A 57,671-nucleotide genomic window follows, 5' to 3' on the forward strand; every position below is an offset into this window, starting at 1 on the left:
ACGGCGGCGATCGGGGCGGTGGTGGCGAACTTCTGCATGGTGTGCTCTCCTGCGCTCGTTGTTTCTAACGAGGGAAAAGCTACGTTGCGTTCGCGAAGTCCGCAACAGATTCGTTGCACGCAAACATCATCACTGCAGGTGAGAGGCATAATATCGTTGCAGCCGTCCTGAATCTAACGCAATGACAGATACCGATCGCGTTGCATTGGACTGGAAGTGAACGCTATGCGGCGCCGGGCGGCGGGTCCGGCCCTTCGGCGGATTGCACTCGGGCCGACCGGTGGCCTCGCCCGTACGGAGATCGCCCGACGCCTCGGCCGCCCCGTCCTCGCGGGCCGGGGTCATGGCCGCCGAGGTCGCGCTGAACGCCACCGCGGGCGCTGTTCCTGTGTCGGTGCGGGTGTCAGGGAGATCCCGTGGGTGCGGAGTGAGAGAGCCGTGTCTCTCCCAATGCCCTTGCTTCGCAGGCGATATGACGCAGATGTTGCCGTCGGCCGGTGTGACGCCACCGCGGCCGGGCTGATGATCGTCGGGCTCCGGCCGGACGGTAGCCTGCATCGGTCAACAGTGTGTTGACCGCCCATCATGCAGTCGTCACGGGGATATCAGTCATGTCCGCACCGCCGCCCTACCAGAACCAGCCGCCTCAGCAGGGCTACGGTTACGCACCGCCGCCGCAGATGCCGTACGGGCAGCAGCCTCCGTACGGACAGCAGCCGCAGTACGGCCAGCCGTCCCAGTACGGTCAGCAGCCGTACGTCGCTCAGCAGCCGTATGCCGGCCAACAGCCGCCGGCGCCCCGGCCTCCCCAGGGGCCGCGGCGCAGGAGTCCGTTGCATTCACTGCTCTCGATCGCGATCGTCCTGGCGGTCTTCGGCGGCGGCGCCTGGTACGTGTGGAAGTACAACACGGATCCCAATGGCGGCAAGGCCAAGGCGGAGGCCACGCGCTCCGCGCAGGCGGAGGAGAACAAGAAGTACGAGCCGAAGGTCGGTGACTGCGTCAGGATCCAGGACCCCCAGGGCTCGCCGCTGCCGGTGATCGTCGACTGCAAGTCCGCCGAGGCCCAGTACAAGATGGCCGACACCCTCTACGGCCCCGACCGGAGTTGCGGGTCGGCGTACGACTACGGGATCAAGTACTCCAGCAGGCGAGCCGCCGACTACACCTTGTGCTTCAAGAAGGTCTGATCATCGCCTCGCGCTCCGGCTGGGTTCCGGCTGGGTTCCGGCCGTGGTCCGGCCGTGGTCTGGCCGTGGTCTGGCCGTGGTCCGGCCGTGCTCCGGCGGTGGTCCGTGGGTGCGGGCCTCGGCCGGAACCGGTGCTCAGCGCAGCCGGGACGAGGACAGGATCGACGCGAGGTGCGCGACCACCATGCCCCAGGTGATCACCGCGATCGCGGCGAGTGCCACCCGGGTCGGGCCGATGTCGCCGACCGCCGCGTCGGCCACCGCCGTCGCCAGCAGCACCAGCGAGGCCTCGATGCCGTTGGTCACCCGGTGGATCTTGAATACGGACGCCAGCCGGCGCGCGGTGGCGATGCCCTGGGAGCGCGGCTGGGTCGACTCCTCGTCGGCCGGCGCCAGCCCGCTCCGGGCCCGCGCCACGTCCACCAGGTCGGTCGAGGCCTTCAGCAGGACGACGCCCAGCGCCGTCGCCAGCCCGACCGACACCCACAGCTCCGACCCACCCCGCGCGGCCCGCACGCCGGCGCCGACCATCAGCGCCGCGTCGGCCAGGTACGCGCCGAGCCGGTCAACGTAGACGCCCGCCGTGCTGAACTGGCGCTTCCAGCGGGCCACCTCGCCGTCGACGCAGTCGAAGAGCAGGAAGCCCTGGAACAGCACCGCCGCCAGCACCGCGCCCGTCAGCCCCGGAATCAGCAGGGCCGCCCCGGCGCCGACGCCGCAGACCACCATCACCCAGGTCAGGGTGTTCGGCGAGACGGACGTGCGCACCAGCTGCCGCGTCGTCCGCAGCGAGATCGCCCGCATGTACAGGCGGCCCGCCCAGTGCTCGCCATTGCGGCTCTGCAGCTTGGCCTGCGGCTGGCAGACCTCCCGCAACTCGGCCAACGACGGGGCCGCGACCACCATGACTTCCTCCACCTGTCCCGCCGGACTTCGCAACGATCAGCACAGGCTACGACCTGCCTTGACCGGGGCCCCGGCCGGGTCTCGGACGCGGGGACGGAGATCCGCCGCATCACGCGGGCCGCCGTGGTCATGGCCGCCGGGCACCTCTCCGGGCCCTGACGGCCGCGCTCGCGGAACGGGCCCGCGAGCGCGGCTGGGCTCGGACGCCGGGCTCGGAACCCATGGCTCGGACCCGTGCCTCGGACCCCGGCGGCTCAGACCAGGGCCGGAACCGCCTCCGGCACCGGCGCGCCCCGGTGCAGCCAGGCGCGTTCGGCGGCGGACCAGGCGGTCGTCGTCACCAGGTAGATCCCGGCGGCCAACGGCACCAGCGCGGCGAACAGCACCGTGCCGAACGACAGGTACGGCAGGAACGCCGTCCCCGGCTGCGGGGTCGCCTGGAGCGCCTGCGCCCGGCGGGCCCGCCGGAAGCCGACGTACGCGACCGCCGCCAGCGCGGCGTACAGCATCCCGAACACCGCCCACTGGGCCGGGCCCTGCACACTGCCCACGTGCAGGCCGAGCGGGACGCCGAACAGGGTGTGGCCGAGCAGGTCGTTCGGGGTGGTGAAGAGCCGGTACATCACCGAGAAGAACGGGATCTGCACCAGCATCGGCAGGCACCCCGCGAACGGCGAGGCCTTCTCCTCCTTGTACAGCTCGGCCAGCGCGGCCTGGAGCTTCTCCGGCTTGCCCTTGTGCTTGCGGTTCAGCTCGGCGACCCTCGGCGCGAGCCGCGCCCGCGCCTTCTCCCCGCGCGCCGCGGCCCGCGCCAGCGGGTGCAGGGCGAGCCGGACGCAGACGGTGAACAGGACGATCGCCAGCGCGGTCGGCAGGACCTGGGCCAGGGCGGCGACGACATCGTGAGCCAGGCCGACGGCCGGGTCGAGGAGTGCGAAGACGGACATGGTGATGCGAGCCCTCCGGGGTCTCAACGTCTCAGGACATGAGTGATCTACGGAGGACGGCCGCGTTCGACGGCTCTCGGAAAGAGCTCTCGGAAGGAGCTCTCGTCATGAGGGAGGGTTACGCGGCCGCCGGGGCCGCACCCGGCGCCCTGGGGCGTCGCCTGCCCCGGGCGTCCGGATCGCGCTGCGGAAGGAAGGCGGTCCGGAACGCACGCCTGCGCAGTGTCCCGTCCAGTACGGTGGCCGGCGCCCGCGCGCCGAGCAGCCGCGCGGCGGCCAGCGTTCCCGCCACCGCACCGGCCACCAGGACCACGGCTGCGGCGGCCGCCACCGAGGTGAGCGTCCCACCCTCGGTGAGCACCTCCCCGGTCAGCACCCGGAGCATCCCGAGCAGCATCGCGACGAATCCCACGGCGTGCTCCTCTCTCGCGCTCCGGTCACCGGCTTCGGACGTTGACGACGATCGTACGGCCTGCGGAGTTCCCGTGCGTCGGGATCGTCAGGAACGATCATCGTCCGCACTCGTACCACCCGTGCAGGAGGGGCGCTTTCGCGGGTCCGTGCGCCGTAGCCAGAGGGGCTACGCGGGGCTACCTTGGAGGGATGAAGACGATTTCCCAGCGGGAGTTCCGGAACAACTCCGCCGCGGTGATGGATGCCGTGGAGGCGGGGGAGACCTTCCACATCACCAGGAACGGGGTCGAGGTGGCGGAGCTGCGGCCGGTGGCGGGGCGGCGGCGGCTCACGGCGGAGGAGCTGGTGGCCCGCCACGTGAAACTGCCGCGGGTCGACTACCAGCAGATGCGCAAGGAGGCCGAGGAGTACTTCGGCCCCGAGGAGCTGGTGGGGGACGAGGGCGACGACCCGTTCGAGCGGCGGCGTGGCTGAGCGGCGCAGGGCGTCCCGGCGGCGGCCGGCCGGGGTGCTGGACACCTGCGTCTACATCGACCTGGCACTGCTCAACCCGGCCGAGCTGCCGGCCGTGCCAGAGCTGACCGCGATCACCTTCGCCGAGTTGCAGCAGGGCGTCTCGATGGCGCGCGACCCGGCCAGCCGGGCGGCGCGGCTGGAGGTGCTGGGGGCGGCGATGGCGGACTTCGACCCGCTCCCGTTCGACGCGGCGGCCGCCGCCCGGTACGGGACGCTGGTCACCCTCACCATCGCCGCCGGCCGCCAGCCGCGTCCGCGCCGGATCGATCTGATGATCGCCGCGGTCGCCTCCGCGCACGGGCTCCCGCTGTACACGCGCAACGTCGCGGACTTCCGGGGCCTGGGCTCGGCGGTGGAGATCATCGGGATCTGACGGCCGGGCCGGGGTGCGGCCGCCGCGAAGGGACGGGTCAGTCGAGCCGGACGGTCGTACCCGTGGCGGCCGAGGTGCGGGCGGCCTCCAGGACGGTGAGGGTGGCGGCGGCGTCGCGCGGGTCGACCGGGGGCGGGGTGCCGGGGGCGGCCAGGGCGGCGGCGATTCCCGCGTAGTAGGCGGGGTAGTCGCCCGGGTCGGTGCGGACGGGGGCGGCGGCCTCGTCGGTGCCCAGGGTGCCGTAGTGGGAGGGCTGGTCGGCTCCCCAGGGGACCCCGGCGCGGCCGGTGCCGTCCGGGCGGTGGCCGGCGCGCAGGTCGGCCTCCTGCGGGTCCATGCCGGACTTCATGTAGCCGGCGGTGTCGCCGAGCACCCGCAGCCGCGGGCCGGCCAGCGGGGTGATGGCACTGGTCCACAGGTGGGAGCGGGTGCCGGAGACGTGGGTGAGGGCGAGGAAGGAGTCGTCGTCCACGACCGCGCCGTCCCGGCGGACGTCGACCTCCGCGTACACCGTCTCGACCGGCCCGAACAGGGTGAGCGCCTGGTCGACCAGGTGGCTGCCCAGGTCGTACAGGGTGCCGCCGACCTCGGCCGGGTCGGCCAGCTCGCGCCAGCCCGCCTTGGGCTTGGGCCGGAACCGCTCGAACCGGGACTCGAAGCGGTGCACCCGGCCCAGCGCGCCCTCGCGGACCAGCCGGGCGGCGGTGAGGAAGTCGCCGTCCCACCGGCGGTTCTGGAAGACGGAGAGCAGGACGCCCTGGGATTCCGCCAGTTCGCAGAGCGCCAGCGCGTCGGCGGCCGTGGCGGCCAGCGGCTTGTCGACGACGGTGGCCAGCCCGGCGTTCAGCGCGGCCCGGGCGAGCGGGACGTGGGTGCGGTTGGGAGAGGCGATGACGACCAGGTCGAGCGCGTCCGGGTCGGCGAGCAGCTGCTCGGGGGTGTCGACGGCACGGGCGCCGGGGTGTTCCCGGTGCAGCTGGTCTCGGCGGTCGGGGTTGGCGGTGACCACCGCGTCCAGCCGGAGCCCGGGGGTGGTGGCGATCAGTGGGGCGTGGAAGGCGGAGCCGGCCAGGCCGTAGCCGATCAGGCCGACGCGGAAGGGGCCGTCGTGGTGAGGGATGGGGCGCGAGGAGGGGCTCATGCGGCTTACTCAATCACGGTGCGCCCGGTTAGCCCTGGTTTCGGTGCGTTGCGCCCCGCGCTCGCCGGGAGGGCCCGAGGGCGCGGTCTCAGCATGCGCGCATTGCCGGGGGTGCGGAGGCGGCGGCGGGGAGGCGTCGGCGCACGGGCAGGGCGGGGGGACTCCTGCAAGGGAGCGCGATGAGGGTGGTGTCGTTCACGCCGGCCGGGGGTGCGGGCGTGCTGAGGGGCGATCAGTGCGGTTGGGGGCGGCTCAAGGAGCCGTCGAGACGGGCGCGGGCCGGTCGGGTGCGAAGGGCCGCCGTCTCGGTGGGCGGCCGTTTCGAAGGGAGCCGTTTCGGTGGGCGGGACATGATGCCGTCGACCTGGTGTGCGGATTAGGCTGTGGCCCGTTGGGGCAGCCAGCAGGACCCCCGGCGGTCCGGTGTCCCGAGGAGGGCCCGGCCGGTGGGAGGCGCAACGGTGACGGCGGTGCGCCGCGGATTCGTACGACCATCGCTAGACGTTGCAAGAGCACGACCCTTGCAAGACTTCGGGAGACACGCACGTGGCAGACCGCAAGCCCATCGAGTCCTGGCTGACCGACATGGACGGGGTCCTCATCCACGAGGGCACGCCGATCCCCGGCGCGGAGGAGTTCCTGCGCCGGCTGCGGGAGTCCGGCAAGCCGTTCCTGGTGCTGACCAACAACTCCATCTACACCCCGCGCGACCTCAGCGCCCGTCTGGCCGGCATGGGCCTGGAGGTGCCCGAGGAGTGCATCTGGACCTCGGCCCTGGCCACCGCCAAGTTCCTCGAGGGCCAGCGCCCGGGCGGCACCGCTTACGTGATCGGCGAGGCGGGCCTCACCACCGCGCTCTACCAGGCCGGCTACGTGCTGACCGACAACAACCCGGACTACGTCGTCCTCGGTGAGACCCGCACCTACAGCTTCGAGGCGCTCACCAAGGCGATCCGCCTGATCAACCAGGGTGCCCGCTTCATCTGCACCAACCCGGACGAGACCGGCCCGTCGACCGAGGGCGTGCTGCCGGCCACCGGTTCGGTCGCGGCGCTGATCACCAAGGCGACCGGCGTGGAGCCGTACTTCGTCGGCAAGCCCAACCCGCTGATGATGCGCGAGGCGCTGAACACGGCGGGCGCCCACTCGGAGACCGCCGTCATGATCGGCGACCGGATGGACACCGACATCGTGGCGGGCATGGAGGCCGGCATGGAGACCATCCTGGTGCTCACCGGCCTGACCGCCGCCGCCGACGTGGAGCGCTTCCCGTACCGGCCGACCCGGGTGGTCAACTCGATCGCGGACCTGGTCGACCTGGTCTAGCCTCACCACTGTTCGTTTCCGGGCCCTGCCCTGGCCGTCCGGCCGGGGTGGGGCCCGCGTGTTGTGCCTAGCTGTTGCGTGTGCGGAGGAGGGGGCGGATGAGCACGACGACGGAGTCCGGCGGGGGCTCTACGGGGGAGTTCGGCAGGCGGTCCACGGGGGAGTCCGGCGATGACTTCGCCGGGCAGCGCACGGAGCCGGTGACCGGACCGGTGACCGAGCCGTTAACGGAGCCGGTGACCGAGCCGAGGGCCGAAGCGAGGGCCGAAGCGAGGGCCGAGCCGTTCACCGATGAGAAGCGGGTGACCTGGGCGGAGCTCTACTTCGACCTGGTCTTCGTCTTCGCGATCACCCAGGTGTCCGGCCTGCTGCACCACCACCACGACTGGGCGGGCGTCGCGCAGGCCCTGGTGGTGTTCGTGCCGGTCTACTGGTGCTGGGTCGGCACCACGGTGCAGGCCAACATCCGGGACGTCGACACCCCGCGGGACCGGATCGGCATCCTCGGCGTCGGGCTGGCCGGCCTCTTCATGGCGCTGGCCGTGCCCGGCGCGTACGAGGGCCGGGGTGTGCTGTTGGGCGCCGGGTACTGGGCGGCCCGGGTGGTGCTGTTGGTGATGCTGATCCGCGTCCCGGGCGTCTGGCGCGGGCCGTACGGAGTGGGCGTGCTGGTCAGCGGACCGCTGCTGGTGGTGGGCGGGGTGCTGCCGGAGGGGCCGCGGATGGTGCTCTGGTCGCTGGCGGCGCTCTGCGACCTGTCGGGGCCGGTGCTGTTCCGCAACCGCCTCGCCAAGGTGGCCTACCACCCGTCGCACATGCCGGAGCGGTTCGCGCTGTTCCTGCTGGTCGCTCTCGGCGAGTCGATCGTCGGAATCGGCGCCACGGCCGCCGGCGCCCGGCTCGACGCGGCCGAACTGGGCGCGGTGGCGGCGGCGTTCACCATCTCCTGCGGGCTCTGGTGGCAGTACTTCGTCTATGCGGCGGACGCCATGCGGCATGCCGTCACCGTGGCGGACTCGCGCCGGGACGTGATCCGCCGGGTGTTCCAGTACGGGCACCTGGCGCTGGTGGCCGGGGTGATCGCGGTGGCGGTCGGCTTCGGCGAGACGGTGGCCGACCCGCGACAGGTGCTCGGCGCGGGCTCGGTGGCGCTGCTGTACGGGGGCTGCGGGCTGTACCTGCTGACCTTCGGGTACACCCGGTGGATGATGTTCCGCGCGGTGTCGACGACGCGGATCGTGGCGGCGGCGGTGGTGCTGGGGCTGGTCCCGGTGATGGTGCGGCTGCCGGCGCTCGTGGTGCTGGTGACGCTCGCGGTGCTGCTGGTGGCGCTGAACGTGGTCGAGCACCTACGGGTGGGGCGGGCGGCTCCGGCGGAGTGAAGTGTCAGTCGGGCTGTGTAGCGTTCGGGGTGGAAAGTGGGCGTGCGGCGCGAGACCGCGGTGCGTCCGAGGGACGGGGCGGTGCGGCGGTGAGCGGCCGTCCGGTGGGAGGTTGATGTCGTGACGGACACGGTCGAGGCGGAAGCGGTCGAGACGGGCGTGGGCGAGGCTGGAGCGGGTGCCGGGCTGGAGCTGCCCGAGGCCTGGCGAGAGGTGCTGGGCGCCGAGACGGAGAAGCCGTACTTCGCCGAGCTGGCGGCCTTCGTGGCGGCCGAGCGCGCGGAGCACCAGGTCTTCCCGCCGAGCGGGCAGGAGTTCTCCGCGCTGGAGGCCACCCCGTACGAGAAGGTCCGCGTGCTCGTCCTCGGCCAGGACCCGTACCACGACGACGGCCAGGCCCACGGCATGAGCTTCTCCGTGCTGCCGGGCACCAAGACGCCGCCGTCGCTGCGCAACATCTTCAAGGAGCTGGATGCCGACCTCGGCATTCCGGCGCCGGACAACGGCTACCTGAAGCACTGGGCCGAGCAGGGTGTGCTGCTGCTCAACGCGGTGCTCACCGTGCGCGCGCACGAGGCCAACTCGCACAAGGCCAAGGGCTGGGAGAAGTTCACCGACGCGGTGATCAAGGCGGTGAGCGCGCGCGAGGAGCCGGTGGTCTTCGTGCTCTGGGGCAACTACGCGAAGAAGAAGCTGCCGCTGATCGACACCACCAAGCACGTCGTGGTCCAGGGCGCCCACCCGTCGCCGCTCTCGGCCAAGCTGTTCTTCGGCAGCCGGCCGTTCTCGCAGATCAACGAGGCGCTGGACGGTTTCGGCGTCGACCCGATCGACTGGCAGGTGCCGAACCTCAAGCAGGGCTGACGGCCTCGCGATGACCTGATGCCTCGTCTACTCGGCGCCGATGCCCGCTGTTCACCGGCCTCGGCCGCCGGTCGGTACCCGGTGTGCGAAGCTGGGTGCCGACCGGGTCGCCGGACCGGGTCTTGGGAGGGGCGGTACGTGCGCCGGGTAGGGCGAGGAGCGGGGTTCCGGCTGGCTGCGGGGGCGGCTCTGCTGGGGCTGGTGGCAGGCGTTGCGGGGTGCAACGGCGGTGGCGCGTCCGGGGGTTCGGGCGGCGGTTCGGGTACGGGGGCGGCGCCTGCGCCGACCGGGGCCGGTGCGGCGGGGGGTACGGCGGGTTCGGCCGGTTCGGGGGAGACGACCGGTTCGGCCGGCGGTGCCGCCGGAGGGGCGTCCGCCGCCGGGCTCGCCCAGCTGCCGGGCCAGACCTTCTACGTCTCCGACCAGACCTCGGCCGCCCAGCAGCTCGTCACCCTGCGCGGCCAGGGCCGGGCGGCCGAGGCCGACACCCTGCTGAAGATCGCCGCCCAGCCCTCCTCGCAGTGGCTCGGCGACCAGGCGGCCAAGGGCATCGTCGAGCAGGTGAGCCGCCGGGCCGCCGCCGTGGACCGTACACCGGTCTTCGTCGCGTACAACATTCCGCACCGCGACTGTGGCCAGTACTCGGCCGGCGGTGCGTCGGACGCCGCGGCCTACCGCTCCTGGATCACCGGCCTGGCGGAGGCGTTGGGCGATCGCAAGGCGTGGGTGGTCCTGGAGCCGGACGCCGTCGCGCACACCCTGGACGCCTGCGGGGTGAAGGGGGTGGCCGCCGCCGAGAGGTACGGCCTGCTGGCCTTCGCCGTACAGGAGTTGAAGAAGCGTCCGCAGGTGCGCGTCTACCTGGACGCGGGCAACCCGGGCTGGGCACAGGACCCGTCGGCGATGTCCGACGCCCTGCGCAAGTCCGGTGTCGCGATGGCGGACGGCTTCGCGGTCAACGTCTCCAACTTCTACGGCACCGACCGGAACGCGGCGTACGGCGCCGAGCTCTCCGCCGCGTTGGGCGGGAAACACTTCGTCATCGACACCAGCCGCAACGGCAACGGCCCGCTGAGCGGCGACGCCTGGTGCAACCCGCCCGGCCGTGCGCTGGGCGAACCGCCCACCACCGAGACCGGCCGCTCCGGCGTCGACGCCTACCTCTGGATCAAGAACCCCGGCGAGTCCGACGGCGAGTGCGGCCGCGGCGAGCCCCGGGCGGGCGAGTTCTGGCTGCCGTACGCCCTGGGGCTGGCGCGCGGGGGCGCATAGCCGCCCTGCGGAGGCCGGCTGTGCGGTCACCCTGATCGGTCAGGCCGTCACCTTGATCCACCGGGCCACCGAGGGGGTGCCGGAGCCGTCCGTCACGAACAGCATGTACCAGCCCGGCGGGAGAAGGTCCGGGTTGGCGGGAAGGGTGAGCGCGACGCCGCCGTCCGAGCGCGCGCCGACGTCCAGGGCCACCGACCGCTGTTCGACGTCGGTCGCGTGGGTGACCGAACTCGGCCGGACCAGCTTGGCGGTCACCACGCCGTCCGGCTTGGGGGACTTGACCGTGATGCCGGTGCCGAGCCGCGCGGTGGCCGGCGCGTCGGTCAACTGCGGGCGCTCGCCGTGGAACAGGTACGGCGGTGTGTAGATCTCGATCCGCTGCTCGAAGGTGCCCGGCTCGGTGTCGGCCTTGTCGGCGAAGAGCGGGTTGGAGCCGAGGACCACCACCCGGCCGTCGGGGAGCAGCAGCGCCTCGGAGTGGTAGTTCCGCCCGACGGTCGGCTCGGCCGCGGTGGTGAAGGTGTTGGTGTCCGGGTGGTACATCTGCGCCTTGAGCAGGTCGCTCTTGTGCTTGCCCCGGTAGTCGCTGGAGCCGCCGGTGGTGAACACGGTGTCGTCCGGCAGGATCACGCTGTTGAGGTAGCGGGTGCCGCCGGCCGGCAGGTCCGGGCCGGGGGTGAAGACGGGCTTGGCGGCGGAGAGGTCGGCGATGTCGGTGCGGGCGGTGGAGAGCGGGGACTCGCCGACGCCTCCGCCGCCGAGCACCATCACCTTCTGCGTCTGGGCGGGCGGCAGCAGTACGGAGGACGAGGTTTCGGTGAGAGCGGGGTCGCGCAGCCCCGGCACCGGCTGGAAGCTGTTGTCCCCGAGGTCCCAGAGCCCCGGCTCGCGGCCCTTGTCCGCCGGGCCGTAGCCGGCGTTGGAACCGGAGTAGAAGAGCTTGCCGGAGGCGGTCAGGAAGATCGACGGGTAGGTGGGGAAGTAGTGGTCGGGTGCCTTGGACCAGGTCTTGTTCGCCGGGTCGTAGATCTCGTTGTCGTTGCCGCTGAGGATCTGTCCGGTGTCGTCCAGCCCGGAGACGGTGACCACCCGCCCGTCGCCCAGCCCGGTGAGCGTCGGGTACCAACGGGCGTACGCCATGTCGGTGACCTGCTCGTACATCTCGGTGTCCGGGTTGAACTCGAAGGCGGAGCGGATGCCCTGGAAGTCCTGCTTCTCCAGCGTCATGCGGTCGGCCATGCCGTAGAGGTTCCGGGCCTCGGCGCCGCTCAGGCCCTTGATCGCGTACTGGGCGGGGGAGTTGTTGACGTAGTCGGCGCCCTGCGCGACCGCCTCCACGAAGACGTGCTGCTCGCTGGCCTTGACGACGGTGCGGTCGCCGGCGCCGGTCTTGACCGCGGCCGGGACGGTCACCTCGGCGGTCGACACGTACGCGCGGCCGTTCGGGGCCGTGAACACGGTGCCCTTGGGGAACGTCCGGGCCGCGTCCGGGTTCTCGTTGCGCACCCGCATGGTGCCCGCCGCCTTCTTCACCGCGCCGTCCAGCGCCTCGTACCGCTGGGTGCCGCCGGCCACCAGCAACCGTCCGTCGGGCAGGGCGGTGTGGCCGCCGCAGAACATGTCGGCCGGGGTCGGGACCACCTTGTACGTGTTCCTGGCCGGATCCCAGAGCACGCTCTTGAAGCTGCCCGCGTCGAAGCTGCGCTGGTCATTGCCGGAACCGGCGATGATCAGGACCTTGCCGGTGCGCAGCAGGCTGGCGTGGATGGCGTTGATCCGGAACGCGGCGGGGAGGACGACGGTCTGCCAGTGGCCGTACTCGGCCTTGTACTCGGGGCGGTTGATCACGTAGTCGTGGTACTGCGCGTCGGCGAAGCCGAGCACGGCCGGAGCGTTCATCCCGGCGACGGTCAGCGCGACCGTGCTGCCGAGGGCGAAGCGCCTGGTGCGGCCGGCGTTGCGGATCTTCACGGTGGTTGGTCCCCTCGTGCTGCGGGTGCGGTTCAGCGTGTGGTGGTGGGCGCCGGGGCGGGTTCGGTACGGCTCTGCGCGGGGACGACCGGGGCGGTGGCGGCGGGCTTTGCCGGGGCCGTTGCTGCTGAGGTCGTCGCGGCGCCGGTGACCGAGAGGGTGGACGTCGGCCGGGCCCGGCGGCGCCGGACGGCGTCGGCGGCCAGTACGAGCATCGGCAGCACGCTGAGGAAGAACGCCAGGCAGGCCCAGGTGCGCATGGCGACGTGATCGTGTCCGGTGAAGAAGGACGCGGTGACCGCGCCGCCGAACACCAGCGCCCAGAACAGGTGGATCCGGAACGTCGCCACCCGGTCCGGGCTGGCCGAGTCGCCCTTCGGTGTCACCACGAATCGACTGCGGAGGCGAAGTGCCGCCTGCAGAAACGATGCTGCGTAGATCGGCCCGCAGAGCGCCGACATCACCATCCCCGCGACTCCGGACGACCCGGCCGGCTCGTGCGGGCTCACGTTGTGCTTCCGGTTCCAGGTGTAGAGCAGCACCTGGAGGGCGGCCGCGTCGCTGTACAGCATCATCCAGATCTCGGACGACACATGGACGCCCGATGCCCCGAACCCCAGGTAGAGCACGCTCGACACGCCGCCGAGCAGCCAGGTCAAGGCCGCCATCGGGTAGAAGCAGACCATCAGCGTGTAGTTGAGCAGCCGGCCGGGCGACAGCCGCCAGGCCGCCCGCCAGTACTGGGTGAGCAGGGTCTCGTAGGTGCCCCGGCTCCAGCGCAGTTGCTGGGAGAAGAAGTCGGTCCAGGACGACGGCCCCTCGCCGACCGCCAGCACGTCAGGCGTGTAAACCGACGTCCAGCGCGCGCCGGTGGCCGGGTTCCGGCGGCGGTGGAACTCCAGTCCGGTCGCCATGTCCTCGGTGATCGAGTCGTACAGGCCGCCGATCGACTGCAGCGCGCTGATCCGAACGGCGTTGTTGGTGCCGACGAACATCGGTGCGCCGTAACGGTTCCCGGCCCGTTGGATCAGCGCGTGGAACAGGAACTGCTGGCTTTCCGAGAACTTGGTGACCGCCGACCCCGAGCTGCGGTAGTTCCCGTAGACCTGCGGCCCGACCACGAACGCGACGTCCGGGTCGCGGAAGTAGCCGAGCATCCGCTCGCAGAACTCCGGTAGCGGGACGTGGTCGGTGTCCACCGAGACCCAGAAGTCGTAGGCGCCGCCGTGGGCCTGGAGCCAGCTGTTGTAGTTGCCGTGTTTGGTCTTGGCGCGAAACCGGCCCTTGGACTGGTTCCACTGTTCGACCCCGCGCCGGCTGAAGTGCCGTGCACCGAGCTCGGCACAGAGCGCGCGCATAGCAGGATCGTTTCCCTCGTCGAGCAGCCACACGTCGTACGGACCGTCGTGCCGGACGGCCAATGCGGCGGTGAGCGTGGTGCGCACCATCTCCGGCGGCTCCTTGCCCGGCACGCAGGTGGTGATGAATGCGACCCGGGTGCCCGCCTCGGGTGTGACCGGGACGGGGTCGCGGGCGACCAGGGTGGCGTGGGTGTTGGAGACCACGTTGACCAGCCGGAACACCTCGACCACCGCGATGATCCCGATCATCACCTTGTCGCCGAGCAGCAGCCAGGCGTGCGTCTCGCCCGGCCGGACCGGCCAGTGGCCGGGGAGCAGCAGCCAGACGAGCAGCACCGCCTCGACCAGCGGCGCGGCCAGCAGGAGCAGCGCCGCCCGGATCCGGTGCGGCTCGCGGCGCAGCAGGCTGCGGTACTGGACGCGGTAGGGAGGGGCGGACGCCTCGGCGGGCTCGAACGCTTCGGTGGGCTCGGGGTCGGTGGTGGGATCAGTGGCCTTGGCGGGATCGGTGGCCTTCGCGCGAGCGGTGGCCTTCGCGCGATCGGTGGTCTTGGCGGAATCGGTGACTTCGGGGGTGGTGGCCGGGCCGGCCAGGCGACTGAAGTGGACGTAGTCGTAAGGGGCTTCGGGGACCGGTATGGAGCGAAGGTCGTCCTCGACCGTGGCTTCCGGAGCGGCGGCCTCCGGAGCGTGTATTGCCGGGGTGGGTGTCTGCGAGGTGGGTGTCTTCGGGGTGGGTGCTTCCGGGGCGGTTCCGGCTTCGGCGTCCGTCTGTCGCGAGAACAGCTTGATCATGTGTGGCTCCCCCCGTGGCCGGCCGCTTGCGCCGGCCGTTCGTGCGTGCTCCGACCGGGGGTGTGCGACCTGGAGTCCCGCGCTGCGAACTGCGCGCGCCGGGATCGAGCGCTCCCCCCAGAGCCTTGCTTTCGAAGCAGAACACCGCCCGGTGAACTGCGCCGTTTCCAGGCAGTTTCCGGGCCATCAATCATTAAAACGTATACGATCGATTTTGTCGTGTATCTGCGTGGCTACCTCGAATGCGGGATCCCCGCTCGTTCTCCGGACTCCCCTCCGGGGGTGCGGGACCCTTGGCTTCCCCAACTCTCCCGGAGCGCAGGCGTGATCGCAACCGATCTGAGAAATGATCATTGCGCAAGCATGAAGATATGACGGTTCCCGGCCATTCGGGTCGCCGACGGTGCTATGGGGATGGATTCACATTCGGGCATTCGGGGTCGGTCGAATAAATGCGCGAAGGCCGGACCGCCGCGCGGGCGGGCAGTCCGGCCTTCGTGTCTCCGCATGTCGCCGCCGGGGTCGCCGTCGCGTGCCTCTCCCGCGCGTCCGTGCTCGCGTCTACGTAGTCGGCGTGTCCGTACGTCGCGTGTCCGTACGTGGCGTGTCCCTGCACGCGTGTCCGTCCTTCTCGTCTTTGCGTGCGTGCTGCTGGGGCGGTCGTTCTCAGCCGATCGGCAGAAGGTGTGGCCCGGTCGCCGCCCGGACTTCCTCGAATCCCACCCCCGGGGCCGTCTCCACCAGGCGCAGCCCGGCCGGTGTGACGTCGATGACCGCCAGATCGGTGACGATCCGGTCGACAACCCGTCGGCCGGTCGCCGGGAGCGAGAGCTCGCCGACGATCTTCGGCGAGCCGTCCTTCGCCGTGTGCTCCATGACGACGATCAGCCGGCGGGCGCCGTGCACCAGATCCATGGCGCCGCCCATGCCCTTGACCATCTTGCCCGGGATCATCCAGTTGGCGAGATCTCCGGCGGCCGAGACCTGCATCGCCCCCAGGATGGAGACGTCGATCCGGCCCGCCCGGATCATGCCGAAGGAGAACGCCGAGTCGAAGTACGAGGCCCCGGTGGCGACCGTCACGGTTTCCTTGCCCGCGTTGATCAGATCGGGTTGCTCGGCCCCGTCCTCCGGGTACGGGCCGACGCCCAGGATGCCGTTCTCCGAGTGCAGCACCACGTGGACGCCGGACGGAAGGTGATTGGGGATCAGGGTCGGTAGGCCGATGCCCAGGTTGACGTACTGGCCGTCCCTCAGCTCGCGGGCGGCCCGTGCGGCGAGCGCGTTCCGGGGGTCGAGTGGGCCGCGCGGGTCGAGCGGGTCGCGGGGGGCTGGTGGGCTTCCGGGGGCGAGCGGGGTGGGCGCCTCTGCGGGGTGGGTGGGCGCCAGGGCGGACACGGCGGAGGTCGGCTCGGCGGACGTGGCGGAGGTCGGCTCGGTGGACATGGCGGAGGTCGGCTCGGTGGTCTCGGTGGTCGTCCTGGTGGTCATCGCGGTCAGGCCTCCTGAGGTGCGGTGCGAACGGTCCGACGCTCTATGCGGCGGTCCGCGGGATCGGCGGCGACCACCCGGTCGACGTACACGCCGGGGAGGTGGACGGCGTCGGGCCCCAGCTCGCCCGGCTCGACGATCCGGTCCGCCTCGACCAGGGTGATCCGGCCGGCCGCCGCGCAGAGCGGGTTGAAGTTCCGGGCGGCCGCGTGGAAGACGCAGTTGCCGTGCCGGTCCGCCACCTCGGCGCGGACGAGGGCGAAGTCGGCCGTGATGGCCTCCTCCAGCAGGTAGCGGCGGCCTCCGAACTCCCGGACCTCCTTCGGCGGTGAGGCCAGTGCCACCGAGCCGTCCGCCCCGTACCGCCAGGGCAGCCCGCCTTCCTCGACCTGGGTGCCGACCCCGGCGGGGGTGAAGAACGCCGGGATGCCGGCGCCCCCGGCCCGCAGCCGCTCGGCGAGGGTGCCCTGCGGCGTCAGCTCCACCTCCAGCTCGCCGGAGAGGTACTGCCGGGCGAACTCCTTGTTCTCGCCGACGTAGGAGGAGGTCATCCGGGCGATCCGCCCGGCCAGCAGCAGCAGTCCGAGCCCCCAGTCGTCCACCCCGCAGTTGTTGGACACCACCCGCAGGCCGGTGGCGTCCGTGGCGGCCAGGGCGCCGATCAGGGTGCTGGGGATGCCGCAGAGGCCGAAGCCGCCGACGGCCAGCACCGCTCCGTCGGGAATGTCCCCGACCGCTGCGGCGGCGGAGTCCAGGACCTTGTCCAAAGGGTCACCTCGTGAGGGGGGAGTGGGTGAACGGGGGTGGGTGGAGCGAGGGGAGTGCCCTCGCCCGCCACCACCGTCACCGTGCGCACCCTGCCCGTGCCATGGCGGGCGACGCCACGCGAGTACGCCGACCCGTGGCGGCCGCCCACACCGGGTGATCGCCGGTGGGCCGCAGGTGCGGTGGTATGGCGGTCTCAGCCATATCCGGGCGGGCTGATACGTCGACCGGGCACATGTTGCAGCTTTCGCGCCGCACCTACGGTTCCGGCATCCACCCCCGCAGCACCCCCAGGAGTCGGTCATCATGCGCAGCTCGACAGCCCTCACCAGGACCGCCTCCGGTGCCTCCGCAGGCGCAGCCGGAGCTGCCGGCACGGCCCGCAAGGCGGCTGCCGGCCCCGGCCGCAGACTTGCCGCGATCGCGGCCTGCGCCCTCCTCGCGGCCGGCTGCGCCAAGGCCGGTACGGCGGGCACCACCGCGGCGGACGGCGGCGGTTCCAAGGGCCCGGTCAAGGTCGGGCTGGTGTACTCCAGGACCGGGCCGCTGGCCGCGTACGGCAAGCAGTACCTGGAGGGCTTCATTGCGGGTCTGAACTACGCGACCAAGGGCACCGGCGCGGTCGACGGGCACAAGATCGAGTTCGAGGAGCAGGACGACGCGGGTGACCCGGCCAAGGCGGTGTCGGCCGCCAAGGACCTGATCGGCAAAGGGCACAAGATCCTGGCCGGCTCCACCGCTTCGGGTGTCGCCCTCCAGGTCGGCCCGATCGCCGCCCAGAACAAGGTGCTCTTCATCAGCGGCCCGGCCGCCGCCGACAAGGTCACCGGGTTGAACAAGTACACCTTCCGTTCCGGCCGCCAGTCCTACCAGGACATCAGGACCGCGGCCTCGTTCATCGGTGATGCCAAGGGCAGGAAGGTCACCGTGCTCGCTCAGGACAACGCCTTCGGACAGGCCAACGTGGCCGCCGTCAAGGCCGTGCTCGGCGCCCAGGGCGCCACGGTCGACGCGGTGCTCGCCCCGCCGAGCGCGACCGACCTGACCCCCTTCGCCACCCAGGCCAAGACCGCCAAGCCCGACCTGCTGTTCGTCGCCTGGGCCGGCGACACCTCGTCGGCCCTGTGGACGGCGCTGAACCAGCAGGACGTCTTCGCCGAGACCAAGGTCGTCACCGGCCTGGATCTCGCCGCCTCCTACCCGCTCTTCGGCCCGGCGGGCGAGAAGATCTCCTTCCTGGACCACTACTTCGGGGGTGCCGCCGGCACCCCGGTGGAGAAGGCCATGGACGAGGCCGTCACCGCCGGGGGCGGCAAGTCCGACATCTTCACCCCGGACGGCTTCACCGCCGCCCAGATGATCGTGCACGCGATCGAGGCCAACCACGGCTCGACCGATGACACTTCGGCACTGGTCAAGTCGCTGGAGGGCTGGAGCTTCGACGGGGTGAAGGGGCGGGCCACGGTGCGTGCCGAGGACCACGCCCTGCTCCAGCCGATGTTCCAGGTCCGGTTGACCGGTACCGGCGCTGCCGCCAAGCCGGCCGTGGAGAAGACGCTGACCGCGGACGAGGCGGCGCCCCCGGTCACCCCGATGGCGGGCTGATCCCGATGCCCGGTCCTGCTTCGTCCGCCATGGGCACGCCCTCGCCCGCTGGGCCCACGCCCGCGTCGGCCGGGGCCACGCCCTCGCCCACCGGGGTCATGGCCCCGCCCGCCGCGGCTACGGCGTCATTCACCAAGGCCGCATCCTCGTCCGCCGTGAGCACGCCGGTGCTGCGGCTCACCGGCCTCGGCTGGTCCGTCCGCGGTGTGCCGATCGTCGAAGACGTCTCCTTCTCGGTCGGGGAAGGCGAGTTCATCGCCTTCATCGGGCCCAACGGTGCCGGCAAGACCTCCCTCTTCAACCTGATCTCCGGTATCTACCCGGCGAGCCACGGCACCCTCGAACTCGACGGCACCGACATCACCTCCGAGGCCGTTCACGCCAGGGCGCGCCGCGGGCTCGGTCGTACGTTCCAGACCTCCTCTCTCTGGCCGGGCATGACGGTGGCCGACCACGTCCGGCTGGCCGCCCAGGCCGCGGCCGGGCCGCGGGCCTCGTACCGGATCTGGCGCCGCGCCGACCGCTACGCGGAGCAGGTGTCCGAGACCCTGGAGCGCACCGAACTCCGGCACCGGGCAGGCGCCTTGGCGAGTTCGCTCTCCCACGGCGAGAAGCGCAAGCTCGAACTCGCCGTCCTGCTCGTGTCCGACCCGCGGCTGATCCTGCTGGACGAGCCGATGGCCGGGGTCAGCGCGGAGGAGGTGCCGGCCCTCACCGAGCTGATCCGCTCGGTGCACCGCGACCTCGGCCGCACCGTACTGATGGTGGAGCACCACATGGATGTCCTGCTCGGCCTGGCCGACCGCCTGGCCGTGATGCACCACGGAACCCTGCTCGCACTGGACACCCCTGAGGCAGTGATGGCGGACGCCACGGTGCAACAGGCCTACCTGGGCGAGGCGCTGTGACCGACTCTGCCTTCCCCACTGCCTCCTCCGGTGCTGTTACCGGCGGGCCGGCGGGCGTCGCCCACACCGCCGGGCCCGGTGCCCCATCCGGAGCACCGGCTGTCGACGGGGCCCTCCTCTCCGTTCGCGATCTGCGGGTGGTCATCAACGGACTGCACATACTCCACGGGGTCGACTTCGACGTGGCGCCGACCGGCGTCACCGCGCTGCTCGGACGCAACGGCGCGGGCAAGACCACCACGGTCAAGGCCGTGATGGGCCTGGTACCGCGCACCGGCGGCGTGCTGTTCGCGGGTGCCGAACTCTCCTCTCTGCCCACACACCTCGTGGTCCGCCAGGGCATCGGGTACGCCCCCGAGGACCGCGGTATCTTCGCGGGTCTCACAGTCGCCGAGAACCTGCGTCTGGCCGAGCGGGACCACGACGCCGAGCCGGCCTACCACCTCGTCCATGAACTGTTTCCCGAACTCAAGCAGCGGGCCCACCAGCTGGCCGGAACCCTCTCGGGCGGCCAGCAGCAGATGGTGGCGATCGGCCGGACCCTGCTCAACCGCAACCGGCTGATCATCGCCGACGAGCCCACCAAGGGCCTGGCGCCGAAGATCGTGGCGGAGGTGGCCGACGTGCTGGCACGCGCGGCCGAGGCCGTGCCCGTTCTCCTGGTCGAGCAGAACCTCGCCCTCGTTCGCCGGCTCGCCGGTACCTGCGCCGTGCTGGCCGACGGCCGCACCGCCCACCGGGGCGGCACCGCCGAGCTGTTGGCCGACGAGGCGGCGGCCCGCCGCCTGCTGGGCGTCGGCAGCCGCCGACCCGGAGCCGGCCCCGTGGTGACCGCCCCTCTGCCGGCCGGCGCCGCGGTCGCCGGCCATCAGGTGACCGGCTCCCCGGCGGCCGGCCAGGCTCCACCCGGCCCTGCTGTCACCACGGAGGTGAACCCCTGATGGACACGATCGTCCTCCTCACCTGTACCGGACTCGGTCTGGGTGCGCTGTACTTCCTGGTGGCCTCCGGTCTCTCGCTGATCTTCGGTCTGATGGACGTGCTCAACTTCGCGCACGGCGCCCTGCTCTCCATCGGCGCCTATGCCACCTGGTGGGCCGGCACGGAGGCCGGCTTCTCCTTCTGGCTCGCCGTGCCGTTCGGCACGCTGGTCGGGACGGCCGCCGCCGTCCTGCTGGAGCTCTTCCTGATCCGGCCGCTCTACAGCCGACCGCGCGACCAGATCCTCGCCACCGTCGGCGTCGGGCTGGCCGTGCCCGCTCTCCTCATGGGCATCTGGGGCGCGGACGCCCGGCCCTTCCCGCAGCCGGAGCTGCTCTCCGGCACCTGGCGCCTGTTCGGTGCGACCGTCCCGGTCAACCGCTTCGTGCTGGTGGCCGCGGCGGCCCTGCTGCTGCTCGCTCTTCGGTTGTTCCTCGCCCGTACCCGCTACGGGCTGATCGTCCGCGCCGGCGTCGAGGACCGGGCGATGGTCACGGCGCTCGGCATCGACGTCCGCAAGGCGTTCACCCTCGTCTTCGCCCTCGGTGGCGCCGCCGCCGCTCTCGGCGGTGCCCTCGGCGGCCTCTACTTCGGCTCGGTCAACCCCGGCCAGGGGACCAGCCTGCTCATCTTCGCCTTCGTCGTTGTCGTGATGGGCGGTATGGGTTCCGTCACCGGGGCCGCCATGGCCTCGGTCTGCGTCGGCCTCGTCCAGCAGTTCGCCAACTACTACACCGCTGCAGGGCTCGGCGACCTGTCGGTCGTCGTCCTGCTGGCCGTACTGCTCCTCGTACGACCCCGCGGACTCACCGGGAGGCTCGCGTGAGCACCAACACCTCCACCACGAGCACCGGTGGCACCGCGGCCGACCGCACTGCCGCCACTTCAGCAGGGGGGACTGACACCAGCCCTGCCGAGAGACATTCTGGACGGACGGGCGAGGCCGGCGCCATCCCTCGAACAGGTGAATCAATCACTGAGCGCTCGACAGCGGTGCACCGAGCGCTACGCTGGTGGCCGATCGCTCCGCTGATCCTGCTCCTTGTCGCCCCATACAGTGCGCTTCCCGTCCCGGGACTGCTCGACGGCCCGCTCGGCAGCCCCGGAAGCCTCCAACTCATCGCCCTGTGCCTGCTCTACGGGGCCCTCGCCACCGGCTACGACCTCCTGCTCGGCCGTACCGGACTGCTCTCCTTCGGCCACGCGCTCTACTTCGCGACCGGCCTCTACGCCACCAACCTCGGCATGCTGGAGCTCCGACTGCCGTTCGCCGCGGCGGCACCCTTCGGCGTCGCCTGTGCCGTCGCGCTGGCCCTGCTGCTCGGCTCGGTCAGCCTCCGCGTCACCGGCATCGGGTTCTCCATGGTCACCCTGGCCTTCGCGCAGGCCGGTTCGATCCTCGTCCAGCGCAACCCCGGCGGCGTCACCGGTGGCGAGGAGGGCCGGTCGGCACCGGCCGACCAACTGCCCTCCGCCTTCCTGGGCATCGAGAACACCGCCAACCTCTACTGGATCGCCGTCGCCTACCTGGTGCTCACCCTGGCTGCGGTCCACTGGGCCGTCGGCTCCCCGGCCGGGCGGGTCTGGGAGGGCATCAAGGAGAACGAGCGCCGGGTCGAGGTGCTCGGACTCCGCCCATACGGCTACAAGTTGATGGCCTTCGTCCTCGCCGGAGCCCTCGCCGCGGTGGGTGGGGTCGTCTACCTCCTGCTGACCGGTGGGGCCACTCCGCAGGCCGCCACCTCCGACGCCACGCTCTCACTGCTGGTCATGGTCGTCCTCGGTGGATCCGGTACCCGCTGGGGGCCGCTGCTCGGCGGCGTCATCTACACCTGGGCCGGTCACCGGCTCGGCGACCTCGCCAACTCCGAGACCATCGCCGGCCTTCCCGCCGTCCTGCGCGTCCCGCTCTCTCAGCCGCTCTTCCTGCTGGGCGGCCTCTTCGTCGCCGTGGTCTACCTGCTGCCCGGCGGCCTGGCCAGACTGCCTGCCCGCATCCGTGTCGCCCGCTCCGGCCGATCGGCCCGGGCCACCGGCCACGCCGGTGCCCCCGGTGCCCGCCCCACAGGAGGTAACCCCGCGTGAGCCGGTCATTCCCGCAGCCCGAGCAGCTGGCGGTCCCCGTTCCCGGCGGCGACTTGGCGGTGCTCCGCTGGCCCGCCGCCGTGCCGGAGGCGCCGACCGTCGTGGCGGTGCACGGCATCACCGCCAACGGCCTCGCCTGGTTCGAGGTCGCCCGCAGGCTCGCCGGCCGGGCCACACTGCTCGCACCCGACCTGCGTGGACGCGGGGCCAGCCGGACCGTGGGCGGGCCGTACGGCCTGGCCCGGCACGCGGACGACATGGCCGCGCTGATCACCGCGCTCGACCTGGGGCCGACGCCGGTCGTCGGGCACTCCATGGGCGCCTGGATCACGGCGCTGACGGCGGTGCGCCACCCCGAGCTGGTCAGCCGCGTGGTGCTGGTCGACGGGGCGGTCAGCTTCCCGCTTCCGGAGGGCGTCCCGGAGGAGGAGGCGCTGGCCGCGGTGCTCGGCCCGGCCCTGGCCCGGTTGTCGATGACCTTCCCGGACCGCGCCGCCTACCGCGCGTTCTGGCAGCAGCACCCCGCCTTCGACGCCGACTGGTCGGAGGAGATCGATGCTTACACCCAGCGCGATCTGATCGGCACCGAGCCCGAACTGCGTTCCGCCTGCGTCCTGGAGGCGGTTCAGACCGACGGCGCGCAGGTCCTGCTGGACCAGGACGCGGCCGCCGCGGTGCACCGGCTGCCCTGCCCCGGTGAACTGCTGTGGGCGGAACGCGGCCTGCTCGACGAGCCGCAGGGCCTCTACGACGACAAGCGGATCGCGATGGCAGGCCTGGACAAGGCCCGGGTGGTGGCGTCGTCGCTGGTGCCCGACACCAACCACTACTCGATCCTCTGGGGGCGGGCCGGCAGCGAGGCCGTGGTTCAGTGCCTCCTCGGCACCGGGCCGGCGGCCGGGTAGCAGTCGGGGAACCGGCAGGCAGGGCTGATTGTTCCGGACTCGTCGGCCGGTCCGTCGCGGCGGTGTCGGTCGGTGTGTCACGGCTGTACCGGCCGGTGCGTCGCGGTCGTGCCTGACTGTGGGGGCGGTGCGCGCTGCTCAGCCGGCGGTGCCGAGGAAGGACTCCCACCCGCCGGCCGGCGCCTGCCCCACGTTCAGCGAGCGAAGCTTGCGGATCGTGGACTGGTCCTGCACCTCCAGCCAGTCGACCAACTGCCGGAAGGACACCAGCCGGACGTCCGGCTTGCCCGCGATGGTCTTCAGGGTCTCCTCGACGGCGTCCATGTAGATGCCGCCGTTCCACTGCTCGAAGTGGTTGCCGATGAAGAACGGCGCGCGGTTGCTGTTGTAGGCCCGGTCGAACCCGGCGAGGTAGGCGTCCCGGGCCTGGGTGCGCCAGTCGTTGTACTTGGCCGGGTCGCCCTTGGTACTGCCGGCCGACTGGTTGGCCAGGATGTTGTAGTCCATCGACAGGACCTGGAAGGCGTGCCCCGGGAACGGGATGCTCTGCAGCGGGAAGTCCCAGACCTTGCCGTCCTGCACCTTCTGCGGCCATATCTGCTGGCCGCCGGAGGAGCTGGCGTCGTACTTCCAGCCCATCTTGGCCGCGGTCGGAAGCAGGGCCTTCTGCCCCTCGAGGCACGGGGTGCGGCCGCCTATGAGCTCCTTCTTGTAGTCGAAGGGGAGCGGGTCGACGTCGGTGAAGCCGGTGTTGGTCCGCCACTGGGTGACGAACCCGATCGCCTGGTCGATCTCGCTCTGCCAGTCCTCCGGCGCCCACTTGTTGACGCCGTTGCCGTCCGAGCGGGTCGAGCAGAAGTGCCCGTTGAAGTGGGTGCCGATCTCGTGGCCGGCCAGCCAGGCCTGGCTGATCAGCTTGATCGTGTTCTTGACCGCGCCGTCCGACAGGTACGGGATGTCGGACGCGCCGACCGAGTGCTTCGGCGGGTGGTACAGGTCGGACTTGCCCTTCGGGAGGGTGTAGATCCCGGAGAGGAAGAAGGTCATCGACGCCTTGTGCTCCTCGGCCAGCTTGAGGAAGCGGGGGAACTGGCCGTCGTCGGTGGCGCCGGCGCCGTCCCAGGAGAACACTACGAACTGCGGCGGGCGCTCACCGGGCTTGAGCTTCTCCGGCTTGGGCTGGTTCGGCTGGGGGCCGGTGTCGGACGTGGAACCGTCGCCGATCGGAGTCCCCTTGGGTGCACCCTTGCTCGGAGAGCCGCTGCCCGTCGGTCCGTTGTCTGCACTGCTGCTGCCCGGGGTGGGGGCGGTACTCGACCCTGAACCCGACCCCGAACCCGATCCGCCGCTGGAGCACGCCGTCACGGCGCCGAGGGCCACGGTCGCGGCGGTGGCACTGAGCACGGTCCTGCGCGAGATGTTGGTCATGGTCTCCCCTGGGTGCCGCTGGCCGGGTGGTGATGGCGTCCGTGGGCCGTACCGGTCAAATCGGTCAATTGATGATTATTCCGCTTTTAGCATGCCATGTGGACGCAGGGGGCACCAAGGTGCCGAGGTCCATTGACAGTCAATACGCAGAATGCGTGCGCAGGGGCTGCGGAGACAGTCCTTCTGTTGCCGTCCTGTGACGCTTGGCTCCACCCACCCTGGTATTGCTCGGGTGTGTCGCAGGGTGAGTCGACGGTCTGTTGGGGATGAACCGCAGGGGGATGAGCCGGCGGGGCGTCAGACGGTGGCGAGCCGGCGGTGGCGGCGAACGATCCGGGCGATCGTCGTGCTGACCGCGGTGGCGGCAGTGCAGGAGACCGCGAGGCTCAGCCAGGCGGTGTCGAACCAGTGGCTGTTGAGCCAGCCCAGCGTGACGATGTAGGCGGCCCAGATCAGCGCGGCCAGGGCGGACCAGCGGAGGAACCGGTGCGGCTGGCCCGGGGAGTGGCCGATGGCCAGGTCGAGGACGGTGCGCCCGGCCGGCACGAAGCGTGCGACGACCACCATCGCGGCGGCCGCCCCGGTGGTCCGCCCGTCCAACGCCTGCTGGACCCGGGCCACGCTGGCGGCCAGCTTGGGGCGGTGTTCGAGTCGTCGCTGCACCGAAGGGGCGCCACGGCGGGCGAGCTGGAGGAGAAGCAGGTCCCCGAGGAACGAGGCCACCGCCACGCCGAGCCCCAGCAGCAGTGGCGCGCCGTCTATCTGCGCCGTCTTGAGCACGGCCAGGATGACCAGCGTCCCGCTGGGGATGAAGGGGAGGAAGGCGTCGCCGAGTACGGCGAAGAGCGCCAGGGCGCAGATCCATGAGGATCCGATCACCGCTGAGATGTCCAAGGTCCGACTCCCTCCAGGCTGCCCAGGGGGAGCAGATGGCTGCAGGGGACAACGCTAGCGCCTCGACTTTTCATGCCATGAAGCACCCCGGCTGTGCCGGACCTCACAAAGGCGCGAACCCCCGGGGCGGGGTGCCGCTCCGGGGGCTCGTGGGGATCGATCGGCGCTGGTCCAGCCCGATGACCTTGCTGTTGAGGACGGATCCGGTTGGGTGATCCGCTCTGCTCCCTAGCCTGCCGGACGCCGGGCGCCGATCGCGAGCCCTGCGGCTGGCGACTTCCCGCGGTGGCGTGAAGTCGCCAGCCGTGTCCGTCCGCTGGCTGTGAGTCAGCCGAACGGTCGGTAGGCAGGCGGTCGCTCGCCGGTCGTGCAGCGGCACGGCTCGCGCCGGTCCGTCGCGTGGCGACATGGCCCGCGCCGGGCCGCGGCGACGGAGACCGGGCTCCGGGAGCCGGGAACACCCGGACCCGTGGCGTGGTTGACGTCCGTCGGCAGGCAGCAGCGACCGTCGGCCAAGCGCGCGGTCGTCGCAGCCGAAAAGACGGCGATCAAGACGGCGATCAAGACGGCCATGAAGACGGCCATCAAGACGGTCATCAAGACGGCGATCAAGACGGCCATGAAGACGGTCATCAAGACGGCGATGAAGACGGCCCGAGAGATGGCCTCGAGGGTGGCCGTCACGACGGCCACAGGAGCGGCCGCCAGGGCGGCCAGAAGGGCGGACGGCATGACCACCGACGACCAGCAGGAGCGCGGGCCCGAGCCGCAGACCGGTGCGGCGATCCGTGGCACCGTCCGCGGCACGGCCCCCGCGCCGCTCTCCATCCTGGACCTGGCCACCGTCGGCGTCGGCTACACCCCGTCCGAGGCACTGGCCGCGACGACGACACTGGCCCGCAGCGCGGAGGAATGGGGCTACCACCGCTTCTGGGTCGCCGAGCACCACGGCATGCCCGGCGTCGCCAGCTCCACCCCGGCGGTCCTGCTGGCCCACCTCGGGGCCCACACCACGTCGCTCCGGCTCGGCTCGGGCGGGGTGATGCTGCCCAACCACGCCCCACTGGCGATCGCCGAGCAGTTCGGCCTGCTGGAGGCGCTGCACCCCGGCCGTATCGACCTCGGGCTCGGGCGCGCGCCCGGCACCGACCCGGCCACCGCCCGGGCCCTGCGCCGAGGCCTGGCCGAGGGGGCCGACGACTTCCCCCAGCAGCTGGCCGAGCTGACCCACTTCCTGGACGGTGACTTCCCGGCCGGCCACCCCTATGCACGGCTCACGGCCGTTCCGAAGGGAGACGGGCGCCCGCCCGTCTGGCTGCTCGGTTCGTCCGGCTTCAGTGCCCAGCTGGCCGGGCGGCTCGGCCTTCCGTTCGCCTTCGCGCACCACTTCAGCAGCACCAACACCATCCCGGCCCTCGACCTCTACCGCTCGTCGTTCCGTGCCTCGGCCGTGCTCGACGAGCCGTACGCCCTGATCGGGGTGAGCGCCGTGGCGGCCGACGACCAGGCCTCCGCCCGCAGGCTGGCCCGCTCGGCGGCGCTCGGGATGCTCCGGCTGCGGCGCGGAAATCCGGGGCCGATCCCCACACCGGAGGAGGCCGAGGCCTACCCGTACAGCCCGGTGGAGGCGGACTTCGTCGACGACTGGCTGGGCAATGTCGTCCTGGGGGCGCCCGGAGAGGTGGCCGACGGCCTGGAGGCGCTGCGCAAGCGGACCGGGGTGGACGAGCTGATGGTCACCTCGCACATCCACGGCCATGAGGCCCGCTACCGCTCGTACGGGCTGATCGCCCAGGCCTACGGGCTGAGCGGGGAGTAGGGGCGGCCTGGGCGTAGCGGGCCAGGCAGTTCGGTCCGCCCTACGCCCGGTCCTCCCTGGCCCCGCTCCGCCCCTACGCCCGGACCGGCGGCACAGTCGGCGGAGCCCGGCGGGCGGTCGCTCCTCTCGGGCGCCCTACCGCTCAGGCGCCCTACCGCTCAGGGCGCCGCCGGGCGCTCCGTCCACCCCTGGGCGGCTCTCCCGGAGTATGGCCGCGACGAGTTCGGCCTCGCCTGGCCTGGCGAAGTACCAGCCCTGGGCGGTGTCGCAGCCGGTCAGCCGCAGCCGTTCGGCCTGGGCCGCGCTCTCGATCCCCTCGGCGGTGACGGTCAGGCCGAGCGTGTGCGCCAGCTGCACCATCGCGCCGACGATCTGCTCGTCGGCGTCGCTCCGGCGGGAGCTGAACGCGGGGAGTTCCGGCCGGCCGGCGGGGGCCGGGTCACGGAATCCCTCGATGAAGGTGCCGTCCAGCTTCAGGACGTGCACCGGCAGCCGGGAGAGGTACGCCAGGTTGGAGTAGCCGGTGCCGAAGTCGTCGATCGCGATCCGGACGCCCATGTCGGCGAGGGCCTGCAGAGCCTGCAACGGTCGCCCTCCGGGGCCCAGCAACGCGCTCTCGGTGATCTCCAGCTGCAGCAGCCGGGCCGGCAGGCCGGTGCTGTCGAGCGCCTGGGCCACGTCGGCGACCACGTCAGAGTCCCAGATCTGGCGGGCGGCCAGGTTGACGCTCACGAAGGTCTCGGTGTCAGGGAACTCCGTGAGCCAGCGGTGCGCCTGACGGCAGGACTCCTCCAGGACCCACTTGCCGAGCGGCACGATCGCGCCGGACTCCTCGGCGAGCGGGATGAAGCGGTCCGGGGAGAGCGTCCCGTAGCGCGGGTGACGCCAGCGGACCAGGGCCTCCGCGCCGTGCACAGCCCCGTCGGCGAGGCCGACGAGGGGCTGGTACTCGATGGTGAACTCGCCGCGTTCCAGAGCCGGGCGGAGTGCGGTCGTGAGCAGCTGGCGGGTCAGCTGGTGGGCGCCTCGGTCCGGGTCGTAGAGGGTCCAGCGGGCCCGGCCGTCCGCCTTGGACCAGTAGAGGGTGGCGTCGGCGTCCTTGACCAGGTCGGTCGGTGTGGTCTCGTGCACGGAGCGTTCGACGACGCCGACGCTGGCGGTCACCACCAGCCGGTGCCCGGCCACGTCGAAGGGGCGCTCCAGCGCTTCGAGGATCCGGGCGGCCAGCTCGGTCAGCTGGTCGCTGCCCCGGCTGTCGGTCACCAGGACGGCGAACTCGTCGCCGCCCATCCGCGCCACCAGGTGGGCGCCGCGTTCGGAGAACCCGCGGCGCAGCCGGGTGGCGACGGCGATCAGCAACTGGTCGCCGATGTGGTGTCCGAGGGTCTCGTTGATCGCGGCGAAGCCGTCGAGGTCCAGATAGCAGACGCCCACCCGGCGGCCGTCCGCCGCGGTAGTACCCGCTCCGGCTGCACCCGCTCCGACTGCACCCGCCGCCGGAGTACCTGCCTCCGCGTCCGCCGCCCCGGAGTCCCCGCGAGGGTCCGCTCCCGCGCCCGGGCCGCCAATCGCACCCGGGCCGCCCACCGTGCCCCCGCTCCTGGCCACCGGGCCGGCCGTCACCGAGAGGCAGGCGGCGTCGAGCCGTTCGAAGAAGAACGTCCGGTTGGGAAGCCTGGTCAGCGGGTCGTGCAGGGCCTGGTACTCCAGGCGGTCGCCGAGCCGGCGCTGCTCGGTGATGTCCTCGACCATCGCGAGGGTGTAGAGCGGAGTGCCCGAGCCGTCCCGGATCAGGGAGATGGTCACCTTGCTCCAGACCGTGCGGCCCTCGCGGTGCCTGAGCTGCTTCTCGACACGGAGCCGTTCGCGTTCGCCGCGGACCAGCGCGGGGAAGAGCCGGTCCGGCATGCCCTCCGGGTCGATGACCTCACGGATGGGGGTGCGGACCAGTTCGCCGACCCCGCAGCCGATCAGGGCGGCGAAGGCGGGGTTGACCTCGATGATCCGGTCCTCGGGGTCGATCAGGGCCATGCCGATGCCGGCGTCGCAGAAGGCGGCGCGGAACCGGGACTCGCTCGCGCTCAGTGCGGCCAGCAGCCGGTCGGGCCCTCCGGGTGGCAGGCCCACCACGTCGGCGGGCCGGTGCGTGCCACTGGCGAGCGGGGCCGAGCAGGTCGGGCAGAGGACGATGTCGGCGCCGCCCGCGCCACCCGCACGCTCCGTGTCCCGGGGGCCGGCGTCGGCGCCGGGCGGAGCCTTCGGCAGTCCCGGGGAAGAGCCGCCGTTCGCGGTGTCGACGCCGTTCGTGGTGTCGACGGCCCTTCGGCGGGTGTCGTCCAGAGCGGTGCCGACGGCCGCGCCGGTGGTCGGACTGCTGTTGCCGGAGGCACCGTTGGTCGGATTGCCGTTGACGGAGCCGTCCTTGCCGGCACCGCCGTTGACGGAGCCGCCGTTGACGGAGCCGCCCTTGCCGGAACCGCCGTTGACGGGGCCGAAGTCGGTGGGCCCGCCACTGGTCGCGTTGCCGGCGGCGCTGTCGTCGGCGGGCCGGAGGATCGGAGACCGGAGGCGGCGGTGGTGTTGCGGTTCCTCGTGCCGCACGCCTGGGTGGTGTGCGTCGGCCCCCTCGTTCTGGCCCGGCACGGCATGCTCCCGTCCGCTGCTGACGCTTGACGCTGGTCCGGCCGGTCACCCGGAACTGCGGCGGCCGGCTCCCGCACTCTGTCGAGGTCCTCGCAGTCCGGTGCGGAGCGCTCGCGGAGGAGCGCTCGGGCGGGGATCCGCGTGAAGAACAGGGCGTTGCGGCCGATCATAGGACGCGGCGGCAACGCGCGGTAACCGCCGCCAGGGTGATTCGCCCGCTTTCCGATTATGTGTGGCGGTACATGCGGACGCCCCTGGTGCACATCACATGATGTGCACCAGGGGCGTGTGCTCCACAGTGCGCCCCAGGGCGCTTGTCGAGCGCCGGAACGCGCCGTCCGGCCGGGCCGCAACGCTCCGTGGTCGCGGTCCCGCCGAAATCGTCGGAGGGTCAGGCCAGCTTGGCCGTGAGGGTGATGGTCGTTCCGGTGAGGGCCTGGCTGACCGGGCAGTTCGCCTTGGCGTCCTCGGCGGCCTTCACGAAGCCGGCCTCGTCCAGGCCGGGCACCTCGCCGATGACGGTCAGGTGGATGCCGGTGATGCCGGTGCCCGGCTGGAAGGTGACATCGGCCTGGGTGTCGAGCTTGGTGGGCGGGTTGCCCGCGCCGGCCAGGCCGTGCGAGAGGGCCATCGAGAAGCACGCGGAGTGAGCGGCCGCGATGAGCTCCTCCGGGCTGGTCTTGCCGTTCGGCGCCTCGGCCCGGGCCGGCCAGGAGACCGGGTACTCGCCGATGCCGGACGAGGCGAAGGTCACCTGGCCCTTGCCGTCGAGCAGGTTGCCTTCCCAAGCGGTGCGTGCGGTGCGAGTGGTTGCCACGATCGGTACCTCCATCACTGAGGAACTGCTGAGTCGTCACTTCCGGTCATGCCGGGCACCAGACTACGGGCAGGCCGGGGGCGGATCACAGGAAGCGCCCGGAGGTGCCGTGGCGGGAAACCGGCAGGCTCGGGGCCGGAGGCGACCGCTGGTCCAGGCGCTGTCCGGATCGTGGACGGATACGCCAAATGGTGCGGATCCGGACCGGGTGCCCTGTTAGATTTGCCCGGGCCTGATCCCCGGCCTCGGACGGCCGGGTGCCCACCAACCAGAGAGCCGCGGAGCCGCCCCGATGACGGATCACCCCACGACCCCCGATGCCGGACTGCCCAAGGGGATCGACGATGCCGTACGGGCCGAGCTGACCAGCCTGCGCGAGAGCATCGACAACATCGACGCCGCGGTGGTCCACATGCTGGCCGAGCGGTTCAAGGCGACCCAGCGGGTCGGTCGGCTCAAGGCCGAGCACAAGCTGCCCCCGGCCGACCCGGCCCGGGAACGGGACCAGATCAAGCGCCTGCGGGAGCTTGCTGCCGGGGCGCACCTGGACCCGGTGTTCGCGGAGAAGTTCCTCAACTTCATCATCGCCGAGGTCATCCGGCACCACGAGAAGATCGCCAGCGATGCGGTGACCGGCCAGAACGTCGCCGGCTGACGAACCCGCCCCGGCGCCCCCGGGGCGCCTCCAGGCCGCCCGGGCCCTCAGAGCCCTCAGGGCCTTCAGGGTCATTCAGAGGCATTCAGGGCCATTCAGGGCCATTCTCGGGCCTTCCGGTCGTTCCCAGGCCTTCCCGGCCTTACAGAGGGTTCCCCTGCCTTCAGGGGGATTCCGGGCCTTCCCGGGCATCGGCGGACTACCCTCGAGATCGTCTCCGGACTCGCCGACCGCAGAGGGCGCGGCGGAGGCCCGTACCCGGGGCGTGATGTCTGGCGCGGGTAAATGCCCGATTTCGCGAGGCTTCGCGGTTGGCGTAGCGTGCAGGTTCCCCCAGCCGGAGAGGTGGAGCAGCGACGATGGCGGTGAACCTGCCCGATACGCACGGCGATGCCGGGACCGGCCAGGCCTGGGCCGCCGGCGCCGGCCACGGTGATCCCGGCGATTCCGATGCGCCCGTCGGCGGCCGTGCTGCGGCGCGGCGGGCGCGCAGCCGGAAGACGCGCAAGGGCGGGAGGTCATCGAGCGGCCCGAAGCCGCCGAGGGGATCGAAGGACCGGCGGTCGGGGCGTCGTCAGCGGCCGTGGTGGATAGAGATCCCCGCGATGGCGGCGGTCGGGCTGGTGGTCGCGCTGCTGATCAAGACCTGCCTGTTCCAGGTGTTCACCATCCCCTCCGGGTCGATGGAGAACACGCTGCGGATCGGCGACCGGGTCGGCGTGAACAAGCTCGCCCCGCTCACCGGCTGGGAGCCGAAGCAGGGCGAACCGGTCGTGTTCAAGGACCCGGGGGACTGGCTGCCGCCGCAGCCGACCGACGGCAACCCGATCTCGCGGGCAGTGGGCTCGGCGCTCAGCTTCGTCGGCCTGGTGCCGCCGAAGGACGACAACTACCTGGTCAAGCGGGTCATCGCGACGGGCGGCCAGACCGTGCAGTGTTCGGGCACCACGCTGACCGTCAACGGAACCAAGGTGGACGAGCCGTACCTCCACCCCGGGGACGACTCCTGCGCGGGGCTGGACTTCGGCCCGGTGACGGTGCCCCAGGGCTACGTCTGGGTGGAGGGCGACCACCGGAGCGACTCCGCCGACTCGCGTTACCACCAGCGCGGCCCGGGTGGCGGCGCCGTGCCGGTGGACAACGTGGTCGGGCCGGTCTCGGCCGTGGTGTGGCCGCTCAATCACCTCGACTGGTTCGGCTGGGTCGGCCACTGACCCCGGGCTCGGCAACGGGCCGGTCCTCGACACACTGCCCTCCGACGCCGTGCTCTCCGATGCTCTGCCCTGCGATGTCCTGCCCTCCGACGCCCCGCTCCGCGGCAGCACGTGCGAGCCGCTCGCCCAGCGCGGTTGTGCCCGCCGCCGCTTCCGCCTCTCCCGCCGCCGCGCCCGCGTCAGGCATCTCCGCGCCCATCGCCGCGTCCTCCTCCGCGTCCACCTCCGCGGATGCCGTGGCGGGCTTGCTCGCCTGGGCCGCGAAGGCGCCGGCCAGGACGAGCAGGCCGCCGGCCGTCTGCGGCACGCCCAGGTGCTCGCCGAGCAGGATCCAGGCCAGGACGGTGGCGACGACCGCCTCCAGGTTGGCCACTACCCCGGCGACCGGGGGCGACAGGTGCTGGACGGCGATCACACCGGTCAGATAGGCGAGCACGGTCGCGATGAGGATCATCCAGGCGGCCGGGATCAGTGCGGGCAGCGAGTGCCCGTTCATGACGACGTTCCCGCCGAGCAGGCCCCAGTCGGCGTTCCACGGGCTGGTGAACGCGGTGAGCACGACGGCGCCGATCAGCAGGCCGAACGCGCTGAGGGCGAGCGGGTCGACGGGGCGGTCGCCCCGGCTTCCGGCGTCGGCCAGGACGAAGTAGCCGACCTGGCAGCATGCCGCCCCGAGGGCGAACAGGACGGCCAGGGCGTCGAAGCTCAGGCCGTTCCAGACTTCCACCACGCAGGCGAGTCCGGCCACGGCGACGCCGGCGCCGATGGCCGAGCCCCGGCTGATCGGCTTGCGCTGGACGAACTTCACATAGCCGATGAGCAGCGGCGGCCCGAGGTATTCGATGAGCAGTGCGACGCCGACCGGGATCCGGGAGATGGCCGCGAAGTAGCAGGCCTGGACACCGGCCACGGCGAGCAGGCCGAAGCCGAGCAGCACGCCGGGCCGCCGGAGCACCGCGTCGCGGTGGCGGTAGGCGAGCGGGAGCAGGACCACGGCGGCGCCGGTCACCCGGAGCCAGACCACGTGCAGCGGCGAGAGGCCGGCCTCGATCAGCGGTTTGGCGGCTGTGCCGGAGCCTCCGAAGGAGACGGCGGAGACCAGTGCGAGGGTGAGACCGAGGGTTCTGCCCGAGGATCGGCCGAGCAGGGGCTTTGAGCTGTACACCGACGCATTGTGACAGTCATGCCATCGGTTCGGTAAGGCGCCATTCCGGCATTTGGTCCTGCCCCCAACTGTGCGCAACGGCAGATTTACGGACAACTGCCCACCGCCGCGCAATGGCCGCTCGGCACCCCGACCAGCAGCCGTCCGGTGGCCCGACCGGCCGACCGACCAGCCAACAGCCAGCCGACCGGCCAGCCGACTGACTGACCGACCGACCGGCCGCCCCGCTACTGCCCGGTCCCCGCCAGCACGTTCGCCCCGGTGCCCGAACCCGACCCGCTCGACCCGCCCGCGGCGCCCGTGCCGCCCGTCGGCTGGGGCGCGGTGGTCGGGCCGGTGGTCGGCGCGGTGGTCGGGCCGGTCGTCGGCGTCGGCGTCCGGGTGGGCCTGCCGGTCGGCTGAGTGGTCGGCTGGGACGTGGGCGGGGCGGTCGGCTGGGTGGGCGCGGTGGTCGCCCCGCCGCCGGGGCGCGAGCCGCCCTGCCCACCGGACGTCCCCGAGGAGCCGGACGTCCCCGAGCCGCTCGGCGAGGCGCCGGAGCCCGCGCCGCCGTCGGGCGAGGCCGGGGTGGACGGAGCCCCGGACGGGGTGGAGGAGCTGTCCGAACCGCCCGACGGCGTGTCGCTGCCGCCCGACCAGGAGTCGCCCTTGTCCGAGGGCGAGGGGAAGTCCGTGACCGGCTGGCCCTTCAGCGCGGCCTTCATGTAGCTGGTCCAGATCTGTGCGGGGTACTGGCCGCCCGCCGCACCGTCGATCCCGCCGGTACCGCTGAGGCTGACCTGGGCGCCGCTGGCGGGGTCCTGGCCGAACAGGGCGACCGAGGTCACCAGCTCGGGGGTGTACCCGACGAACCAGACCGACTTCTGGTCGTCGGTCGTGCCGGTCTTGCCGGCCACCGGGCGGCCGAGGGACTTGGCGCGCCAGCCGGTGCCGCCCGGGTCGCTCACTACGCCCTGGAGCATGGCCGTCACCTCGCGCGCGGTCTCCTCGCCGATCGCCTGGGTGGTCTTGTGGGCCGGCAGCTGGAGCGCCTCGCCCTCGCGGTCCACCGACTGCACCAGCCACGGGGTGATCTGCTTGCCGCCGTTGTCCAGCGTGGCGTACACGCCGGCCATGTCGAGCACGCTCGGGGTGGCGGCGCCGAGCGGGATGGACGGTACCGGCTCGAGGCCAGGGGTGCTGCTGGGCAGTCCGAGCGCGATGCCGGTGTCCCGCACCTTCTGCAGTCCGGTGTCCTGGGCGAGCTGGGCGAACGCCGAGTTCACCGACCAGTCGGTGGCCTGCTGGAGGGTGATCTGGCCGTAGCTCTTGTCGCCCTCGTTCGGCGGTGCGTAGGGGGTGCCCTTCCCGCCGCGGACCTTGCGGCCGCTGGTGCCGTCGTAGACGGTTCGCGGGGTGACGGTCTGGCCGGACTGGGTCTTGGCGTCGTTCTCCAGGGCCGCCGCCAGGGCGATCGCCTTGAAGGTGGAGCCGGCCTGGTAGTCCCGCCGAGTCGCGTTGTCGATGTAGTGCTTGGTGTAGTCGGCCCCGCCGTAGAGGGCGACCACGGCGCCGGTCTTCGGGTCGACGGAGACGGCGCCGGCCTGGGCGGCCGCGTCCTTCTTCCGCTTGTCCGGGTTGAGGGTGTCGTGCAACTGCACCTGGACGGAGTCCTGGAGGGCCTGCTGGCGCGCCGGGTCGATGCTCAGCTTGATGGTGTAGCCGCCCTTGGCCAGCTCGGACTCGCCGATGATCTGGTTGCTGGTGAGGTACTCGGTCGCGGCGTTGACCAGGTAGCCGGCCTGGCCGGAGAGGCCGAGCTGGGCCTGCGGGTCCCTGACCTCGGGGAAGGCGGTGGCGGTCCGCTCCTCGGCGGAGAGCCAGCCCTCCTTCACCATGCCGTCCAGGACGTAGTTCCAGCGGTTCACCGCGTTCTGCTTGCCCGCCGGGGTGGCGGTGGCGACGTCGTACGCGCTCGGTGCGTTCAGCAGGGCGGCCAGGTAGGCGCCCTGGGCAGGGTCGAGCGCGGACGCGTCGACGCCGAAGTACTGCTGGGCGGCGGCCTGGATGCCGTACGCGCCGCGCCCGTAGTAGGAGGTGTTGAGGTAGCCGGAGAGGACGTCGTCCTTGGACTGGGTGGCATCCACCTTGATCGCTATGAAGAGTTCCTTCACCTTGCGGGTGATGGACTGCTTCTGGCTCAGGTAGGTGTTTTTCACGTACTGCTGGGTGATCGTGGAGCCGCCCTGGGTGCCCTCGCCCTTGGCGGTCTTGACGGCGGCGCGGACCAGGCCGGGCACGTTGACGGCGCCCTCGTGGTAGAAGTTGCGGTCCTCGGCGGCGAGCGCGGCGTGCTGGGCGGCGGGGGAGACCTTGTCGAGGGGGACGTTCTGCCGGTTGGTCTGGCCGGTCCGGGCGATCACCGAGCCGTCCTGGTAGAGCCAGGTGTTGCTCTGGGCGGTCGCGGCGGCGTGCGCGTCCGGCACCTTCACCAGGGTGATGCCCAGGGCGAAGAAGCCGACGCCGAGGAGCAGGGCGGCGGTGAAGCCGAGCAGGGTGAGCCGCCAGGTCGGGATCAGCCGGCGCCAGCCGGTGCGCTTCGGGCGGCGGGCCTTCCTGCCGCCGGTCCCGCCACCGTTCGTGCCTCCGGCGCCGCCGACGGGGCGCTCCGACGAACGCTTCAGGCTCTTCACCGGGCGGAGACGGACGGTCGGCACGCGGCGGCCGCTCCGGGCGTTTCTGGACAAAGCGGCGGCCTTTCCTGCGATCGGACCGTGCCGGCCTGCACGGCGTGGGACATCGGGGGTCGGGAACCTTTGTCCCATTTCCGGTTTACAGCCCAAAACGCGTCGAACGGGTCGGTTGGCTCCACCGGAGCGGCAAGCGAGACCGACATCACACACAAAACGGACGTCGATGGGCAAAAAAATCGGAGAGCCTCTCGCTGCTGCGAGAGGCTCCCCAATGTCTGTGCGCCGCCAGGGACTCGAACCCCGGACCCGCTGATTAAGAGTCAGCTGCTCTAACCAACTGAGCTAGCGGCGCCTGCTGACTCGGAGAACAATACACGGTCCGCAGGGGTGCCTCGCACCGCCGGGGGCGGTCGAGTGTTCATTGCCGAGCCAGGATGCCCGTTTCCGCCCGGTTGGGGTGGACTTTTCTGCCCGGTTAGGGTGGAAACGTGTCCAGCCCCCGCCCCGGTCGCCGGAACGCTCGGCTCATCGTCGTCACCGCTCTTCTGCTGCTCAGCGCGGTGGCGTACACGGCCTGGGCGCTGGAGGTGGTTCTGGTCGCGCTCTGGTCGGCCGTGCCGGCCGCGCGCCTGGTCCGGGCCGGCCAGGAGCGGGCCGGCGAGGAACCGGCTGGGGAAGAGCGGGGGACCGGGCGAGAAGCCCGCAGCGAACGAGAAGCCCGCAGCGAAGAGGTGGAGCCGCGATGACCGGGCCGGGGGCAGGCTCGGGGGCAGGAGCAGGGCCGCGAGCGGGCATGGGGGCGGCGGCCGGAGCGGCCTCGGCGGCGATGTTCCTGCGTATCGACGGCACGCCCCTGCACGTCCGGACCGAGGGCAGCGGCCCGGTCTGCCTGCTCACCGGCGGGCTCGGCAGCAGCTGGTTCGACTGGGATCTGGTCGTCCCCTTCCTCACTCCCTTCCGCACCGTGGTCCGCTTCGACCGTCCCGGCTACGGGCTGAGCGCGCCGGAGGCCGCCGGCCGGTCCGGCCCGACGCTGGCGGGTGAGGCGGAGCGCATCCGGGGCGTGCTGGACGCGCTCGGGCTGCGCGAGCCGTGCACGGTGGCGGGCCATTCACTGGCGGGGTTCCACGTGGAGGCCTTCGCCCGGCTCCACCCCGAGCGGACGGCCGGGCTGGTCCTGCTGGACGGCAGCGTCGAACCGGATCCGCGGCCGCTTCCGGCGCCGGGGCTGCGTGACCTGGCGGCCCGCACGGTCGCGGGCGCGGCCACGGCCGTCGCGGTGCCTTACCTGATCGGGCCCACCGTGCGGCGTCTGGTCGCCCGGGCGTCCACCGTCCGCCGCGAGGACCTCGCGCCGGCACCGCTGGTCCGGCACTGCTACCGGACCGGGCGGGCCCTGCGCGCCCTGCTCCGGGAGAACGCGGCCTACCTGGATCTGGCCGCCGCGCTGGCCGAACTGCGCGTCGCCGCGCCACTGCCGGACGAACTGCCGGTCACCGTGCTCGCCGCCGACGACGGGTGCCGGATCCGCCGCACCCAGGAGTGGCTGGGCAGCCAGCGGGACCTCGCCGCGCTGCTCGGGGCCGACTTCCGCACCACCGCGCCGGCCGGCCACCTGATGATGTTCGACCGCCCGGACGCGGTGGCCTCGGCGATCCTCGACACGTGCTGAGCCGGGCTGCCCGACGAGGCGCCCGGCTGCCCGCCGGTGACGCGCCGGCCTTCCCGCGCACCGGGGCACGACCGCCCGCCCGCGTCCCTCCCCGGGGCAGCCGGGGCAGCCCGACAGCCGGGGCAGCCCGGCTCAGCTCGTGCTGCCCGCCGCGGAGTCCGAGGTGATGACCCGCCGGACCGCCCCGGCGATCGGCAGTTCCTTGGTGAGCCGCCGCACGGCCCGCCGGGTCGGGGCGCCCGCCGACCCCGGGTAGAGCCGGCGCTCCAGCCGCGCCGCGCCGATCAGCCCGGCCAGCTGCCGGTCCCGCTCGGCCGCCGGTGACTCATCGCCCTCGTGCGCGAGCGTGGCGGCCACCCGCGCGGCGATCTCCTGTCCCATGGCCGGCCGCGTTGCCGCATGGCGCCGGTAGGGCAGGCCGAGGAAGCGGCGTGTCTCCACCACGAGCAGGCCGTCGGAGGTCAGCCGGTCGAGGAAGGGGGCCGGCCCGGGCTTGCGCGGGACCCGGCGGATCACGAGGTCCAGGCCGAGCCGCTGATCGCGCTTGCCCGCCTTCTCCAGCCGCGCGAGCACGCCGGCCCCGACCTCGTCGTGCGCGCCCAGCGGCTGGAACCCGGTGATCCGCCGCCCCTCGACGGTGATCGCGCCGCTCATCAGCAGCTCTGCGACGACGCCGCCCGCGATCACCCGGTGCAGGGTGGAGTACGGGGTGCGCAGTCGGCCGCGCACCGGATCGGCGCAGAGCAGCAACAGCTCCTCGGGGATCGAGCGCGTGTTCGGCGGAGTCACGGACGGGTACCTCCAACGGTCGGGCGGCGAGCGACACCGCGTACCCCTGGTACCTACCCGCCCGGAAACGCCTCAGGCCGCCCACCGGAGTGGACGGCCTGAGACCTTGCCATGTGCGCCGCCAGGGACTCGAACCCCGGACCCGCTGATTAAGAGTCAGCTGCTCTAACCAACTGAGCTAGCGGCGCCTGCTGACCTGGAGAACATTACACGGGGTCGGCCCGATCCGCCGAATCGCCACCAGTCGGACACGCTCCGTGACCAAGTCGGCGGGCGTTGGCACACCAGGCCCCGAGCCGCCGGCATACAGTCCGCAGCCGCAGCCGCAGCCGCAGCCGCAGCCGCAGCCGCAGCCGCAGCCGCAGCCGCAGCCACAACTGCAGCCGCGACCGCCGCCCCCGGAGCGGGAAGTCGGCCGGTCCGACTTCCCGCTCCCGGCGGTGCCTGCTCCTGCTGCTCCCGGAGGACCGTGCCGGCGGGCCGCTACTCCGGGAAGTGGCAGGCCGCCCGGTGGTCCACGTCCGGCGCCGGGCCGGTCAGCGGCGGGGCCTCGGTCTCACAGCGGGTGCGTGCCCCGGCGTCGAGCCCGGCGTAGACGGGGCAGCGGGTGCGGAACGGGCAGCCGGTGCGGCGCGCGGTTGGCGAGGGCGGGTCGCCGGGCAGCAGGATGCGGGTGCGGGCCCGTTCGGCGGCCGGGTCCGGGAGGGGGACGGCGGAGAGCAGCGCGCGGGTGTAGGGGTGGCGGGGGTGGTCGAAGACGGCGGAGACCTCGCCCTGTTCGACGGTCCGCCCGAGGTACATCACGCTGACCCGGTCCGCGAGGTGCCGGATCACCGAGAGGTCGTGCGAGACGAAGAGGTAGGAGAGGCCCAGCTCCGCCTTGAGGGACTGGAGCAGGTTGAGCACGCCGGCCTGGATGGAGACGTCCAGCGCGGAGACCGGTTCGTCGAGGACCAGCAGTTTGGGCCGGACGGCGAGCGCGCGGGCGATCGATATCCGCTGCCGCTGCCCGCCGGAGAACTGGTGCGGGTAGCGGACGGCGTGCGCCGGGTCGAGGCCGACCTGCCGCAGCAGTTCGGGTACCCGGCGGGCGATCTCCTCGCGGGCGGCGCGCTGGGCGCGCAGCGGTTCGGCGACGATGTCGCCGACGGGCATCCGCGGGTCGAGGCTGGCCATCGGGTCCTGGAAGACGATCTGCAGCTCGGCCCGGAGCCGGTGGGCGTCGGCCCGGGAGAGTGCGGCGGTGTCCTGCCCGAGCAGTTCGATACGGCCGGACTCGGGGGCGGCGAGCCGCAGCAGCTCGAACAGCGTCGTGGACTTGCCGGAGCCGGACTCGCCGACCAGGCCGAGGGTCTCGCCCTGCCGGATGTCCAGCTCGACGCCGTCCACGGCGTAGACCTCGCCGATCCGGCGCTTGAAGACAGTGCCCTTGAGCAGCGGGAACGTCTTGGTGAGGCCGGTGACGGAGAGCACCGGCGGGCGCTCCTCCCGGGCGGCACCCACCCCGGCAGTGCCCCCGGCCGAAGCCGGCGGCACCACCGGCACGGGGTACACCTCGGCCGGCGCCGGCCGCCGCTCGGCCAGCTCCCCGGCCCGGACGCACGCCGCCAGATGATCGCCGGGGCCCGCAACGCCGGAGCCCTCGACCCCGGGGCCCGCAACGCCGGAGCCCCCGTCGAGTCGGCCCCCGCCCCGGCCCCCGTCCGCGCCCCCGAGCCCGGGCTCCGCCGTCCGGCACCGGTCCTCGACCAGCGGGCAGCGGGCGGCGAACGGGCAGCCGGCCGGCAGCTCGGCCATCGGCGCGGGCGTGCCGGGGATCGGCACGAGCGGTCCGCCGCGGGCGTCCAGTCGTGGCACCGCGCCGATCAGCCCGAGCGTGTACGGGTGGCGGGGCGCGGCGAACAGCTCGTCCACACCGGCCGTCTCCACCACCCGGCCCGCGTACATCACCGCTACCCGGTCGGCCATTCCGGCGATGACGCCGAGGTCGTGGCTGACTAGGACGAGCGCGGCGCCGGTCTCCCGCTGGGCGGTGCGCAGCACGTCGAGCACCTGGGCCTGGATGGTGACGTCCAGCGCGGTGGTGGGCTCGTCGGCGAGCAGGATGTCGGGGTCGTTGGCGATGGCCATGGCGATCATCGCGCGCTGGCGCATGCCGCCGGAGAACTCGTGCGGAAAGCTGTCCAGCGCGCGGTCGGGCGCCGGGATGCCGACGAGGTCGAGGAGTTCGGCGGCCCGCCTGCGCGCGGCCGGCTTGTCGAGGCGCTGGTGGATCCGCAGGGCCTCGACGATCTGGTCGCCGATCCGGTAGACGGGGGTGAAGGCGGAGAGCGGGTCCTGGAAGACCATGGCGACCCGGCGGCCGCGGAGGGCGGCGAGTTCGCGGCCGGGCAGGCCGATCAGCTCCTTTCCGTCCAGCCGGACGGAGCCGTGGACGGTCGCCGTGCCGGGCAGCAGGCCGAGGACGGCCAGCGCGGTGACGGACTTGCCGGAGCCCGACTCGCCGACGATGCCCAGGGTCTCGCCGCGCCGCAGGGTGAGCTCGACGCCGCGGACGGCGGGGACGGCGGTGCCGCGCGGCCCGGCGAAGTCGACCCGCAGGTCGCGGACGTGCAGCAGCGGGGCTGCGGGCAGCGGGGTTTCGACGGTGGTGGTCACGTGCGGTTCCGCTCTTTCCGGAAACGGGGGCGGCGGCGAGGGGCCCGGGCCGCCTCGGCGGTGGGGTCGAGGGCGTCGCGCAGCCCGTCACCGATCAGGTTGACGGCCAGCACGAAGAGCACCAGCAGCCCGGCGGCGAAGTAGAACAGCCAGGGGAACGTCGGGGCGTCGAAGGTGCCGGCGGCGAGCAGGGTGCCGAGCGAGACGTCGGGGGCCTTCACACCGAAGCCGAAGTAGGAGAGCGCGGTCTCGCTCATCACGGCGCCGCCGACGGCGATGGTGGCGTCGATGATGAGGAAGGAGGCGACGTTCGGCAGGATGTGCCGGGTGATGATCCGCAGCGGTCGCACGCCCATGAACTGCGCGGCCCGGACGAACTCGCGCTCCCGCAGGGAGATGGTCATCGAGCGGACCACCCGGGCGGTGATCATCCAGTTGAAGAGGGCGAGCAGCAGCACGAAGGCGAGCCAGCCGGCGCCTTTGAGCCGGGGCGAGATGATGGTGATGATCAGGAAGCTGGGGAAGACCAGCATGAGGTCCACCACGAACATCAGCACCCGGTCGGTCCAGCCGCCGAAGTAGCCGGCGCAGGCGCCGAACAGGGACGCCAGCACGGTCGAGAAGAGCGCCACCAGCAGGCCGATGACCAGCGACTTCTGCAGGCCGCGGACGGTTTGCGCGAAGACGTCCTGGCCGACCCCGTTGGTGCCGAACCAGTGGGTGCCGGAGGGGGGTTGGCGCAGCGCGTTGTAGTCCGGGGTGGCGTAGTCCCAGGGCGTGAGGTACTGGCCGCCGAAGGCGAGGGCGAACAGCAGCAGGACGATGACGGTGCCGGCCACCGCCCAGCGGGCGGCGAGCAGCCGGGCGAGGACGATCCGGCCCCGGCCGGCCACGGCGGGGGCGGGCCCGGGAGCGGCGGCGGGGTCGGGGGTGGGCGCGGAGGACTCCGCGACGACGGCGGTCACAGCAGGTCTCCTCCGGTCATGACCGCACACGCGGGTCGAGGGCGGCGTGCAGGGTGTCGGCGAGGAAGCCGGAGGCGAGCACCACGACGGCGGCGAACAGGTTGACGGCGACGACCGCGTTGACGTCCTGTTCGTTGATGGACTGGATGAACCACTCGCCCATGCCGTGCCAGCCGAAGATGGTCTCGGTGAAGGCGGCGCCGGTGAAGATGCCGAGGAAGCTGTAGGCGAACATCGTCGACATGGGGATCACCGCCGTCCGCAGCCCGTGTTTGAGCAGGGCGCGGTTGCGGGTGAGGCCCTTGGCCTCGGCGGTGCGCAGGTAGTCGGAGCCGAGCACGTCGAGCATGGTGCCGCGCTGGTAGCGGCTGTAGGTGGCGAGGCCGCCGAGCGCCAGCGAGAGGGTGGGCAGCAGCAGGTGCAGCGCCCAGTCGCCGAGGTGGGTGCCGAGGCCGCCGGTCAGGCCGGGGGTCTCGTAGCCGGTGAACGGGACGACCTCGTGGCCCGCGACGTCCTTGGCGGCGATGGCGCCGTTCTTGAGGAAGAGCGCCACCAGGAAGACCGGGGTGGAGAGCAGGAGGAAGGAGAAGGCGGTGAGCAGCCGGTCCGATATCCGGTACTGGCGCACCGCGCTCCAGGCTCCGGCGGCGACGCCCAGGGCCATGCCGAGCAGGCTGCCGATCAGCAGCAGTCGCAGGGAGACCCAGATCCGGCGGCGGAAGTCGTCCATCACGGGGGTGTCGTGGATGGTGCGGCCGAGGTCGCCGTGGAGCAGCAGGCCGCCCGCCCAGTGGCCGAACCGTTCGACGACCGGCGTGTGGTCGTTCAGGTTGAGGTCGGTGAGCTGCCGCTCGACCGAGGCGGTGGACGGCCGCGGCACCTTGGCCTCGAAGTAGGTGCGCGGCTGGAGGGCGGCGGCGGAGAGCGCGTACGCCAGGAACACGGCGGCGATCAGCAGTACCGCGTAGTAGCTGAGCCGCTTCGCCAGGTAGCGGAGCATCAGCGGCCGCCCGGGGTGGGGGCGGGGCCGACGCGTCTGGTGGGCATCGGTGGGTGGCCTTCGGTCGGTGGCCCTGTTCGAGCCGTGAGGGAAAGGTGCAGGTCACGAGTGTGGCACCGGTGCACGGCCGCGGTATTGCGGCAGTGTTGCGGCCTGTTTCGTTTGGATCAGAGGTGAACTCCTCCCCCTGGTACTCGTCCTGATCCGCTGTTACGTTCGGTCCGCCGGCACCGACTTGGCTGCCCACGCTCAAGCCTCGCCACACCTTGCGACGCCCGACTCTCACAACCAGTCATTTCACGGGGGGACCCCTCATGGACGCTTCCAGCACATCCGCCCGCGGCTTCGGCCGGGCCGCCGCGCTCGCTCTCGCCGTGGCGCTCGCGGCCACCGCGTGCACCTCGGGCGGCGGAGGGTCGGCCGACGGCGTGGCCAAGAGCGAGCCCCCCAAGCAGGGTTCGATCGACATCAACGCCAAGTCGCCGGACCAGCTGCGGGACGGCGGCGAGGTCCGGCTCCCGCTGTACCAGTGGATCACGCAGTGGAACCCGTTCCAGGTGGACGGCCGCTACGGCGACGGCGTCGAGATCATGAGAGTGCTGGAGCCGAACCTCTTCACCACCGACGAGTCCGGCACGTTCAAGCCGGTCACCGACTACCTGCTGGAGGCCAAGGTCACCTCGACCTCCCCGCAGGTGATCACCTACAAGCTCAACCCGAAGGCCAAGTGGTCGGACGGCAAGCCGCTCGGCTACCTGGACTTCAAGGCGGACTGGGAGGCCAGCAACGGCAAGAAGGACGGCTACAACATCGCCGACTCCGCCGGCTACGAGCTGATCTCCGGCGTCGAGCAGGGCGCCGACGCGAGCGAGGTCAAGGTGACCTTCTCGGAGCCGTACGCGGACTGGCAGAACCTGTTCCGCCCGCTGGTCCCGGCGGCCGGGATCGGCACCGCGGACGACTTCAACAAGGGCTGGATCGACAAGATCCCGATCACGGCCGGGGCGCTGAAGATCGGCACGATGGACAAGACGGCGCAGACCATCACGCTCGTCCCGGACCAGGCCTGGTGGGGGGCGAAGGCCAAGACCGACAAGATCACCTTCCGGGTGATGTCGCAGTCGGCGACCACGCAGGCGTTCCTCAACAACGAGATCGACCTCGCCACGGCGGGCACCGCGACGGCGTACGGGCAGCTCAAGGACGCCAAGGACACCGTGATCCGGTCCGCCAGCCCGTGGGACGAGGTGCACCTCTCGTTCGGCGGCGGTGGTGCGCTGGCGGACCAGAAGGTGCGCCAGGCGCTCGGCAAGGCGCTGGACCGCTCCGCGCTGATCAAGATCGCCAACAACGGCGTGCCGGTGGAGTTCAAGCCGCTCGGCAACCACATCCTCATGCCCAACCAGGCCGGCTACCAGGACAACTCCGGCGAGTGGGCCAAGTTCGACCTGGCCGCCGCCAAGAAGGCGCTGGACGAGGCGGGTTGGAAGGAGGCCGGCAGCGGCCAGCCGCGCACCAAGGACGGCCAGCCGCTGACCCTGCACTTCGTCATCAACGACGCGACCCCGCAGGCCCAGCTCGACCTCGCCACCGCCGCCCAGGCGATGTGGCTGGCGGCGGGCGTGAAGGTCGAACTCGACAAGGTCCCGTCCAACGACTTCTTCACCAAGTACGTGAACACGGGCAAGTTCGACATCGCGAGCTGGCGCAACACCGACTCGTTCCCGCTCTCCAGCAGCCTGCTCAACTTCCGGCTGCCGCAGGGCGACAACGTCTTCGGCAACTACTCCAAGCTCGGTACGCCCGAGATCGACGAACTGCTCAAGAAGGCGGCCGGCACGGTCGACCCGGTGGAGGCCGCCAAGCTCTACAACCAGGCGGACGCCAGGATCTGGGAGCTCGGCCACACCGTCGAGCTGTACCAGCGGCCGACCGTGGTGGCGGTCCGCAAGGGGCTGGCCAACTACGGTGCGTTCGGCCTGGCCGGCGCCGACTACGCCAAGGTGGGCTGGGAGAAGTAGCCACCGCGTCCGCTTCGGCGGGCCCCGGGGTGGCGGGGGCGGCACGGCAGGCGCTGGCGAGCAGCGCGGTGATCACGAGGCCGGTGGTGCGGACACGGGGAGGACGGCTCTGCCGCCCCCGCTCTCCTGCCACCGGCCTTGACCTTCCGCGATGCCCGCAGGCCACCCGTGTCGTGGGGTCCCCTCCGGACCCGCCCGCTTCCAACCGGGGAAGAATCTAGCGGGGTGATCCGGGCCGCCGTGCCGTACACGGCGGGCGCGCCGGAAACCCGTCGAGCTGTCACCCGGTTCGCGCACCCGGGCGTCAACTCTCGCTGACGGCACGGCAAATCGGATGAAACCGGGCATGCGGGCGGCTCCCGGGCGGGGCTCCGCCACAGCCCGGGCGGCACGCCGGCGGCGGCCCCGCAGGCCTCCGGCGCGGGCCCCGCGGGCTACCGGTGCGGCCCCGCAGGCCACCGGCGCGTGCTACCGGCGCGGGCCCCGCCGTACGGTGGCCGCGCCGGTGCGTGCGCCCGGCCGGGGCCGCTGCCAGGATGCGGCGGGACGGCGCAGCCCGCCCGTCCCGGAGCCCGGAGACCCCGCCCATGACCAGCGAATCCGCCGCAGCCCACCGCCCGCACCCCGTCGACCGGCACCCGCTGCGCCGGATGGTCCCGCGCAGCCGGGACGAGCCGCACCGGGTCGCCACCCCGCTGGAGCTCTTCTTCGACCTCTGCTTCGTGGTCGCGGTCGGCCAGGCGGGCCGGGAGCTCGCCCACGACCTGGCCGACGGCCACTACGGTGACGGCCTGACCGGCTACGTCTTCGCGTTCTTCGCGATCTGGTGGGCCTGGATGAACTTCACCTGGTTCGCCTCCGCGTACGACTGCGACGACGTCCTGTACCGGATCACCACGCTGGTGCAGATCGCCGGCGTCCTGATCCTGGCGGCCGGTGTGCCGAGGATGTTCGCCGACCAGGACCTGGTGCTCTCGGTGGTCGGCTACGTGGTGATGCGCCTCGCCATGGTCACCCAGTGGCTGCGCGCCGCCGCCAGCGAGGAGGGGCAGGCGCGCACGGTCGCGTTGCGGTACGCGGCCGGGATCACGGCCTGCCAGATCGCCTGGGTGGTGGTGCTGCTGTTGCCGCACAGCGTCCGGTCGTACGTCATCCCGCTGGGCATCCTGGCCGAGCTGTCCGTGCCGGTGATCGCCGAGCTGCGCACCCAGACCCCCTGGCACCCGCACCACATCGCCGAGCGGTACGGCCTGTTCACGCTGATCGTGCTCGGCGAGACGGTGGCGGCGGCGACCGTCGCCGTGCAGTCGGCCGTGGACGAGCACGAGGGGCTGGGCCGGCTGCTTCCGGTCGCCGCCGGCGGCCTGCTGATCTGTTTCTCGGCCTGGTGGATCTACTTCGCCCGGCCGGTCCACGACCACCTGCGCTCCAACCGGCAGGCGTTCCTCTGGGGGTACGGCCACTACCTGGTGTTCGGCTCGGCGGCGGCGATCGGCGCCGGGCTGGAGGTGGCGGTGGAGTCGGCCGTGCACAAGGCCCACATCTCCCAGGCGGCGGCCACCGCGACGGTGACCGTGCCGACCGCGCTCTACCTGTTCACCGTCTGGCTGCTGCACGCCCGGCACGTCAAGACCGGGGCGGAGCAGGCGCTGCTGCCGGCCGCCTCGGTGGCGGTGCTGGCGTGCACGGCGGCCGGCGACTCCGGTGTCCTGGCGGCGGGTCTGGTGAGCGCGGCCGTGGTGGCGCTGGGCGTGACGCTGCACGCCCGCGCGGCCTCACCGGACCGGGCCGCGTGACCCTCCCGGGCCGGGGTGCCCACGTGACCCTCCCGGCCGCCCTGACCGTCCCGGGCCGGGGTGCCCGCGCGACCGTCCCGGCCGAGCGAGGGGCGGGACCCCGGCGGCTGCCCGTCGCGAGGGTCCCCCTCGGGGGAGTGGCCGAGCAGGTGGTGCAGCGCCTGGTCCTGCCGGGAGAGCCAGGCCCGGTAGGCCGGGTTGACCTGTGCGAGGTCCAGGTAGGCCGCGCGCAGCTCCCCGTACAGCGCGTCCAGTGCGGGCGGGCTGAGCGCGCGCGGCCGCCAGGCGAGCAGTAACCGGACGGCCAGCGGGTCGCCGTGCACCGGCCGGACGACCGTGCCCGGTCCGGCCGCGGAGGTCGGCTGGCAGGGGCGGACGGCCTCGCCGGAGGCGACCAGCTCGGCGGCGGTCGTGTTGTCGCGCACCTGCACCACCCGGGGGTTGAGCCCGGCCTCGCTGAACACCCGGCGCATCGCCGCGTACTCGTGGTCGGCGGTCGGGTCGACCATCCAGGTGTCCTCGGCGAGGTCGGCCAGGTGCACCACCGGACGGGCGGCGGCGGGGTGGCCCGCGGCGAGTGCGACGAACTGCGGCTCCCGGGCCATCAGGACGCGGTGCTCGGCGTCCGGCGGCACCCGCAGCGGGAAGCCCTCGCTCTCGTGCACGAAGGCGACGTCCAGCTGGTCGGCGGCGACCATCCGCAGCAGGGCGTTGGCCGAGATGTCGATGTGGATGGTGGTGTCCGTCTCCGGCAGCCGCTCGTGCACCCGGCGCAGCCAGGCCGCCACCGCCCGGCTGCCGACGCTGCCGATCCGCAGCCGTCGGGTGCGTTCGCTGCCGGCGGCCTCCCGGGCCTCCTGCCGGGCGGCGGCGACCAGGGCGGCCATCTCGGCGATCACCGGCCGGGCCCGGGACAGTACCGAGTGGCCGAGCGCGGTGGGCCGGCTGCCGGTCTGCTCGCGGGTGAACAGCGCACCGCCGACGGTCCGTTCGATGCGGTGCAGCTGGGTGGTGAGGGAGGGCTGGGTCATGCCGAGGTGCAGCGCAGCCTTGCGGAGGCTGCCGGTGTCGGCGATCGCGCACAGCACCCGGAGGTGTCTCACGTCGAGCTCCACATCGGGAGCATAACGGGCGAATGGGTGTGACGCCAGGGACATGACAGGAAGCTGCCCCGTGCCCCGGACCGCCTCGACCCCCGCCTCCCGGGGGAGATTGGCCCGCGCTATCGCCGGTTGACATCATCCGCCGGGCCGCCGCCCTGACCGAAGCTCTGGGGCAGGAAATCATCCGGTGCCCCGCGGCAGGCCCCCACCGGCCGCGGCATTCGCATAATCGGAGCCCCCCACATGAACCGCATCCCGCGGACCCTTTCCGCTGCCCTCGGCCTCGCCCTGGCCGCCGGCCTCGCCGCCCTGCCCACCGCCGCGACGGCCGCACCGGTCACCGGCACCGCCGCCGCGCAGCACTACACGGCCCCCGCGTCGGGGCAGAAGAGCGCCGGAAAGGCCGACAACCAGGCCTTCTTCGAGGCCGTGATGAAGTCGGCACGCGCCAAGCAGGCCGCCACGCCGTTCCTCAAGGCCGTCGTGGTCACCTACGACCCCAGCAGCGCGCCGTCCTTCGCGTCCGAGATAGCCCGGTCCGCCCAGATCTGGAACGGCTCGGTCAGCAACGTCCGGCTGCAGGCCGGTTCCAACGCCGACTTCTCCTACTACGAGGGCGACGACCCGAGCAACGGCTCGTACGCCAGCACCGACGGCCACGGCTCCGGCTACATCTTCCTCGACTACACCCAGAACCGGGAGTACGACTCCACCCGGGTCACCGCCCACGAGACCGGGCACGTGCTCGGCCTGCCGGACCACTACTCCGGCCCGTGCAGCGAGCTGATGTCCGGCGGTGGCCCCGGCCCCTCCTGCACCAACCCGTACCCGAACTCGGCCGAGCGGCGCCGGGTCAACTCCCTCTGGCAGAACGGGCTGGCCGCCACCGCGCGCTGACCACCGCCCCGTTCGGGACAGTTCCCGGCCGCCCCGACCGTCCGGAACGCCCTGAGGACCGTCCGGAACACCCGAGGCCGGGTCCTCCGGCACACCCGAGGACCGTCCGGGCCTGTCCCACCACCGTTCCACCGTTCCACCGTTCCACCGTTCACCCGTTCACCCGTTCACCGCGGCCCACCCCCAGAGCGGCCGCGGTACCCGCGAACAGGAGCCCCCACGTGAACCGCATGTCCCGCACGCTCTCCGCCGCCGTCGGCCTGGTGCTCGCGGCCGGTCTGGCCGCCCTGCCCACCACGGCCGTTGCCGCGCCCGCGCCGGCCGCCGCGTCCGTCCAGGGCTACACCGCCGCCGCCGGCTACGCGGGTTCGGCCGCCGAGGACGCGGACAACCAGGCGTTCTACGAGGCCGTGATGAAGTCGGCGCTCGCCAAGCAGGCGGCCACGCCGTACCTCAAGGCCGTCGTGGTCACCTACGACGCCGGAAGCGCGCCGACCTTCCGCAACCAGATAGCCCAGAGCGCCCAGATCTGGAACGGCTCGGTCAGCAACGTCCGGCTGCAGGCCGGCACCAACGCCGACTTCCGCTACTACGAGGGCAACGACTCGCGCGGCTCCTACGCCAGCACCGACGGGCACGGCCGCGGCTACATCTTCCTGGACTACCAGCAGAACCGGCAGTACAACTCCACCCGGGTCACCGCCCACGAGACCGGGCACGTGCTCGGCCTGCCGGACCACTACTCGGGCCCGTGCAGCGAGCTGATGTCCGGTGGCGGCCCGGGCACCTCCTGCACCAACCCGTACCCGAACTCGGCCGAGCGCAGCCGGGTCAACTCCCTCTGGGCCCGCGGCTGACCGACCGCTCCGGAGCCGGAACGGCCCGGCCGCCCGCCCGGGCGGCCGGGCCCTGTCGGTGGCGCGTGCGAGCATGCGGGCGAGACCCGTCCACCGATCGCGAGGTGCCACCCGCCATGCCGCTCTCCGTCCCCGACCGCCTGGCCGACCTGCCCTACGCCCACCTGCTGACCCCGCACACCGGGGTGCTGCGCAGCGACGAGCGCTACGACACCGTGCACTTCGACGGCGGCGAGTACACGGACCAGTCGGCCGGCGGCGCGACCTTCCTGGAGTGCGCGTTCACCGGCGTCACGCTGAGCGGGGTCAGGCTCCGCCAGGCCCGCTTCAACGAGGTCTGGGCGCAGGCCGGCCGCTGGGTGGGCTGTGATCTCAGCGAGTCCGAGTGGCAGGACAGCGCGATCACCGGCGGTGTGCTGGCCGGTGTCGCCTTGCACGGCTCGGCGCTGCGCCGCACGGTCTTCCGCGGCTGCAAGCTGGAGGCGGTCAACCTGCGGGCCGCCGTGCTGCGCGACGTCGTCTTCGAGGACTGCCTGCTGCGCGACGTGGACTTCGGCGAGGCCAAGCTTACCGACGTCTCCTTCCCCGGCTGCACCCTGGAGGAGGTCCGCCTGCGCGGCGCCGGGCTCAGCAGGGTCGACCTGCGGGGCGCCGTCCGCCTCGGCCTGCCCGACGGCCACCAGGGGCTGAAGGGGGCCGTCATCAGCTCCACCCAACTCCTCGAACTGGCACCGCAGTTCGCCCATGCTCTGGGTATCGCCGTGAAGGACTGAGCCCGGGCGTTCAGCCGTACGTCGCTCGGTGACGGCGGGGCGAACAGTCCGCCAACCCTGACGAGGCCCTCTGGTGGGGAGGTTCGGCCGGGGTGGAGGATGCTGCGCGATCGGGGGTCCCGACTTGTCTGCACAACATCGCCAGTGAAGGGACGGGCTGGGCTGATGGCCGAGCTGAGTCGTAGGAAGTTCGTCGCACTGTCCGGGGCGGCCGCGGCCGGTCTGGCCGTGGCCGGGACCACCGGTGCGGGCGCGGCGCCGGGTGCTCCCGCCGCCGCGCCGTCGGCGGCGCTGTCGCAGACCGGCACCATCGCGGACGCGCAGCACATCGTCATCCTGATGCAGGAGAACCGCAGCTTCGACCACTACTTCGGGATGCTGCGCGGCGTACGCGGCTTCGCCGACCGCAGCGCGATCCAGATCGCGGGCGGCTACAGCGTCTTCAACCAGCCCAACGGCCTGCTCTCCCGCCAGTACCCGTGGCAGTTCAGCGCCACCAAGCCGGCCGGCGGCGCCGACCCCGAGCGCCTGGCGCAGTGCAACGGCGACCTCGCGCACGGCTGGTCCGACCAGCACCGGGCGTGGAACGGCGGCAAGATGGACTCCTGGGTCGCCGCCAAGGGCAACGTCCGCACCCTCGGCTACCTCACCCGCCAGGACATCCCGTTCCACTACGCGCTCGCCGAGAACTGGACCATCTGCGACGCCTACTTCTGTTCGATCCTCAGCGCCACCGGCCCCAACCGCACCTACCACTGGTCCGGCCAGATAGACCCGGCCGGCGCCGCGGGCGGACCGGCGTACGACGGCGGCGACGAGAAGGGCCTGCGCTGGCAGACCTACGCCGAGGCGCTGGAGAACGCCGGCGTGAGCTGGAGGGTCTACCAGAACGCGGCCGACAACTACGGCGACAACGCGCTCGCCTACTTCACCCAGTTCAGCTCCGCCCCGGCCGGCAGCCCGCTCGCCGTCAAGGGCATGGGCTCCGTCCCCAAGAAGACCGGGAAGACGCCGGACGACATCGTCGCCGCGATCAGGGCCGACGTGCTGAACGGCACCCTCCCGCAGGTCTCCTGGATCGTCCCCGACCAGGGCTCCTCCGAGCACCCGTACTCTACCCCGGCCGACGGCGCCCACTTCGTCCACAACGTGATCGACGCGCTCGCCGCCGACCCGGACGTGTTCAACTCCGCCGTCCTCTTCCTCAACTACGACGAGAACGACGGCTTCTTCGACCACGTCCCGCCGCCCGCCGCCCCGGCCGGCACCCCGGGCGAGTTCTACAGCGGCACCAACCTCGGCCTCGGCTTCCGCGTCCCGATGATCGCCATCTCGCCGTGGACCCGCGGCGGCTGGGTCAACTCCGAGGTCTTCGACCACACCTCGGTGCTGCGCTTCCTGGAGAAGTGGACGGCCGCCATCGGCAAGCCGGCCACCTGCCCGAACATCAGCGACTGGCGCCGGAAGGTCTGCGGTGACCTCACCGGCCTCTTCGACTTCGCCAACCCGGTCTACGGCCTGCCGGCGCTGCCCAACACCGACGCGGTGATCGGCATGTCGGCCTGCGGCCCGCTGCCCAACCCGGCCCCGGTCGACAACAAGCTGCCCGTCCAGGAGTCCGGCACCCGCCGGGCCCGCGCGCTGCCGTACCAGCCGAACGCCAACCTCGACCACCTGGAGTTCGGCTCCGGCGGGGTGATGAAGGTCTGGCTGACGATGGCCAACGAGGGCACGGCCGCGCAGAAGGCGGTCCACTTCGCGGCCTACGCCAACGCCTACCGCAGCGGCGGCCCCTGGCAGTACACCGTCGACCCGGGCGGCAACCAGAGCGACTTCTTCAACTGCGGCACCAACTTCGGCAACGGCCCGTACGACCTCTCCGTGGTCGGCCCCAACCGCTTCCTGCGCCGTTTCAAGGGCGACGCCACCAAGGCGGGCAAGAACGCGGCCGTCACCGCCTCGTACGCGGTCGAGCCGGGCACCGGCAAGCCGGCGGTCTGGTTCAGGCTCGCCAACTCCGGCACCACCGCGCTGACCTTCACCATCGCCTCGAACAACTACCGCACCGACGGCCCCTGGACGTACCAGGTGCCGGCCGGCGGCAGCGTCAGCGACTACTTCAACGCGGTCGCGTACAACAACGGCTGGTACGACTTCACCGTCACGGTGGACGCCGACACCACCTGGTCCCAGCGGTTCACCGGTCACCTGGAGACCGGCGCGGCCAGCATCAGCGGCTGAGCCCTCCGCCACGGGCTCCGGGGCGCCACCCCGGGGCCCGTGGCCTGGGGATGCGTTCCTCCCGTCCCGGTGTGAGAGTGGGGACAGCCCGGTATCCGTCCGGAGGAGGAGTCATGGGCATCTTCGACAGGTTCCGCCACAGGGCGCACGACGACGCCGGGGAGGCCAGGTCCTCCCTCGGCGGGAGCCACGAACAGGACACCACCGCGATGACGGACGCCGCCCAGCGGGCCGCCCTCGCCCACGACGAGGCCGCCGACGCGTTCGGGCCCGAGATCGAGAAGGCCCGCGAGGCGCAGGAGGCCGCCGGCCTCAGCGACCGGGAGGCCGAGGAACGGGCCCGGGAGGACATGACGGCCGAGGGCGACCCCTGGGACTGAAGGCCGGCCCCCGAACGCCCGGACCCTGAACCGGCCGCGTGCTGACGCACGAGGGGCGCGCCCACCGAGGGCGCGCCCCTCGTCACGTCCGCGGTGGCAGCGGCGGCCGCCGCAGGTCCGGGCGCGGGGTGTCGCCCGGTGGCGGGGCGGCGGCCGGCGCGTCCTCCAGCAGGTCCAGCGCCAGCCGCACCGCCGTGACCAGCTCGACGTGCCGCCCCCGGGCCCAGTCCTGCGGGGTGCGCAGCACGTGCACGTCCGGCTCCGCCCCGTGGTTCTCCACCGACCAGCCGAGCCCGCCGGTGAACCAGGAGGCGTTCTTCGGCACCGAGATCTGCGTCCCGTCGCCGAGCGTGTGCCGCCCGGTCATGCCGACCACCCCGCCCCAGGTCCGGTTGCCCACCACCGGCCCCAGCCCGAGCAGCTTGATCGCGGTGATGATGACGTCCCCGTCCGAGCTGGTCGCCTCGTCGGCGAGGGCGACCACCGGCCCGCGAGGTGCGTCCCGGGGCCAGCGCACCGGCTGCCGTCCGCGGCTGAAGTCCCAGGCCAGCACCCGCCGGGTGAGCTTCTCCAGCACCAGTTCGGAGACGTTGCCGCCGGCGTTGCCGCGGACGTCGAGCACCAGCGCGGGTTTGTCCAGCTCCCGGCGGAGGTCCCGGTTGAACTGCGCCCAGCCGGAGCCGCCGAGGTCCGGGATGTGCAGGTAGCCGCACCGGCCGTCGCTGAACTCCCGGACCAGGCTGCGGCGTTTGGCCACCCAGTCCTGGTAGCGGATCGGCCGCTCGTCGGTCAGCGGGGAGACGGTGATCCGGCGGACCGGGCCGTCGGGCCCGCTGCGCAGGGTGAGCTCGACCGTGGTGCCGCCGGTGCCGGCCAGCAGCGGGCCCGGGCCGCGGACCGGGTCCAGCGGGCGCCCGGCCACCGCGAGCAGCTCGTCGCCGTCGCGGACGCCGTGGACGGCGAGCGGGGCGCGGGCCCGCGGGTCGGAGGACTCGCCGGGCAGGACGCGGTCGACCAGCCAGCGCCCGTCGGCCGCGCGGTGGGCGTTGGCGCCGAGCAGCCCGAGCGGCTGCTGCGCGAGCGAGGGCCCCTCGCCGCGCCGGGAGGGGGTGACGTACGCGTGCGAGGTGCCGAGCTCGCCGAGGAGCTCGCGCAGCAGGTCGGCGAAGTCGTCCGGGCCGGCCACCCGGTCCAGCAGGGGCCGGTACTGGGCGACCAGCGCGGGCCAGTCCAGCCCGCACATCCCGGCGTCCCAGAACTGGTCCCGGACGATCCGGGCCGCCTCGCCGTACGCCTGGCGCCACTCGGCGGCCGGGTGCACGGTGTGGGTGATCCGGCGCAGGTCCACGGTGGTGCCGGCGGAGGGGGCGGTGACCGGGACGATCCGCAGGGTGCCGGCCGAGTAGACCGCGACCGAGCCGCCGTCGCCGGAGACGGCGTAGCCGTCCAGCTTGTCGGCCAGCGTGGAGCGGGTGCCCCGGGCCAGGTCGAAGTACTCCAGGGAGGGGCGGCCGGAGGTGTCGTCCGGGTTGGTGAAGGTCTGCCCGAGGGTGCCGGAGATCGGCCAGCGCAGCCAGAGCAGCCCGCCGCGGGCGGCGTCGGTGGCCGAGTACTTGGAGGCGATCACGGGGAACGGGAGCAGCCGCTCGCCGATGCCCTCCGGGTCGACGTGGACGGTGCCGTCGCCGCCGCCGTCGCCGCGCGGGGCGCCGTCCTCGGCGGGTGCGGCGAACGGGGACGGGGTGTCGGCGGAGAGCGGGACGAGGTAGGGGCGGCAGCCGAGCGGGAAGGAGAGGTCGCCGGTGTGCACGTCGTGGACGGGGTCGAAGCCGCGCCAGGAGAGGAAGGCCAGGTAGCGGCCGTCCCGGGTGAAGACGGGCTGCTCGTCCTCGAACCGGCCGTCGGTGACCTCGGTGATCGCCGAGGGCGCGTCGGTGCGGGTGAGCCGGATCCGGCGCAGTGAGCGGCCGGCCACCGGCTGGGACCAGGCGATCCAGCGGGAGTCGGGGGAGAAGCGGGCACCGGAGACCGGGCCGTGGTCGGAGGAGGCCAGTTCGCGGACGGCCCCGTCGGCGGTGGCGACCAGCAGCAGCCGTCCGTCGGAGGCGGCGGCGGCCAGGTGGGCGCCGTCGGGGGCGGCGGTCAGCTCCAGGACGCGGCCGAGCCGGGCGGCGGCGAGCAGCCGGTGTCCGTGGTGGCCGGGGGCGTGCTCGTGCCCGGGCAGCGGAACGATCTCGACCGCGTCCTCGCCCTCGGCGTCGGTGATCCAGCCGGCCTCGCCGGTCTGCCCGAGCACCACTGGCAGCCGGGTGCGCACGCCCGGGGTGTCGGCGAGGGCCCGGGCCGGGCCGTCGCGGTGGGTGAGCCAGTACTGGCTGCCGCGCACGGTGATCACCCCGGCGCGGCCGGTTTGGTCGCAGGCGAGGTCCTTGACGTGCGAGGCGGCGTTCACCTGGTACGGCCGCCGGCCGGCCCGGGCGCCGCCGAGCGGGACACGCAGCCGGTGCGGGGCGGGGGCGTCCAGGCTCTCCAACAGCCAGAGGTCGCCGGCGTGCTGGTAGACGATCCGGGTCCCGTCGGTGGCGGCCTCGCGGGCGTAGTAGGAGGCGTGGTCGGTGTGCCGGCGCAGGTCGGTGCCGTCGGGGCGGCAGGAGTAGACGTTGCCGATGCCCTCGTGGTCGGAGAGGAAGGCGACCCGGTCGCCCTCGGCGGCGGTGACCGGCATCGGGGAGGCGAGGTGCCCCCGGTGGCCCTCCAGGACCTGTGTGCCGTCCACCCAGAGCCGCCCGACGGCGCCTCCCCGGTAGCGCTTCCAGGCGGCGGGTTCGTGCGGAGCGGTGCCGGTGAGCAGGACGGTGTGCGCCCGGCTCATCTGGGCGTCGCCGACCGGCCCCCAGGGCATCCGGCGCCCGGGCGAGCCGTCCGGCGGCAGGGCGTGTGCCCAGGTGTAGTGGCCGAACGGCTCGTGGTAGGAGGTGACGGCGAGCAGTTCGCCGTCGGGCAGCCAGCCGCGCAGCCGGGTGTCCTGGCTGCCCCAGTGGCTGATCCGGACGGCCTCGCCGCCGGCCACGGGGGCGGTCCAGACCTCGGGGGTCAGGGCCTGCCAGCCGGTCCAGCCGAGGGTGCGGCCGTCGGGGGAGAGGCGGGGGTGGCTGACCCGGGTGCGGTCGCAGCTGACCCGCCAGGCGCGGCCGACGGTGCCGTCCGGGTCGAGCGGCGCCACCCAGACGTCGTCCTCGGCGGTGAACGCCAGCAGGCCCCCGCGCAGGTGGGGGTAGCGGAGATAGCTGGGTGACGTCACCTCTCCATGGTTCGACGGGGTGTCACGCCCGGCAACCGGACACCGCGCCGGGGCGGCCCCGGGGCAAGGCCGTACCGGTCTGGACCATTGACACCGCACCGGCGGATCCACTTCAGTGGTCTAGTCCAACTAGGGTGCGCGGTCGGGCCGAACCCCCACTGGCACGACCTTCACCGTGCCCTCGGACGTCCCCCACGATCCGCGCCCCCGCAGGAGTCCCCCGCATGCGCAGAACACCCGCACCCGCACCCGCACCCGCCGCGCCCGCCCCCCGCCGCCCCCGCACGCTGCTCGCCGCCGGTACCGCCTCGGCCGTCGCCGCCGCCACCGTGGCCGGCCTCGCCCTGGGCCTGGCGCCCACCGCCTCGGCCGGGGAGTTCCTGGCCAACGGCGGCTTCGAGAGCGGCGCCCTGGGCCCGTGGAGCTGCACCGGCGGCACCGGCGGCGTCGTCACCGGCCAGGCCCACGGCGGCGGTTACGCCCTCGCCGCGGTCGCCTCGGCGAGCGACACCGCCCAGTGCACCCAGACGGTCACGGTCGCCCCCAACACCACCTACACCTTCAGCGCCTGGGTGAAGGGCTCGTACGTCTACGTCGGCGTGAACGGCGGCACCAGCACCTGGACGCCCGGCACCGGCGGCGCGTACCAGAAGCTCAGCGTCAGCTTCACCACCGGCGCCACCCAGACCAGCGCCACCGTGTACACGCACGGC

44 protein-coding genes, 2 tRNA genes and 2 pseudogenes (1 of these 48 running past the window's edge) are annotated in these 57,671 nt (G+C 72.5%); 26 read left to right on the forward strand and 22 right to left on the reverse strand.

Features of this window, described 5'->3' with window-relative positions; genetic code table 11:
• Window positions 1-611 precede the first annotated feature (611 nt).
• Window positions 612-1,190 carry an LppU/SCO3897 family protein gene (locus ACZ3YO_RS34640; protein WP_465577522.1) on the forward strand — a complete coding sequence of 193 codons (579 nt, stop codon included), beginning with the start codon at window positions 612-614 and terminating at the stop codon, window positions 1,188-1,190.
• A gap of 135 nt (window positions 1,191-1,325) precedes the next feature.
• Here the strand turns inward: ACZ3YO_RS34640 and ACZ3YO_RS34645 are convergent, their stop codons facing one another.
• The 3 genes from ACZ3YO_RS34645 to ACZ3YO_RS34655 form a co-directional block, all read right to left on the reverse strand.
• A complete protein-coding gene (locus ACZ3YO_RS34645) occupies window positions 1,326-2,096 on the reverse strand; it encodes a CDP-alcohol phosphatidyltransferase family protein (protein WP_465577525.1) in 771 nt (256 codons plus the stop codon).
• A gap of 254 nt (window positions 2,097-2,350) precedes the next feature.
• A complete protein-coding gene (locus tag ACZ3YO_RS34650) occupies window positions 2,351-3,043 on the reverse strand; it encodes a YidC/Oxa1 family membrane protein insertase (RefSeq protein ID WP_465577527.1) in 693 nt (230 codons plus the stop codon).
• 118 nt (window positions 3,044-3,161) lie between these two features.
• Window positions 3,162-3,455, reverse strand: a complete 294-nt coding sequence (locus tag ACZ3YO_RS34655; protein WP_465577530.1) for a DUF6412 domain-containing protein — start codon at window positions 3,453-3,455, stop codon at window positions 3,162-3,164.
• A 191-nt stretch (window positions 3,456-3,646) separates the two neighbouring features.
• On the opposite strand from ACZ3YO_RS34655, the gene ACZ3YO_RS34660 reads away from it, so the two are divergent.
• Complete coding sequence (locus ACZ3YO_RS34660; RefSeq protein ID WP_396322684.1) at window positions 3,647-3,931, forward strand: type II toxin-antitoxin system Phd/YefM family antitoxin; 285 nt, start codon at window positions 3,647-3,649, stop codon at window positions 3,929-3,931.
• Window positions 3,924-4,346: a PIN domain-containing protein gene (locus ACZ3YO_RS34665; RefSeq protein WP_465551570.1), complete on the forward strand. Its 423-nt coding sequence runs from the start codon at window positions 3,924-3,926 to the stop codon at window positions 4,344-4,346. The genes ACZ3YO_RS34660 and ACZ3YO_RS34665 overlap by 8 nt, the downstream gene beginning before the upstream one ends.
• Before the next feature lie 37 nt (window positions 4,347-4,383).
• On the opposite strand, the gene ACZ3YO_RS34670 is transcribed toward ACZ3YO_RS34665, so the two are convergent.
• Window positions 4,384-5,487, reverse strand: coding sequence for a Gfo/Idh/MocA family protein (locus tag ACZ3YO_RS34670; protein WP_465577533.1), 1,104 nt, complete (start codon window positions 5,485-5,487; stop codon window positions 4,384-4,386).
• 546 nt (window positions 5,488-6,033) lie between these two features.
• On the opposite strand from ACZ3YO_RS34670, the gene ACZ3YO_RS34675 reads away from it, so the two are divergent.
• The 4 genes from ACZ3YO_RS34675 to ACZ3YO_RS34690 all read left to right on the forward strand — a co-directional run bounded on the left by ACZ3YO_RS34675 (window position 6,034) and on the right by ACZ3YO_RS34690 (window position 10,331).
• Entirely contained in the window at window positions 6,034-6,813 is a 780-nt protein-coding gene (locus ACZ3YO_RS34675; protein WP_396322681.1) for an HAD-IIA family hydrolase, read from the forward strand.
• A 302-nt stretch (window positions 6,814-7,115) separates the two neighbouring features.
• Window positions 7,116-8,195: a low temperature requirement protein A gene (locus tag ACZ3YO_RS34680; protein ID WP_465577536.1), complete on the forward strand. Its 1,080-nt coding sequence runs from the start codon at window positions 7,116-7,118 to the stop codon at window positions 8,193-8,195.
• A 186-nt stretch (window positions 8,196-8,381) separates the two neighbouring features.
• Window positions 8,382-9,059, forward strand: a complete 678-nt coding sequence (locus ACZ3YO_RS34685) for a uracil-DNA glycosylase (protein WP_465551589.1) — start codon at window positions 8,382-8,384, stop codon at window positions 9,057-9,059.
• 201 nt (window positions 9,060-9,260) lie between these two features.
• A complete protein-coding gene (locus ACZ3YO_RS34690) occupies window positions 9,261-10,331 on the forward strand; it encodes a glycoside hydrolase family 6 protein (RefSeq protein WP_465577538.1) in 1,071 nt (356 codons plus the stop codon).
• Between the two features lie 39 nt (window positions 10,332-10,370).
• Here the strand turns inward: ACZ3YO_RS34690 and glxA are convergent, their stop codons facing one another.
• The 4 genes from glxA to ACZ3YO_RS34710 all read right to left on the reverse strand — a co-directional run bounded on the left by glxA (window position 10,371) and on the right by ACZ3YO_RS34710 (window position 16,716).
• Complete coding sequence (gene glxA / locus ACZ3YO_RS34695) at window positions 10,371-12,302, reverse strand: radical copper oxidase GlxA (protein ID WP_465577541.1); 1,932 nt, start codon at window positions 12,300-12,302, stop codon at window positions 10,371-10,373.
• Window positions 12,303-12,334: 32 nt separating this feature from the next.
• Window positions 12,335-14,458 (reverse strand): glycosyltransferase family 2 protein, encoded by a 2,124-nt coding sequence (locus tag ACZ3YO_RS34700; RefSeq protein WP_465577544.1) that lies wholly within the window; start codon window positions 14,456-14,458, stop codon window positions 12,335-12,337.
• A gap of 666 nt (window positions 14,459-15,124) precedes the next feature.
• The gene (locus tag ACZ3YO_RS34705) at window positions 15,125-15,715 is read right to left on the reverse strand and encodes a 3-oxoacid CoA-transferase subunit B (protein WP_465577659.1); all 591 of its coding nucleotides are present in this window, start codon (window positions 15,713-15,715) and stop codon (window positions 15,125-15,127) included.
• A 239-nt stretch (window positions 15,716-15,954) separates the two neighbouring features.
• A complete protein-coding gene (locus ACZ3YO_RS34710) occupies window positions 15,955-16,716 on the reverse strand; it encodes a CoA transferase subunit A (protein WP_465577547.1) in 762 nt (253 codons plus the stop codon).
• 304 nt (window positions 16,717-17,020) lie between these two features.
• Here ACZ3YO_RS34710 and ACZ3YO_RS34715 point away from each other — a divergent pair, with 304 nt between their 5' ends.
• From ACZ3YO_RS34715 to ACZ3YO_RS34740, 6 genes are all read left to right on the forward strand, one after another.
• Window positions 17,021-18,319, forward strand: coding sequence for a substrate-binding domain-containing protein (locus tag ACZ3YO_RS34715; RefSeq protein WP_465577550.1), 1,299 nt, complete (start codon window positions 17,021-17,023; stop codon window positions 18,317-18,319).
• Window positions 18,320-18,417: 98 nt separating this feature from the next.
• Window positions 18,418-19,227, forward strand: coding sequence for an ABC transporter ATP-binding protein (locus ACZ3YO_RS34720; RefSeq protein WP_465577552.1), 810 nt, complete (start codon window positions 18,418-18,420; stop codon window positions 19,225-19,227).
• A 137-nt stretch (window positions 19,228-19,364) separates the two neighbouring features.
• Window positions 19,365-20,168, forward strand: coding sequence for an ABC transporter ATP-binding protein (locus ACZ3YO_RS34725; RefSeq protein WP_465577555.1), 804 nt, complete (start codon window positions 19,365-19,367; stop codon window positions 20,166-20,168).
• Window positions 20,168-21,034 carry a branched-chain amino acid ABC transporter permease gene (locus ACZ3YO_RS34730; RefSeq protein ID WP_465577558.1) on the forward strand — a complete coding sequence of 289 codons (867 nt, stop codon included), beginning with the start codon at window positions 20,168-20,170 and terminating at the stop codon, window positions 21,032-21,034. The genes ACZ3YO_RS34725 and ACZ3YO_RS34730 overlap by 1 nt, the downstream gene beginning before the upstream one ends.
• Before the next feature lie 167 nt (window positions 21,035-21,201).
• Window positions 21,202-22,293 carry a branched-chain amino acid ABC transporter permease gene (locus tag ACZ3YO_RS34735; RefSeq protein ID WP_465577560.1) on the forward strand — a complete coding sequence of 364 codons (1,092 nt, stop codon included), beginning with the start codon at window positions 21,202-21,204 and terminating at the stop codon, window positions 22,291-22,293.
• Window positions 22,290-23,198 carry an alpha/beta fold hydrolase gene (locus tag ACZ3YO_RS34740; RefSeq protein WP_465577562.1) on the forward strand — a complete coding sequence of 303 codons (909 nt, stop codon included), beginning with the start codon at window positions 22,290-22,292 and terminating at the stop codon, window positions 23,196-23,198. Before ACZ3YO_RS34735 ends, ACZ3YO_RS34740 begins: the two co-directional genes overlap by 4 nt.
• Window positions 23,199-23,336: 138 nt before the next feature.
• Here the strand turns inward: ACZ3YO_RS34740 and ACZ3YO_RS34745 are convergent, their stop codons facing one another.
• Window positions 23,337-24,626 carry a polysaccharide deacetylase family protein gene (locus ACZ3YO_RS34745; RefSeq protein WP_465577564.1) on the reverse strand — a complete coding sequence of 430 codons (1,290 nt, stop codon included), beginning with the start codon at window positions 24,624-24,626 and terminating at the stop codon, window positions 23,337-23,339.
• Between the two features lie 297 nt (window positions 24,627-24,923).
• Window positions 24,924-25,520 carry a DedA family protein gene (locus ACZ3YO_RS34750; RefSeq protein WP_465577566.1) on the reverse strand — a complete coding sequence of 199 codons (597 nt, stop codon included), beginning with the start codon at window positions 25,518-25,520 and terminating at the stop codon, window positions 24,924-24,926.
• A 730-nt stretch (window positions 25,521-26,250) separates the two neighbouring features.
• Here ACZ3YO_RS34750 and ACZ3YO_RS34755 point away from each other — a divergent pair.
• Window positions 26,251-27,339 carry an LLM class flavin-dependent oxidoreductase gene (locus ACZ3YO_RS34755; RefSeq protein ID WP_465577661.1) on the forward strand — a complete coding sequence of 363 codons (1,089 nt, stop codon included), beginning with the start codon at window positions 26,251-26,253 and terminating at the stop codon, window positions 27,337-27,339.
• 135 nt (window positions 27,340-27,474) lie between these two features.
• On the opposite strand, the gene ACZ3YO_RS34760 is transcribed toward ACZ3YO_RS34755, so the two are convergent.
• On the reverse strand, window positions 27,475-29,469 hold the full coding sequence (locus tag ACZ3YO_RS34760; RefSeq protein ID WP_465577663.1) for a putative bifunctional diguanylate cyclase/phosphodiesterase: 1,995 nt from the start codon (window positions 29,467-29,469) through the stop codon (window positions 27,475-27,477).
• Between the two features lie 904 nt (window positions 29,470-30,373).
• On the reverse strand, window positions 30,374-30,799 hold the full coding sequence (locus ACZ3YO_RS34765; protein ID WP_465577568.1) for an OsmC family protein: 426 nt from the start codon (window positions 30,797-30,799) through the stop codon (window positions 30,374-30,376).
• Window positions 30,800-31,091: 292 nt separating this feature from the next.
• Between ACZ3YO_RS34765 and ACZ3YO_RS34770 the strand changes: the two genes are divergently transcribed.
• A complete protein-coding gene (locus tag ACZ3YO_RS34770) occupies window positions 31,092-31,454 on the forward strand; it encodes a chorismate mutase (protein WP_465551533.1) in 363 nt (120 codons plus the stop codon).
• 605 nt (window positions 31,455-32,059) lie between these two features.
• Entirely contained in the window at window positions 32,060-32,668 is a 609-nt protein-coding gene (gene lepB / locus ACZ3YO_RS34775; RefSeq protein ID WP_396322658.1) for a signal peptidase I, read from the forward strand.
• Between the two features lie 139 nt (window positions 32,669-32,807).
• Here lepB and ACZ3YO_RS34780 read toward each other — a convergent pair.
• The 3 genes and pseudogenes from ACZ3YO_RS34780 to ACZ3YO_RS34790 form a co-directional block, all read right to left on the reverse strand.
• Window positions 32,808-33,815 (reverse strand): annotated as a pseudogene (locus ACZ3YO_RS34780) (EamA family transporter); the annotation flags it as partial.
• Between the two features lie 245 nt (window positions 33,816-34,060).
• Window positions 34,061-36,529, reverse strand: a complete 2,469-nt coding sequence (locus ACZ3YO_RS34785) for a transglycosylase domain-containing protein (RefSeq protein ID WP_465577571.1) — start codon at window positions 36,527-36,529, stop codon at window positions 34,061-34,063.
• Window positions 36,530-36,783: 254 nt separating this feature from the next.
• Window positions 36,784-36,857, reverse strand: a tRNA-Lys gene (locus tag ACZ3YO_RS34790).
• A 136-nt stretch (window positions 36,858-36,993) separates the two neighbouring features.
• Here ACZ3YO_RS34790 and ACZ3YO_RS34795 point away from each other — a divergent pair.
• Complete coding sequence (locus ACZ3YO_RS34795; RefSeq protein WP_465577573.1) at window positions 36,994-37,251, forward strand: hypothetical protein; 258 nt, start codon at window positions 36,994-36,996, stop codon at window positions 37,249-37,251.
• An 80-nt stretch (window positions 37,252-37,331) separates the two neighbouring features.
• Entirely contained in the window at window positions 37,332-38,177 is an 846-nt protein-coding gene (locus ACZ3YO_RS34800; RefSeq protein ID WP_465577575.1) for an alpha/beta fold hydrolase, read from the forward strand.
• A 132-nt stretch (window positions 38,178-38,309) separates the two neighbouring features.
• On the opposite strand, the gene ACZ3YO_RS34805 is transcribed toward ACZ3YO_RS34800, so the two are convergent.
• The 5 genes from ACZ3YO_RS34805 to ACZ3YO_RS34825 form a co-directional block, all read right to left on the reverse strand.
• Window positions 38,310-38,966, reverse strand: a complete 657-nt coding sequence (locus ACZ3YO_RS34805) for a GOLPH3/VPS74 family protein (RefSeq protein ID WP_465577577.1) — start codon at window positions 38,964-38,966, stop codon at window positions 38,310-38,312.
• Window positions 38,967-39,080: 114 nt separating this feature from the next.
• Window positions 39,081-39,154, reverse strand: a tRNA-Lys gene (locus ACZ3YO_RS34810).
• Between the two features lie 295 nt (window positions 39,155-39,449).
• Window positions 39,450-41,624, reverse strand: coding sequence for a dipeptide ABC transporter ATP-binding protein (locus ACZ3YO_RS34815; protein WP_465577579.1), 2,175 nt, complete (start codon window positions 41,622-41,624; stop codon window positions 39,450-39,452).
• A complete protein-coding gene (locus tag ACZ3YO_RS34820; RefSeq protein ID WP_465577581.1) occupies window positions 41,621-42,589 on the reverse strand; it encodes an ABC transporter permease in 969 nt (322 codons plus the stop codon). Before ACZ3YO_RS34820 ends, ACZ3YO_RS34815 begins: the two co-directional genes overlap by 4 nt.
• 16 nt (window positions 42,590-42,605) lie before the next feature.
• Window positions 42,606-43,589 (reverse strand): ABC transporter permease, encoded by a 984-nt coding sequence (locus tag ACZ3YO_RS34825; RefSeq protein WP_465551519.1) that lies wholly within the window; start codon window positions 43,587-43,589, stop codon window positions 42,606-42,608.
• 314 nt (window positions 43,590-43,903) lie between these two features.
• Here ACZ3YO_RS34825 and ACZ3YO_RS34830 point away from each other — a divergent pair, with 314 nt between their 5' ends.
• Complete coding sequence (locus ACZ3YO_RS34830) at window positions 43,904-45,610, forward strand: ABC transporter family substrate-binding protein (protein ID WP_465577583.1); 1,707 nt, start codon at window positions 43,904-43,906, stop codon at window positions 45,608-45,610.
• A gap of 587 nt (window positions 45,611-46,197) precedes the next feature.
• On the forward strand, window positions 46,198-47,406 hold the full coding sequence (locus tag ACZ3YO_RS34835) for a low temperature requirement protein A (RefSeq protein WP_465577585.1): 1,209 nt from the start codon (window positions 46,198-46,200) through the stop codon (window positions 47,404-47,406).
• 284 nt (window positions 47,407-47,690) lie between these two features.
• On the opposite strand, the pseudogene ACZ3YO_RS34840 reads toward ACZ3YO_RS34835, so the two are convergent.
• A pseudogene (locus ACZ3YO_RS34840) lies at window positions 47,691-48,563 on the reverse strand (LysR family transcriptional regulator); the annotation flags it as partial.
• A gap of 189 nt (window positions 48,564-48,752) precedes the next feature.
• Here ACZ3YO_RS34840 and snpA (ACZ3YO_RS34845) point away from each other — a divergent pair.
• The 5 genes from snpA (ACZ3YO_RS34845) to ACZ3YO_RS34865 all read left to right on the forward strand — a co-directional run bounded on the left by snpA (ACZ3YO_RS34845) (window position 48,753) and on the right by ACZ3YO_RS34865 (window position 53,657).
• A complete protein-coding gene (gene snpA, locus ACZ3YO_RS34845) occupies window positions 48,753-49,406 on the forward strand; it encodes a snapalysin (RefSeq protein ID WP_465577587.1) in 654 nt (217 codons plus the stop codon).
• A 230-nt stretch (window positions 49,407-49,636) separates the two neighbouring features.
• Window positions 49,637-50,263, forward strand: coding sequence for a snapalysin (gene snpA / locus ACZ3YO_RS34850; protein WP_465577665.1), 627 nt, complete (start codon window positions 49,637-49,639; stop codon window positions 50,261-50,263).
• Between the two features lie 116 nt (window positions 50,264-50,379).
• Window positions 50,380-51,036 (forward strand): pentapeptide repeat-containing protein, encoded by a 657-nt coding sequence (locus ACZ3YO_RS34855; protein WP_465577589.1) that lies wholly within the window; start codon window positions 50,380-50,382, stop codon window positions 51,034-51,036.
• 165 nt (window positions 51,037-51,201) lie between these two features.
• Window positions 51,202-53,277, forward strand: a complete 2,076-nt coding sequence (locus tag ACZ3YO_RS34860; protein WP_465577591.1) for a phosphocholine-specific phospholipase C — start codon at window positions 51,202-51,204, stop codon at window positions 53,275-53,277.
• Between the two features lie 113 nt (window positions 53,278-53,390).
• Window positions 53,391-53,657: a hypothetical protein gene (locus ACZ3YO_RS34865; protein ID WP_396322642.1), complete on the forward strand. Its 267-nt coding sequence runs from the start codon at window positions 53,391-53,393 to the stop codon at window positions 53,655-53,657.
• Window positions 53,658-53,739: 82 nt separating this feature from the next.
• Here the strand turns inward: ACZ3YO_RS34865 and ACZ3YO_RS34870 are convergent, their stop codons facing one another.
• On the reverse strand, window positions 53,740-56,958 hold the full coding sequence (locus ACZ3YO_RS34870) for a S41 family peptidase (protein WP_465577594.1): 3,219 nt from the start codon (window positions 56,956-56,958) through the stop codon (window positions 53,740-53,742).
• Window positions 56,959-57,182: 224 nt separating this feature from the next.
• Here ACZ3YO_RS34870 and ACZ3YO_RS34875 point away from each other — a divergent pair, with 224 nt between their 5' ends.
• Window positions 57,183-57,671: the start of a chitinase gene (locus ACZ3YO_RS34875; RefSeq protein WP_465577596.1), read on the forward strand. Its footprint extends 1,200 nt past the window's final position; only the first 489 of its 1,689 coding nucleotides appear in the window; it begins with the start codon at window positions 57,183-57,185; its stop codon lies beyond the right edge, outside the window.

It is taken from the genome of Kitasatospora sp. NPDC022785, from assembly GCF_055561295.1.

Excerpts from the sequence above, each read along its gene's own strand:
- ACZ3YO_RS34700 (WP_465577544.1), bottom strand. The coding sequence starts at position 14,458 with ATGATCAAGCTGTTCTCGCGACAGACGGACGCCGAAGCCGGAACCGCC.
- ACZ3YO_RS34855 (WP_465577589.1), top strand. The coding sequence starts at position 50,380 with ATGCCGCTCTCCGTCCCCGACCGCCTGGCCGACCTGCCCTACGCCCAC.
- ACZ3YO_RS34860 (WP_465577591.1), top strand. The coding sequence starts at position 51,202 with ATGGCCGAGCTGAGTCGTAGGAAGTTCGTCGCACTGTCCGGGGCGGCC.
- ACZ3YO_RS34640 (WP_465577522.1), top strand. The coding sequence starts at position 612 with ATGTCCGCACCGCCGCCCTACCAGAACCAGCCGCCTCAGCAGGGCTAC.
- ACZ3YO_RS34770 (WP_465551533.1), top strand. The coding sequence starts at position 31,092 with ATGACGGATCACCCCACGACCCCCGATGCCGGACTGCCCAAGGGGATC.
- ACZ3YO_RS34720 (WP_465577552.1), top strand. The coding sequence starts at position 18,418 with ATGGCCCCGCCCGCCGCGGCTACGGCGTCATTCACCAAGGCCGCATCC.
- ACZ3YO_RS34670 (WP_465577533.1), bottom strand. The coding sequence starts at position 5,487 with ATGAGCCCCTCCTCGCGCCCCATCCCTCACCACGACGGCCCCTTCCGC.
- ACZ3YO_RS34825 (WP_465551519.1), bottom strand. The coding sequence starts at position 43,589 with ATGCTCCGCTACCTGGCGAAGCGGCTCAGCTACTACGCGGTACTGCTG.
- ACZ3YO_RS34715 (WP_465577550.1), top strand. The coding sequence starts at position 17,021 with ATGCGCAGCTCGACAGCCCTCACCAGGACCGCCTCCGGTGCCTCCGCA.
- ACZ3YO_RS34830 (WP_465577583.1), top strand. The coding sequence starts at position 43,904 with ATGGACGCTTCCAGCACATCCGCCCGCGGCTTCGGCCGGGCCGCCGCG.
- ACZ3YO_RS34745 (WP_465577564.1), bottom strand. The coding sequence starts at position 24,626 with ATGACCAACATCTCGCGCAGGACCGTGCTCAGTGCCACCGCCGCGACC.
- snpA (WP_465577665.1), top strand. The coding sequence starts at position 49,637 with ATGTCCCGCACGCTCTCCGCCGCCGTCGGCCTGGTGCTCGCGGCCGGT.
- ACZ3YO_RS34730 (WP_465577558.1), top strand. The coding sequence starts at position 20,168 with ATGGACACGATCGTCCTCCTCACCTGTACCGGACTCGGTCTGGGTGCG.
- ACZ3YO_RS34645 (WP_465577525.1), bottom strand. The coding sequence starts at position 2,096 with ATGGTGGTCGCGGCCCCGTCGTTGGCCGAGTTGCGGGAGGTCTGCCAG.
- snpA (WP_465577587.1), top strand. The coding sequence starts at position 48,753 with ATGAACCGCATCCCGCGGACCCTTTCCGCTGCCCTCGGCCTCGCCCTG.
- ACZ3YO_RS34865 (WP_396322642.1), top strand. The coding sequence starts at position 53,391 with ATGGGCATCTTCGACAGGTTCCGCCACAGGGCGCACGACGACGCCGGG.
- ACZ3YO_RS34835 (WP_465577585.1), top strand. The coding sequence starts at position 46,198 with ATGACCAGCGAATCCGCCGCAGCCCACCGCCCGCACCCCGTCGACCGG.
- lepB (WP_396322658.1), top strand. The coding sequence starts at position 32,060 with ATGGCGGCGGTCGGGCTGGTGGTCGCGCTGCTGATCAAGACCTGCCTG.
- ACZ3YO_RS34755 (WP_465577661.1), top strand. The coding sequence starts at position 26,251 with ATGACCACCGACGACCAGCAGGAGCGCGGGCCCGAGCCGCAGACCGGT.
- ACZ3YO_RS34650 (WP_465577527.1), bottom strand. The coding sequence starts at position 3,043 with ATGTCCGTCTTCGCACTCCTCGACCCGGCCGTCGGCCTGGCTCACGAT.
- ACZ3YO_RS34660 (WP_396322684.1), top strand. The coding sequence starts at position 3,647 with ATGAAGACGATTTCCCAGCGGGAGTTCCGGAACAACTCCGCCGCGGTG.
- ACZ3YO_RS34800 (WP_465577575.1), top strand. The coding sequence starts at position 37,332 with ATGTTCCTGCGTATCGACGGCACGCCCCTGCACGTCCGGACCGAGGGC.